At 54.7% G+C, this 54335-nt stretch carries 66 protein-coding genes, 2 tRNA genes and 3 rRNA genes (2 of these 71 only partly in view); 20 read left to right on the top strand and 51 right to left on the bottom strand.

Going from position 1 to position 54335, the window contains the following annotated elements; genetic code table 11:
- From pqqF to gltP, 8 genes are all read right to left on the bottom strand, one after another.
- Positions 1–1721 carry the 5' portion of a pyrroloquinoline quinone biosynthesis protein PqqF gene (gene pqqF, locus ACK3SD_RS01610; protein ID WP_481126556.1) on the bottom strand. 691 nt of this gene lie to the left of the window's left edge, so 1721 of the gene's 2412 nt are visible here — the first part of the coding sequence; the start codon lies at positions 1719–1721; its stop codon lies beyond the left edge, outside the window.
- Complete coding sequence (gene pqqE / locus ACK3SD_RS01605) at positions 1721–2881, bottom strand: pyrroloquinoline quinone biosynthesis protein PqqE (RefSeq protein WP_137761986.1); 1161 nt, start codon at positions 2879–2881, stop codon at positions 1721–1723. The genes pqqF and pqqE overlap by 1 nt, the downstream gene beginning before the upstream one ends.
- Positions 2850–3131 carry a pyrroloquinoline quinone biosynthesis peptide chaperone PqqD gene (gene pqqD / locus ACK3SD_RS01600; RefSeq protein WP_137761985.1) on the bottom strand — a complete coding sequence of 94 codons (282 nt, stop codon included), beginning with the start codon at positions 3129–3131 and terminating at the stop codon, positions 2850–2852. Before pqqD ends, pqqE begins: the two co-directional genes overlap by 32 nt.
- Positions 3128–3892 (bottom strand): pyrroloquinoline-quinone synthase PqqC, encoded by a 765-nt coding sequence (gene pqqC, locus ACK3SD_RS01595; RefSeq protein ID WP_481126555.1) that lies wholly within the window; start codon positions 3890–3892, stop codon positions 3128–3130. The genes pqqD and pqqC overlap by 4 nt, the downstream gene beginning before the upstream one ends.
- Positions 3893–3901: 9 nt before the next feature.
- Positions 3902–4813 (bottom strand): pyrroloquinoline quinone biosynthesis protein PqqB, encoded by a 912-nt coding sequence (gene pqqB / locus ACK3SD_RS01590; RefSeq protein ID WP_481126554.1) that lies wholly within the window; start codon positions 4811–4813, stop codon positions 3902–3904.
- A 57-nt stretch (positions 4814–4870) separates the two neighbouring features.
- Positions 4871–4942 carry a pyrroloquinoline quinone precursor peptide PqqA gene (gene pqqA / locus ACK3SD_RS01585; RefSeq protein WP_071822147.1) on the bottom strand — a complete coding sequence of 24 codons (72 nt, stop codon included), beginning with the start codon at positions 4940–4942 and terminating at the stop codon, positions 4871–4873.
- Between the two features lie 222 nt (positions 4943–5164).
- On the bottom strand, positions 5165–6202 hold the full coding sequence (locus tag ACK3SD_RS01580) for a dipeptidase (RefSeq protein WP_481126553.1): 1038 nt from the start codon (positions 6200–6202) through the stop codon (positions 5165–5167).
- A 156-nt stretch (positions 6203–6358) separates the two neighbouring features.
- The gene (gene gltP, locus ACK3SD_RS01575; RefSeq protein ID WP_137764873.1) at positions 6359–7675 is read right to left on the bottom strand and encodes a glutamate/aspartate:proton symporter GltP; all 1317 of its coding nucleotides are present in this window, start codon (positions 7673–7675) and stop codon (positions 6359–6361) included.
- A gap of 879 nt (positions 7676–8554) precedes the next feature.
- Here gltP and acs point away from each other — a divergent pair.
- Genes acs through actP form a run of 3 tightly spaced genes read left to right on the top strand, consistent with a single transcriptional unit; the run spans position 8555 to position 12529 of the window.
- A complete protein-coding gene (gene acs / locus ACK3SD_RS01570; RefSeq protein WP_481126552.1) occupies positions 8555–10516 on the top strand; it encodes an acetate--CoA ligase in 1962 nt (653 codons plus the stop codon).
- 52 nt (positions 10517–10568) lie between these two features.
- A complete protein-coding gene (locus tag ACK3SD_RS01565; protein WP_137761980.1) occupies positions 10569–10880 on the top strand; it encodes a DUF485 domain-containing protein in 312 nt (103 codons plus the stop codon).
- Positions 10877–12529: a cation/acetate symporter ActP gene (gene actP / locus ACK3SD_RS01560; RefSeq protein ID WP_481126551.1), complete on the top strand. Its 1653-nt coding sequence runs from the start codon at positions 10877–10879 to the stop codon at positions 12527–12529. Before ACK3SD_RS01565 ends, actP begins: the two co-directional genes overlap by 4 nt.
- 247 nt (positions 12530–12776) lie before the next feature.
- Here actP and rrf read toward each other — a convergent pair.
- The 5 genes from rrf to ACK3SD_RS01535 form a co-directional block, all read right to left on the bottom strand.
- Positions 12777–12892: ribosomal RNA gene (gene rrf, locus ACK3SD_RS01555) — 5S ribosomal RNA — on the bottom strand.
- A gap of 87 nt (positions 12893–12979) precedes the next feature.
- Positions 12980–15889: ribosomal RNA gene (locus ACK3SD_RS01550) — 23S ribosomal RNA — on the bottom strand.
- Between the two features lie 197 nt (positions 15890–16086).
- Positions 16087–16162, bottom strand: a tRNA-Ala gene (locus ACK3SD_RS01545).
- A gap of 22 nt (positions 16163–16184) precedes the next feature.
- Positions 16185–16261: transfer RNA gene (locus tag ACK3SD_RS01540), tRNA-Ile, on the bottom strand.
- 69 nt (positions 16262–16330) lie between these two features.
- Positions 16331–17869 (bottom strand): 16S ribosomal RNA (locus ACK3SD_RS01535).
- Together the 16S, 23S and 5S rRNA genes with 2 tRNA genes alongside form the textbook arrangement of a ribosomal RNA operon.
- Positions 17870–18371: 502 nt before the next feature.
- Between ACK3SD_RS01535 and ACK3SD_RS01530 the strand changes: the two genes are divergently transcribed.
- The gene (locus tag ACK3SD_RS01530; RefSeq protein ID WP_481126550.1) at positions 18372–18908 is read left to right on the top strand and encodes a gamma carbonic anhydrase family protein; all 537 of its coding nucleotides are present in this window, start codon (positions 18372–18374) and stop codon (positions 18906–18908) included.
- On the opposite strand, the gene ACK3SD_RS01525 is transcribed toward ACK3SD_RS01530, so the two are convergent.
- The 6 genes from ACK3SD_RS01525 to dprA are packed head-to-tail and all read right to left on the bottom strand — an operon-like array spanning position 18905 to position 22739.
- The gene (locus tag ACK3SD_RS01525; RefSeq protein ID WP_481126549.1) at positions 18905–19162 is read right to left on the bottom strand and encodes a DUF1488 family protein; all 258 of its coding nucleotides are present in this window, start codon (positions 19160–19162) and stop codon (positions 18905–18907) included. The two genes, ACK3SD_RS01530 and ACK3SD_RS01525, sit on opposite strands and share 4 nt — an antisense overlap.
- Positions 19159–19977, bottom strand: a complete 819-nt coding sequence (aroE, locus tag ACK3SD_RS01520; protein ID WP_481126548.1) for a shikimate dehydrogenase — start codon at positions 19975–19977, stop codon at positions 19159–19161. The genes ACK3SD_RS01525 and aroE overlap by 4 nt, the downstream gene beginning before the upstream one ends.
- Before the next feature lie 11 nt (positions 19978–19988).
- Positions 19989–20558, bottom strand: a complete 570-nt coding sequence (gene tsaC, locus ACK3SD_RS01515) for an L-threonylcarbamoyladenylate synthase type 1 TsaC (protein WP_481126547.1) — start codon at positions 20556–20558, stop codon at positions 19989–19991.
- On the bottom strand, positions 20548–21105 hold the full coding sequence (locus ACK3SD_RS01510) for a DNA topoisomerase family protein (RefSeq protein ID WP_137761974.1): 558 nt from the start codon (positions 21103–21105) through the stop codon (positions 20548–20550). Before ACK3SD_RS01510 ends, tsaC begins: the two co-directional genes overlap by 11 nt.
- Positions 21106–21124: 19 nt before the next feature.
- Complete coding sequence (smg, locus tag ACK3SD_RS01505) at positions 21125–21598, bottom strand: DUF494 family protein Smg (protein ID WP_137761973.1); 474 nt, start codon at positions 21596–21598, stop codon at positions 21125–21127.
- Entirely contained in the window at positions 21570–22739 is a 1170-nt protein-coding gene (gene dprA, locus ACK3SD_RS01500; protein ID WP_481126546.1) for a DNA-protecting protein DprA, read from the bottom strand. Before dprA ends, smg begins: the two co-directional genes overlap by 29 nt.
- A 110-nt stretch (positions 22740–22849) precedes the next feature.
- On the opposite strand from dprA, the gene def reads away from it, so the two are divergent.
- From def to mscL, 5 genes are all read left to right on the top strand, one after another.
- Complete coding sequence (gene def, locus ACK3SD_RS01495) at positions 22850–23362, top strand: peptide deformylase (RefSeq protein WP_137761971.1); 513 nt, start codon at positions 22850–22852, stop codon at positions 23360–23362.
- 24 nt (positions 23363–23386) lie between these two features.
- Positions 23387–24331 (top strand): methionyl-tRNA formyltransferase, encoded by a 945-nt coding sequence (gene fmt, locus ACK3SD_RS01490; protein ID WP_481126545.1) that lies wholly within the window; start codon positions 23387–23389, stop codon positions 24329–24331.
- 70 nt (positions 24332–24401) lie between these two features.
- Positions 24402–25691: a 16S rRNA (cytosine(967)-C(5))-methyltransferase RsmB gene (rsmB, locus tag ACK3SD_RS01485; protein WP_481126544.1), complete on the top strand. Its 1290-nt coding sequence runs from the start codon at positions 24402–24404 to the stop codon at positions 25689–25691.
- Positions 25692–25746: 55 nt separating this feature from the next.
- Entirely contained in the window at positions 25747–27123 is a 1377-nt protein-coding gene (gene trkA, locus ACK3SD_RS01480; protein WP_137761968.1) for a Trk system potassium transporter TrkA, read from the top strand.
- 121 nt (positions 27124–27244) lie between these two features.
- A complete protein-coding gene (gene mscL / locus ACK3SD_RS01475) occupies positions 27245–27655 on the top strand; it encodes a large-conductance mechanosensitive channel protein MscL (RefSeq protein WP_137761967.1) in 411 nt (136 codons plus the stop codon).
- Positions 27656–27692: 37 nt separating this feature from the next.
- On the opposite strand, the gene ACK3SD_RS01470 is transcribed toward mscL, so the two are convergent.
- The 32 genes from ACK3SD_RS01470 to ACK3SD_RS01315 all read right to left on the bottom strand — a co-directional run bounded on the left by ACK3SD_RS01470 (position 27693) and on the right by ACK3SD_RS01315 (position 44402).
- Positions 27693–27872: an alternative ribosome-rescue factor A gene (locus tag ACK3SD_RS01470; RefSeq protein WP_481126543.1), complete on the bottom strand. Its 180-nt coding sequence runs from the start codon at positions 27870–27872 to the stop codon at positions 27693–27695.
- A gap of 86 nt (positions 27873–27958) precedes the next feature.
- The gene (locus tag ACK3SD_RS01465; protein ID WP_481126542.1) at positions 27959–28339 is read right to left on the bottom strand and encodes a DnaJ family domain-containing protein; all 381 of its coding nucleotides are present in this window, start codon (positions 28337–28339) and stop codon (positions 27959–27961) included.
- A 130-nt stretch (positions 28340–28469) separates the two neighbouring features.
- A complete protein-coding gene (gene rplQ / locus ACK3SD_RS01460; RefSeq protein ID WP_072933440.1) occupies positions 28470–28856 on the bottom strand; it encodes a 50S ribosomal protein L17 in 387 nt (128 codons plus the stop codon).
- Between the two features lie 40 nt (positions 28857–28896).
- A complete protein-coding gene (locus ACK3SD_RS01455) occupies positions 28897–29886 on the bottom strand; it encodes a DNA-directed RNA polymerase subunit alpha (RefSeq protein WP_137761964.1) in 990 nt (329 codons plus the stop codon).
- A 25-nt stretch (positions 29887–29911) separates the two neighbouring features.
- Positions 29912–30532, bottom strand: a complete 621-nt coding sequence (gene rpsD / locus ACK3SD_RS01450) for a 30S ribosomal protein S4 (RefSeq protein WP_137761963.1) — start codon at positions 30530–30532, stop codon at positions 29912–29914.
- 30 nt (positions 30533–30562) lie between these two features.
- Positions 30563–30952: a 30S ribosomal protein S11 gene (rpsK, locus tag ACK3SD_RS01445; protein ID WP_004929731.1), complete on the bottom strand. Its 390-nt coding sequence runs from the start codon at positions 30950–30952 to the stop codon at positions 30563–30565.
- Between the two features lie 16 nt (positions 30953–30968).
- Positions 30969–31325, bottom strand: a complete 357-nt coding sequence (rpsM, locus tag ACK3SD_RS01440; protein WP_072933445.1) for a 30S ribosomal protein S13 — start codon at positions 31323–31325, stop codon at positions 30969–30971.
- Positions 31326–31471: 146 nt separating this feature from the next.
- On the bottom strand, positions 31472–31588 hold the full coding sequence (gene rpmJ / locus ACK3SD_RS01435; RefSeq protein WP_012768118.1) for a 50S ribosomal protein L36: 117 nt from the start codon (positions 31586–31588) through the stop codon (positions 31472–31474).
- A 31-nt stretch (positions 31589–31619) separates the two neighbouring features.
- Entirely contained in the window at positions 31620–32951 is a 1332-nt protein-coding gene (gene secY, locus ACK3SD_RS01430; protein WP_481126541.1) for a preprotein translocase subunit SecY, read from the bottom strand.
- A gap of 7 nt (positions 32952–32958) precedes the next feature.
- The gene (rplO, locus tag ACK3SD_RS01425; RefSeq protein WP_137761961.1) at positions 32959–33393 is read right to left on the bottom strand and encodes a 50S ribosomal protein L15; all 435 of its coding nucleotides are present in this window, start codon (positions 33391–33393) and stop codon (positions 32959–32961) included.
- Between the two features lie 3 nt (positions 33394–33396).
- Positions 33397–33576 carry a 50S ribosomal protein L30 gene (rpmD, locus tag ACK3SD_RS01420; protein ID WP_101826675.1) on the bottom strand — a complete coding sequence of 60 codons (180 nt, stop codon included), beginning with the start codon at positions 33574–33576 and terminating at the stop codon, positions 33397–33399.
- A gap of 5 nt (positions 33577–33581) precedes the next feature.
- A complete protein-coding gene (gene rpsE, locus ACK3SD_RS01415; RefSeq protein ID WP_072933453.1) occupies positions 33582–34082 on the bottom strand; it encodes a 30S ribosomal protein S5 in 501 nt (166 codons plus the stop codon).
- Positions 34083–34096: 14 nt separating this feature from the next.
- Positions 34097–34450, bottom strand: a complete 354-nt coding sequence (gene rplR / locus ACK3SD_RS01410) for a 50S ribosomal protein L18 (RefSeq protein ID WP_072933456.1) — start codon at positions 34448–34450, stop codon at positions 34097–34099.
- A gap of 9 nt (positions 34451–34459) precedes the next feature.
- A complete protein-coding gene (gene rplF, locus ACK3SD_RS01405) occupies positions 34460–34993 on the bottom strand; it encodes a 50S ribosomal protein L6 (RefSeq protein ID WP_137761960.1) in 534 nt (177 codons plus the stop codon).
- Between the two features lie 14 nt (positions 34994–35007).
- Positions 35008–35400 carry a 30S ribosomal protein S8 gene (gene rpsH / locus ACK3SD_RS01400; RefSeq protein ID WP_137761959.1) on the bottom strand — a complete coding sequence of 131 codons (393 nt, stop codon included), beginning with the start codon at positions 35398–35400 and terminating at the stop codon, positions 35008–35010.
- 33 nt (positions 35401–35433) lie between these two features.
- Entirely contained in the window at positions 35434–35739 is a 306-nt protein-coding gene (gene rpsN / locus ACK3SD_RS01395) for a 30S ribosomal protein S14 (RefSeq protein WP_072933461.1), read from the bottom strand.
- Between the two features lie 13 nt (positions 35740–35752).
- A complete protein-coding gene (gene rplE / locus ACK3SD_RS01390; RefSeq protein ID WP_137761958.1) occupies positions 35753–36292 on the bottom strand; it encodes a 50S ribosomal protein L5 in 540 nt (179 codons plus the stop codon).
- A gap of 14 nt (positions 36293–36306) precedes the next feature.
- Positions 36307–36621 (bottom strand): 50S ribosomal protein L24, encoded by a 315-nt coding sequence (gene rplX / locus ACK3SD_RS01385; protein WP_137761957.1) that lies wholly within the window; start codon positions 36619–36621, stop codon positions 36307–36309.
- 10 nt (positions 36622–36631) lie between these two features.
- Positions 36632–37003, bottom strand: coding sequence for a 50S ribosomal protein L14 (rplN, locus tag ACK3SD_RS01380; RefSeq protein ID WP_004388611.1), 372 nt, complete (start codon positions 37001–37003; stop codon positions 36632–36634).
- A 164-nt stretch (positions 37004–37167) separates the two neighbouring features.
- A complete protein-coding gene (gene rpsQ, locus ACK3SD_RS01375) occupies positions 37168–37422 on the bottom strand; it encodes a 30S ribosomal protein S17 (protein WP_137761956.1) in 255 nt (84 codons plus the stop codon).
- Positions 37422–37613 (bottom strand): 50S ribosomal protein L29, encoded by a 192-nt coding sequence (rpmC, locus tag ACK3SD_RS01370; protein ID WP_015962144.1) that lies wholly within the window; start codon positions 37611–37613, stop codon positions 37422–37424. Before rpmC ends, rpsQ begins: the two co-directional genes overlap by 1 nt.
- On the bottom strand, positions 37613–38023 hold the full coding sequence (rplP, locus tag ACK3SD_RS01365; protein ID WP_002438716.1) for a 50S ribosomal protein L16: 411 nt from the start codon (positions 38021–38023) through the stop codon (positions 37613–37615). The genes rpmC and rplP overlap by 1 nt, the downstream gene beginning before the upstream one ends.
- 12 nt (positions 38024–38035) lie before the next feature.
- Positions 38036–38737: a 30S ribosomal protein S3 gene (rpsC, locus tag ACK3SD_RS01360; RefSeq protein ID WP_137761955.1), complete on the bottom strand. Its 702-nt coding sequence runs from the start codon at positions 38735–38737 to the stop codon at positions 38036–38038.
- A 17-nt stretch (positions 38738–38754) separates the two neighbouring features.
- Positions 38755–39087, bottom strand: coding sequence for a 50S ribosomal protein L22 (gene rplV, locus ACK3SD_RS01355; protein ID WP_002223844.1), 333 nt, complete (start codon positions 39085–39087; stop codon positions 38755–38757).
- Positions 39088–39101: 14 nt separating this feature from the next.
- Complete coding sequence (gene rpsS, locus ACK3SD_RS01350) at positions 39102–39380, bottom strand: 30S ribosomal protein S19 (protein WP_002213430.1); 279 nt, start codon at positions 39378–39380, stop codon at positions 39102–39104.
- Positions 39381–39394: 14 nt separating this feature from the next.
- Positions 39395–40219: a 50S ribosomal protein L2 gene (rplB, locus tag ACK3SD_RS01345; protein ID WP_137761954.1), complete on the bottom strand. Its 825-nt coding sequence runs from the start codon at positions 40217–40219 to the stop codon at positions 39395–39397.
- Between the two features lie 18 nt (positions 40220–40237).
- The gene (gene rplW, locus ACK3SD_RS01340) at positions 40238–40540 is read right to left on the bottom strand and encodes a 50S ribosomal protein L23 (protein ID WP_137761953.1); all 303 of its coding nucleotides are present in this window, start codon (positions 40538–40540) and stop codon (positions 40238–40240) included.
- On the bottom strand, positions 40537–41142 hold the full coding sequence (gene rplD / locus ACK3SD_RS01335; RefSeq protein WP_137761952.1) for a 50S ribosomal protein L4: 606 nt from the start codon (positions 41140–41142) through the stop codon (positions 40537–40539). The genes rplW and rplD overlap by 4 nt, the downstream gene beginning before the upstream one ends.
- 11 nt (positions 41143–41153) lie before the next feature.
- Positions 41154–41783: a 50S ribosomal protein L3 gene (gene rplC, locus ACK3SD_RS01330; protein WP_137761951.1), complete on the bottom strand. Its 630-nt coding sequence runs from the start codon at positions 41781–41783 to the stop codon at positions 41154–41156.
- 32 nt (positions 41784–41815) lie between these two features.
- Positions 41816–42127, bottom strand: a complete 312-nt coding sequence (rpsJ, locus tag ACK3SD_RS01325; RefSeq protein ID WP_001181005.1) for a 30S ribosomal protein S10 — start codon at positions 42125–42127, stop codon at positions 41816–41818.
- Between the two features lie 266 nt (positions 42128–42393).
- Entirely contained in the window at positions 42394–42882 is a 489-nt protein-coding gene (locus ACK3SD_RS01320; RefSeq protein ID WP_481126539.1) for a hypothetical protein, read from the bottom strand.
- On the bottom strand, positions 42882–44402 hold the full coding sequence (locus ACK3SD_RS01315) for an ExeA family protein (RefSeq protein ID WP_481126538.1): 1521 nt from the start codon (positions 44400–44402) through the stop codon (positions 42882–42884). Before ACK3SD_RS01315 ends, ACK3SD_RS01320 begins: the two co-directional genes overlap by 1 nt.
- A 198-nt stretch (positions 44403–44600) precedes the next feature.
- Here ACK3SD_RS01315 and ACK3SD_RS01310 point away from each other — a divergent pair, with 198 nt between their 5' ends.
- The 11 genes in view from ACK3SD_RS01310 to gspM are tightly spaced (at most 14 nt apart) and all read left to right on the top strand, a layout consistent with a single transcriptional unit that may run on beyond the window.
- Positions 44601–45389, top strand: coding sequence for a type II secretion system protein N (locus ACK3SD_RS01310; protein ID WP_481126537.1), 789 nt, complete (start codon positions 44601–44603; stop codon positions 45387–45389).
- Positions 45390–45394: 5 nt separating this feature from the next.
- A complete protein-coding gene (gspD, locus tag ACK3SD_RS01305; protein ID WP_481126536.1) occupies positions 45395–47401 on the top strand; it encodes a type II secretion system secretin GspD in 2007 nt (668 codons plus the stop codon).
- Positions 47402–47411: 10 nt separating this feature from the next.
- Positions 47412–48911, top strand: a complete 1500-nt coding sequence (gene gspE / locus ACK3SD_RS01300) for a type II secretion system ATPase GspE (protein WP_481126535.1) — start codon at positions 47412–47414, stop codon at positions 48909–48911.
- Positions 48911–50119: a type II secretion system inner membrane protein GspF gene (gspF, locus tag ACK3SD_RS01295; protein WP_481126534.1), complete on the top strand. Its 1209-nt coding sequence runs from the start codon at positions 48911–48913 to the stop codon at positions 50117–50119. Before gspE ends, gspF begins: the two co-directional genes overlap by 1 nt.
- A 14-nt stretch (positions 50120–50133) precedes the next feature.
- Complete coding sequence (gene gspG, locus ACK3SD_RS01290; RefSeq protein ID WP_481126533.1) at positions 50134–50580, top strand: type II secretion system major pseudopilin GspG; 447 nt, start codon at positions 50134–50136, stop codon at positions 50578–50580.
- Between the two features lie 11 nt (positions 50581–50591).
- Positions 50592–51080 carry a GspH/FimT family pseudopilin gene (locus ACK3SD_RS01285; protein WP_481127597.1) on the top strand — a complete coding sequence of 163 codons (489 nt, stop codon included), beginning with the start codon at positions 50592–50594 and terminating at the stop codon, positions 51078–51080.
- Entirely contained in the window at positions 51077–51460 is a 384-nt protein-coding gene (gene gspI, locus ACK3SD_RS01280) for a type II secretion system minor pseudopilin GspI (RefSeq protein ID WP_481126532.1), read from the top strand. Before ACK3SD_RS01285 ends, gspI begins: the two co-directional genes overlap by 4 nt.
- Before the next feature lie 2 nt (positions 51461–51462).
- A complete protein-coding gene (gspJ, locus tag ACK3SD_RS01275; protein ID WP_481126531.1) occupies positions 51463–52125 on the top strand; it encodes a type II secretion system minor pseudopilin GspJ in 663 nt (220 codons plus the stop codon).
- Positions 52122–53108, top strand: coding sequence for a type II secretion system minor pseudopilin GspK (gene gspK / locus ACK3SD_RS01270; protein ID WP_481126530.1), 987 nt, complete (start codon positions 52122–52124; stop codon positions 53106–53108). The genes gspJ and gspK overlap by 4 nt, the downstream gene beginning before the upstream one ends.
- Positions 53109–54266, top strand: coding sequence for a type II secretion system protein GspL (gene gspL / locus ACK3SD_RS01265; RefSeq protein WP_481126529.1), 1158 nt, complete (start codon positions 53109–53111; stop codon positions 54264–54266).
- A protein-coding gene (gene gspM, locus ACK3SD_RS01260) for a type II secretion system protein GspM (RefSeq protein ID WP_481126528.1) crosses the window boundary here: on the top strand, positions 54263–54335 show its 5' portion. It continues 386 nt past the right edge of the window; the window shows 73 of its 459 coding nt (coding positions 1–73); it begins with the start codon at positions 54263–54265; its stop codon lies off the right edge, out of view. Before gspL ends, gspM begins: the two co-directional genes overlap by 4 nt.

The following is a 54335-nucleotide window of genomic DNA, read 5'->3' as shown; positions in this document are numbered from 1 at the left end:
GGAAAGGCGCTATCCGTCGGCGTGGCCAAACAGCCCGGCAGGCGGTTGAGCAGGCTACGAATGGGAATGTCCGCGTGCCATGCCTGCTGCTCCTGACGCGCGGCCTGCTGCCCTCGCGCCACCGCCTCTGCCGACAACGGCAACCGCGCGCAGATGTGCGCCAACGCCTGTGGCATCAGTGATGGCTGTGCCCGGCAACGCAGCGCCCAGACGCCCTGCTGGCGGCCAAATGCCAGTTCCCCACCCTGATGGGCCAGATCGCCCGCCAGCGGCCGCAGGGCGCGCTGTATGGCGTGCCCCCAGTCATCCGGGAAGGCGTGGCCGCGCGCCGGGCGCAGCAGCAGTACCGGGTCGCCGCTGGTTGCCGCCTGTTGCGGCAGGAGAACCGCGTTCACAGGTAACGCTGGCAGGGCTGAGGGTTGCGCCAACGGGTGGAAATGCCAGTCAGGCGTCGCCACGGCTGGCAACGGCTCAGGCGGGCGCGTCGAGAGTGTCAGCGGGAATCCCTGCACGCTGGCCTGTTGCCCTCGGTTATCCGGCGCGGCCCACAGCCAGGCGCCCTGCCGGTCTGTCAGTTGCGCCAACAGCGCGCGCCACTCCGCCTCCTCCACCCTGCCGGGCGGTGGGAAGCCAAACGCCTGCTCACGCAACTGATCCATCGGCGGCAAGCGCCCGGCCTCCTGCTCCGCCAGATGCGCATAGTGCTCACGCTGGGCAGGCGTCAAGGTAGTGAGCCGCTGGCACCAGTGCTGGAACAGCGCCGCCATGCGCGGAAGCGCGCTACGGGTCAGAGTGCTGCCGCTGAACTCCACGGAGAGAATGGCAGCAGTGGCGGCGCGGTACTCCAGCAGCAGGCGCGCCTCGTCACAGAGGTTCTCCTGCCGCAGGCCCGCCAACAGGCTGCCAGTGGCTTCATCCATCAACAGCCGGCGCAACAGGGAGAGCGCCGGCCAAGACACTGGCGATAACGCGAACCCCAGCCGTAGCCGTGGGGTGCCAGCGCAGCGCAGATCGATGACCGGTTGGGCCGCCAGTTCCGGCGGCGCGGGCGGCGTCGGGCGCGGCAACTCACCCGCGGCAAAGCGGCCGCCATAGCGCCGGGCAAGCTGTTCCAGCGTCTCGAGCGGCTGGGGGCCGTGCAGCCAGAGGGTCAGGTTGGCGGCGCGATAGACACGTTGGTGGAAAGCGCGCAGCGCCTGTTGCAGGGTATCTTCATCGTCGCCAAAGCTTTCCCGGCTGCCGACCTGAAACCGGTGCAGCGCCGTTGGGCCACGGAACGCCAGACTCAGGGCGGCGGCGCACTGCGTCTCGGCGTGGGTCTGGAGCAGGCCATATTCGGCATCAATGATGGCGCACTCCTGGCGCTGCGCCTCTTGCGTCAGCAGCGGCGCGGCCAGCATATCCACCAGCCGCGCCACACCCGCTTCCAGCTGGTCAGCGTTGACCTCAAAGAAGTAGGCGGTGGAGGTCGCGAGCGTCGTGGCATTCACCCGCCCGCCCTGCGCCTGCACCCACGCCATCAGCCGCGCCCGATCGCGAAAGCTTTCGCTGCCAGCAAACACCAGATGCTCCAGCAAGTGCGCCAGCCCCGGCCACTCGGCTGGCTCATCGTGGCTGCCAGCATCGGCCAGCAGCAGCGCCGCGGCGCGCGCGCCCTGCGGCTGCGTAACGCAGTGCACCCGCAGGCCGTTCGGCAGGATCAGCGCGCGCGCCTCCGGCATCAGCACTCAGCCTTGAAGATCAGCTGCGAGTTGGCGCGGTTGCGGAAGGTCAGCTGGTCAATCAGCATGGTGGTGCAGTTGGCCTTCTCCCGCGCCTCCAGAATCTGGCCGTGGTGCGGGGATTTGCTACAGACCGGGTCGGCGTTGTCGGCATTGCCGGTCAGCATGTAGGCCTGGCAACGGCAGCCGCCGTAATCCTTCTCCTTTTCCGGGCAGGAGCGGCACGGCTCCGGCATCCAGTCATAGCCGCGGTAGCGATTAAAGCCGAAAGATTCATACCAGATGTGGTGGAGATCGTGCTCCAGCACTGACGGGAACTTCACCGGCAATTGGCGCGCGCTGTGGCACGGCAGGGCGTCGCCCTCTGGCGTGACGCTAAGGAAGATGGCACCCCAGCCGCCCATGCACCCTTTCGGGCGCTCCTCGTAGTAATCCGGCGTGACGAACAGCAGGTTCGCCAGGTTACCGCTCTCCGCCATCTTCGCGCGGTAGCGCTGCACGGTGGCCTCGGCGCGGGCGATCTGCTCACGCGTCGGCAGCAGCCCCTCGCGGTTGAGGTGCGCCCAGCCGTAGAACTGGCAGGTCGCCAGCTCGACGTCATCCGCCTCCAGCTCGATGCACAGCTCAATAATGCGATCGATCTGGTCGATGTTATGGCGGTGCAGCACAAAGTTGAGCACCATCGGGTAGCCCTGCGCCTTGACCGCCTTGGCCATCGCCAGCTTTTGCTGGAACGCCTTTTGCGAACCGGCCAACGCCGCGTTCAGCGTCTCGTCACTGGCCTGGAAACTGATCTGGATATGGTCCAGCCCCGCCTCACTGAAGGCTTCCAGCTTCTTCTCCGTCAGGCCGATGCCGGAGGTGATGAGGTTGGTATAGAACCCCATGTCATGCGCGGCCTTGATCAGCTCAGGCAGATCCTTGCGCACCAGCGGTTCGCCGCCCGAGAAGCCGAGCTGGACGCTGCCCAGCTCACGCGCCTGGCGGAACACCTCGATCCACTGCTCCGTTGTCAGCTCCTTCTCCTGTTTGGCGAAGTCGAGCGGGTTGGAGCAGTAGGGGCACTGCAATGGGCAGCGATAAGTCAGCTCCGCCAGCAGCCAGAGCGGCGGGTTGACCTGTGGTTTTTCACTCACGGAACATGATCCACTTTTGTTCATAGGCGCTGACGAAGAACTCCTTCACATCTTCGCCCACACCCCCGGCGTCAGGGAAACGCGCATCCAGCGCGGCAATGATGTCTGCAACGGTGCGCTTGCCATCCACCAGCTCCAGAATGGCGGTCGCGCTCTCATTGAGCTTGGCCATCCCCTCTGGGTAGAGGATCACGTGGCAATCCTGCACCTTCTCAAACTGCAGGCGGTAACCACGGCGGAAAACCGGGGTGCTTGCCTCTTTGATCTCAATCATACGAGTCTCTCGCTATGCCAGACAGGTTGCTGGGTAACAGTATGGTACGGCGGGCGATCCAGCGCGTAGGCCATGGTCATGGCATCCAGCATGGTCCACAGGATGTCCAGTTTGAATTGCAGGATCTCCAGCATACGCTGCTGCTTCTCCACGGTGTCGCAATACTCCAGCGCCAGCGCCAGGCCATGCTCCACGTCGCGGTTCGCCTGACTCAGGCGGCTGCGGAAGTAGCCGTAGCCCTCTGGCTCAATCCAAGTGTAGTGCTGCGGCCAGCTGTCCAGCCGTGACTGGTGGATCTGCGGGGCGAACAGCTCGGTCAGCGAGCTACAGGCCGCCTCCTGCCAGTTGGCGCGGCGCGCGAAGTTGACGTAGGCATCGACCGCGAAGCGCACGCCCGGCAGCACATACTGCTCGGAAAGCAGCGCCTCACGTTGCAGGCCCACGGCCTCGCCCAGACGCAGCCAGGCCTCAATGCCGCCCTCGCCCGGCTGGGTGCCGTCGTGGTCGAGGATGCGCTGTACCCATTTGCGGCGGGTCTCCGGATGTGGGCAGTTCGCCATGATGGCGGCATCTTTCAGCGGGATGCTGGTCTGGTAGTAGAAGCGGTTTGCCACCCAGCCCCGGATCTGCTCTACCGTCGCCTGCCCATTGTGCATGGCGATATGGTACGGGTGGTGGATGTGGTAGTACGCGCCCTTGGCGCGCAGCGCCTGTTCAAACTCATCTGGCGTCATCAGTTGCGCCGGCGTCTCTGTTCTCATGGTGATCTCCTAGAGCGCAATCGTCATGCCGTCCCAACTGACCTCTACCCCTTGCTCCGTCAGGAGGCGGCGTTCAGCTGAGTCTTCATTGAGAATCGGATTGGTGTTGTTGATATGGATGAGGATTTTGCGTTTGGCTGGCATACTGCGCAGCAGTGCCGCCAGCCCCTGATCCTCCGCCAGCGCCAGGTGGCCCATGTCCTTCCCGGTGTTGCGCCCCACGCCGGTGTCTGCCAGCTCATTGTCACGCCAGAGCGTGCCATCAATCAGCAGGCAGTCCGCCTTTTTCATCCAGCCCAGCAGGGTGTCGTCTGGCTCGCCGAGGCCCGGCGCATAGAGCAGCGAAGTACCGTTGGCGATGTCCTCAATGAACAGCGCGACGTTGTGGCCCGGCAGCGGCTTGCCGCGATAGCGTGAATAGGGCGGCGCATTGCTCAGCAGCGGGATGGCGGTGAAGCGGATGGTCGGACAGACCGCGACGGAGAAGCTCTCTTGCGGGGCGATGGGATGGTGGATCAGGCCGCCGTTCCAGTGGGAGAGCATGGTAAAGACCGGGAAACCGGTGGTCAGGTCGTCATGCACCTCTGGCGTGCACCAGACGTGGTGCGGGCACCCCTCACGCAGGTTGAGCAAACCGGCACTGTGGTCGATCTGGCTGTCCGTCAGGATAATTGCGCCGATACCGGTGCCGCGCAGTACCCCTTTCTTATGAAGCTCCGGCGAGGCCGCCAACTGGTGGCAGATGTCGGGCGAGGCGTTGCACAGTACCCACTCTTCGCCATTGTCACTGACGGCGATGGAAGATTGCGTGCGGGGAGAGGCGTTGATCGTACCGTTACGTACGCCCTGGCAGTTGCTGCAATGGCAGTTCCACTGAGGAAAGCCGCCGCCCGCCGCAGAACCGAGAACTTTAATCTGCATGTGTAGACCGAGAAGGGAGAAGAGAAGATGCCCACAGCCAGGCCGTGGGCATGGGGATTAACGGTTGGAAATGTACAGAGTCACTTCCAGGCCGAGACGCAGGTCAACAAATTTAGGTTTAGTCCACATGGGGTTATCCTCTTGGTGTCATAAAGAAGCATGTCACACATGCTCAGGTAATTGCGGCAAACAACTGACGGGTTGTCAAATTCAGCAGGGATAAATACCTGTTGGCGGGTCAACCCGGCAGGCTGCCAGGCCGCAACGATTTTAGCGGCGCTGATGTTGCTCCAATGTAAATAGTTAATCAACCCTTAATACGGGCTGAAGCATCAGGCAACGTCAGCTCCCCTACTCGCCCCAGGTGCCTTTCAATACCCGCAACCAGTTGCGCCAGGAAATTTTTTCAATCAGCTCAGTGCCATAGCCAGCGTCTGCCAGCGCCTGTTGCAGGCGGGGCAAGCCCGTGACGTCTTTCAGCTCATCTGGCACGCTGATGCCATCGAAATCCGAGCCAAAGGCGACCCGGTCTTCACCCAGTTTAGCGATCAAATAGTCAATATGTTTGACGATTTCTGTTATCGGGGTGTTTCCACTGCGTTGCCCATCGCTACGCAAAAAAGCGTTGCCAAAGTTGACGCCCACCAGCCCATCGCTTTCACGGATGGCAGCCAGCTGTTTGTCTGTCAGGTTGCGCGGCTGCGGGCAGAGCGCATGGGCGTTGGAGTGAGTGGCTACTAGCGGCGCATCGCTAAGGGCGGCGGTCTGCCAAAAGGCCTTCTCATTCATATGGGAGAGATCGATCAGCAGGCGTTTGCGATTGCAAGCGCGTAACAGCGCGATGCCCTCGGCGGTCAGCCCCTCGCCCGTGTCCGGCGAGCCGGGGAAGGTGCCGCTGATGCCAAAGCCGTAGCGGTTCGGCAAGTTCCAGAATGGCCCCAGGCTGCGTAGCCCGGCATCATAGAACTCATCCAGCAGCGCCAGCTCATCATCCAGCGCCTCCGCCCCCTCAATATGCAGCACCATCGCCAATTGGCCGGCGGCCATGCACTGCTCAATCTCGGTCGCCGTGCGGCAGATTTTGGCTTGCCCTGCGGAGTCCGCCTCCAGCTGTTGCAGGATGGCAATCTGCTGGCGGGTGATGCCGAGCGGATCGTGTGGCGCGTCGGCCGCTGCTGGCTTTATTTTGGCAGCGTGTTCAGCTGGCGGCACGAATACCGCGAACATGCCACCCGCGAAACGTCCCTGCCGCATCCGCGGCAAATCGAGGTGGCCCTGAATGCCCCCCTGCAAAAATGCGGCGGCTGGCTGTGCATCATGGTGCAGCCAGAGATTCAGCAACAGATCGTTATGGCCATCAAAGACCGGGAAAGCGGGGAGATTCGGCATAGTATTCAGTATGGCAGGTGGAATTTCGGTTTTGTTATACGGAAAGGCCAAGGGGGGCGCAAGTAAGAAAGTCTTTAGTTATGCAACAAAAGCCGCTGGCAGCGGCCATTAAAAAAGGGAACTGCGTCAGCAGTTCCCTCTCTGGATGAAGCTGAATCAGGACTGTTTCAGCTCACGCGCTTTTTGCAACATCATGCGCTTTTCATAGCGGGCCGCTTTGGCGCTGTCGAACTGGTTCTCCCACTTCGCAATCACCAGCACCGCCAGCGCGTTGCCTACTACGTTCAGCGCGGTGCGCGCCATGTCCAGCAGGCGGTCAACACCGGCGATGAAGGCTAGACCTTCCAGCGGAATGCCCGCGCTGCCCAGCGTCGCCAGCAGCACCACAAAGGAGACGCCCGGCACACCGGCGATGCCTTTGGAGGTGACCATCAGCGTCAGCACCAGAATGATCTCCTGGCTCAGCGACAGGTCGATGCCATACATCTGCGCAATAAAGATGGCGGCAATTGCCTGATACAGCGTCGAGCCATCAAGGTTAAAGGAGTAACCGGTCGGCACCACAAAACTGGTGATAGCTTTCGGCGCGCCATAGGCTTCCATCTTCTCAATAATACGCGGCAGAACAGTCTCTGAACTGGAGGTAGAATAGGAGAGGATTAGCTCATCTTTCAAAATACGGATCAGCGTCATAATGCGTAAGTTACACATCCGCGCAATGCCGCCCAACACCACCAGCGCAAAGAAAATAATGGCGAAATAGACCAACAGCATCAGTTTGGCCAGTGGCAGGAGTGAACCAAAGCCAAAGTTTGCCACTGTCACCGCGATCAGGCTGAATACACCAATCGGTGCATAACGCATGATCATGTTGGTCACTTTGAACATGGTTTCCGAGACCGCTTTAAATACTTTCAGCAGCGGCTCTTTGGTCTCTGTCGGCAGGGAGGAGAGGCCCAGACCAAACAGCACAGAGAAGAAGATAATCGGCAACATGTCACCTTTTACCATCGAAGAGAAGATGTTCGACGGAATTAGCGACAGGATTGTCCCTACCAGACTGTGGCCACTGCTCTCAACTGCTTCAGTGGTTTTCTCATATTGGGAAATATCGACCGCAGAGAGCGTCGACATATCGATACCGTGACCGGGTTGAAAAACATTAGCCAGGGTAATTCCCACTACAATGGCAATGGTGGTAACCACTTCAAAGTAAATAATGGTTTTCAGTCCGATGCGGCCAAGTTTTTTTGCGTCACCCACGCCGGCAATACCAACAACCAGAGTGGCAATCACAATAGGTACGACAATCATTTTAATCAGGCGAATAAAAATACTTCCTGCCGGATTAAGAATATTATCCACCAACCATGTTTTTGATTCAGGTTGGTTATGCAGTACGGCACCAACAATAATGCCTAATGCCAATGCAATCAGGATTTGCCAGGCGAGGCTTATTTTAACATTTCTCATACCGAAAAAGTCCTCAAAGCCTCCTTTCCCCATTTTAATTTGGTGAAAAGAGTACTTAATCGTTACATACGGGCTATAGTTAATGAGATGGGCGCTGCAACTTCCCGTCAGATGCAAGCCGGCTAAATCAGTATCATTTTGCACCGCTGCACTGCAAGCGTTGATTTCGTATGCAATTTACCCACAAAAGCCATACATAATGCTTATGTAATAACCATGCTGTCATAAGTTTATGTTATCGCTTGAATAATTTCCTCTTTGTCGCAAATATCTATAGGCGCCACTCTGAAAATAGAATTTAAAAAAAGTCGCCCTCCCGCTCACTATTTACCCATCGCCCACCGCTATTATGTTTATAAAATGTTAATATAGCTCGCGCCGTTATATCCACACCATTAACAGGGTGAAAGGGCATTTACTGCCATTTTACCTCAGCTTCCACTACATCACGCCGAGACAATAATTTCCTCTAGCTATCGCCCTCTGCCTGACTGCTATTCATGCAGGAAATCTTGGCGGCCCTAATGCTTATTCATGACGAGTAAAAAATCAGCGCCCTATTTATTCCTGAGATGCCGATACTTTTTATCGATGTCATTGATAGGTACTGACTAAATTAGAAATGAATGGCGTTAAACGGCGGCTTTACTGCTTTTTCATTTAAATAGCAGGTTTTTCCCTGCTTATTCACGTTTTTACCCAGCAACTTTTTACCAATTAATCTGCCCTTTCTCATCACAGAAGTGATTAATTTATTGAGATTTTCACAAAAAGTTACGTGTTGCGTGATCTGTCGCCCAAAAAGAGAACAAAGAACCAAGGCAAACTACAATTAACTTATGGTTGACATACTATTAACATTCTCAAGGAGAAATGACGATGAGCCAGATTCATAAACACCCTGTCCCTGCCGCCATTGCAGAGCATGCCCTGATCAATCCAGAGCAATATCAGCAGTATTACAAGCAATCAGTTGAAGACCCGGAAGCCTTTTGGGGGGAACACGGCAAAATCATTGACTGGATCACGCCTTATAGCCAGGTAAAGAATACCTCCTTTGTACCGGGCAATATCTCTATTCGTTGGTTTGAAGATGGCACGCTGAACCTGGCAGCCAACTGTCTCGATCGCCATCTTGCTGAGCGCGGTGACCAGACTGCCATTATCTGGGAAGCAGATAATCCGCAGGAGGAGAGCCAGACCCTCACCTACCGGCAACTGCATCAACAGGTGTGCCGCTTCGCCAATGCCCTGAAAAAACTGGGCATCCGCAAGGGCGATGTGGTCGCCATCTATATGCCGATGGTGCCAGAAGCGGCTGTCGCGATGCTGGCCTGCGCCCGTATTGGTGCCGTGCACTCGGTGATCTTTGGTGGCTTCTCACCGGATGCCGTGGCCGGGCGCATTATCGACTCCAGCGCCAAACTGGTGATCACCGCCGATGAGGGCCTGCGCGCGGGCCGCACCATCCCGCTGAAAAAGAATGTGGATGACGCGCTGAAGAATGCCTCTGTCACGTCCATTACCCATAGCATTGTCCTGCGCCGTACGGGTAAGCAGGGTGAATGGCAGGAGGGACGCGATCTCTGGTGGCACGATGTGATCCGTGATGTGTCCGATGATTGCCCGGCGGAGGAGATGAAGGCGGAAGATCCGCTGTTCATCCTCTATACCTCGGGTTCGACTGGCAAGCCGAAAGGGGTACTCCATACCACCGGCGGCTATCTGGTCTATGCCGCCATGACCTTCAAATATGTGTTTGATTACCATCCCGGCGAGATCTACTGGTGCACCGCAGATGTCGGCTGGGTAACCGGCCACAGCTACCTGCTCTATGGGCCGCTGGCCTGCGGCGCCATTACGTTGATGTTTGAGGGGGTACCCAACTCCCCTACCGTAAACCGTATGGCACAGGTGATCGACAAGCATCAGGTCAACATCCTCTATACCGCACCGACCGCCATCCGCGCCTTAATGGCCGAGGGTGACAAGGCAATTGAGGGCACCTCTCGTGATTCACTGCGCATCATGGGTTCGGTCGGGGAGCCGATCAACCCGGAAGCCTGGGAGTGGTACTACAACAAGATCGGCAATGGCAACTGCCCAATCGTTGATACCTGGTGGCAGACGGAAACCGGTGGCTTCATGATCACCCCTCTGCCGGGCGCCACGGAGCTGAAGGCCGGTTCCGCGACCCGCCCGTTCTTCGGGGTACAGCCCGCGCTGGTTGATAATGAGGGCAATCCGCAAGAGGGTGCCTGTGAAGGCAACCTGGTGATTACCGACTCCTGGCCGGGACAGGCACGAACGCTGTTTGGCGACCATGAGCGCTTCGAGCAGACCTACTTCTCTACCTTCAAAGGCATGTACTTCAGCGGTGATGGCGCACGCCGAGATGAAGATGGTTACTACTGGATTACCGGCCGGGTGGATGATGTGCTGAATATCTCCGGGCATCGCCTTGGGACGGCGGAGATTGAGTCGGCTCTGGTGGCGCATCCGAAAATTGCTGAGGCCGCGGTGGTTGGCATCCCCCACAACATTAAAGGTCAGGCAATCTACGCCTATGTCACCCTCAACCACGGTGAGGAACCTTCGCCTGAGCTTTACACTGAAGTACGTAACTGGGTTCGCAAGGAGATTGGCTCCATTGCCACGCCCGATATTCTGCACTGGACCGATGCCCTGCCAAAAACCCGCTCCGGCAAGATCATGCGCCGTATCCTGCGCAAAATTGCCGCCGGTGACACCGCTAACTTAGGTGATACCTCTACCCTCGCCGATCCCGGCGTCGTCGAGAAGCTGTTGGAAGAAAAACAATCAATGAACGCTGCATCGTAATTACACCGCCCTGAGGGCGGTGTTCTCAATCAATGCCTCACAGGAGACTCCGATGAATGATGCGATTTATCAAGGGATTGAAAAGGACCCGCGCTTTAGGGAATTGGTGCGAAAACGTGGCCGCTTTGCCTGGCTGCTCTCAATCATTACGCTGGTGTTGTATGTCAGCTTTATTTTGCTGATCGCGTTCGATCCACAGTGGCTGGGCACCCCCATCGGGACGGACACGGTGATCACCCGCGGTATTCCGGTTGGGATCGGGCTGATCCTGATCTCCTTCATCCTGACCGGGATCTACGTCTTCCGGGCCAATGGCGAGTTTGATCGCCTGACGCAGGAGCTGGTGCGTGGGGTGAAGCCATGAACACCAAGTTGATCGCTTCGCTGGCGCTACTGGCGCTACCTCCAGCCGCGCTGGCGCGGGTAGCCGGTGATGTCCAGCGGCAACCGCTGAACATCCAGGCCATCATCCTGTTTGTACTGTTTGTCGGGGCGACCCTCTATATCACCTATTGGGCCGCCAAACGCACCCGCTCACGCCAGGATTACTACACGGCGGGCGGGCGCATTACTGGTTTCCAAAATGGGTTGGCGATTGCCGGCGACTTTATGTCTGCGGCTTCGTTCCTCGGGATCTCGGCGCTGGTCTATACCTCTGGCTACGATGGCCTGATCTACTCCATCGGTTTCTTGATAGGTTGGCCAATCATCCTGTTTTTGATTGCTGAGCGTCTGCGTAACCTAGGGCGTTACACCTTCGCCGATGTCGCCTCTTACCGCCTGCAACAGAAGCCAATCCGGCTGCTGTCAGCATGTGGCTCACTGGTGGTGGTCGCGCTCTACCTAATCGCCCAGATGGTAGGTGCCGGCAAGTTGATCCAGCTGCTGTTTGGCCTTAACTACCATATTGCGGTGATTTTGGTTGGGATTTTGATGGTGCTGTATGTGCTATTCGGCGGCATGTTAGCGACCACTTGGGTGCAGATTATCAAAGCCGTGCTGCTATTGGCTGGTGCCAGCTTTATGGCGCTGATGGTGATGAAATCCGTAGGCTTTGATTTCAACCGGCTCTTCACCGAGGCAATTAGCACACATCCCAAAGGGCTGGCCATTATGAGCCCTGGCGGATTGGTCTCTGACCCGATCTCCGCCCTCTCCCTTGGCCTGGCTCTGATGTTTGGTACTGCCGGTTTGCCACATATCCTGATGCGCTTCTTCACCGTAAATGATGCCAAGGAGGCCCGGAAAAGCGTGTTCTACGCCACTGGCTTCATCGGCTATTTCTATATCCTGACCTTTATTATCGGGTTTGGCGCAATCTTCCTGGTAGGGGGCAACCCAATCTTCAAAGACGCCACTGGCGCACTGCTGGGCGGCACTAATATGGCGGCGGTACACCTGGCTAATGCGGTCGGCGGTAACTTCTTCCTTGGTTTTATCTCTGCCGTCGCCTTCGCTACCATTCTGGCCGTGGTCGCGGGTCTGACATTGGCCGGTGCCTCTGCGGTCTCCCATGACTTGTACGCAAGCGTGGTGAAGAACGGTAAGGCGACCGAGCAGGATGAGCTGCGCGTTTCCAAGATTACGGTACTGATCCTGGGGATCGTGGCAATAGGACTGGGGATTCTGTTTGAGAAGCAGAACATCGCTTTCATGGTCGGTCTGGCCTTCTCTATCGCAGCCAGCTGCAATTTCCCGATTATCATTCTGTCGATGTACTGGGCAAAACTGACCACTCGCGGTGCCATGATTGGCGGCTGGTTAGGGCTGTTGACGGCCGTATTGCTAATGATCCTTGGCCCGACAATCTGGGTACAGATCCTCGGCCATGCCGCGCCAATTTACCCTTATGAGTATCCTGCGCTGTTTTCCATGATCGTTGCCTTTGTCGGCACCTGGCTATTCTCGATCACCGATCATTCGGTGCAAGGTGAACAAGAGCGGGCGCGCTTCTTCTCACAGTTTGTCCGTTCGCAAACCGGTGTAGGGATCTCGCAAAGCGTGGAACATTGATAGCTCATCAAGCAAACCCAAAGGCCATCCCGTTGGATGGCCTTTTTCATGGCATTAACGATTATGATGTAAACAAAAAAGCCCCACGCTGTCGCATGGGGCTTTTCTATTGGGCAGGCAAGGCTGCATAGAGTACAAACTTATTGCCTGCTCAACGAAAATTTATGCCCACAGGATCTATTTTTCCCGTTTTTCAGGCAAACAAAAAAGCCCCATGCTGTCGCATGAGGCTGTTTTGTGAATGGATGCCTGGCAGTTCCCTACTCTCGCATGGGGAGACCCCACACTACCATCGGCGCTACGGCGTTTCACTTCTGAGTTCGGCATGGGGTCAGGTGGGACCACCGCGCTCGTGCCGCCAGGCAAATTCTGTGCTCTGACCGCCCACCGGGCCATCAGATATCTGAACCAAGCTGAATATCGCGTCTCTAAAAACACCTTCGGTGTTGTAAGGTTAAGCCTCACGGGTCATTAGTACCGGTTAGCTCAATGCATCGCTGCACTTACACATCCGGCCTATCAACGTCTTCGTCTTAAACGTCCCTTCAGGAGGCTCAAGGCCCCAGGGAAGACTCATCTTGAGGCAAGTTTCGCGCTTAGATGCTTTCAGCGCTTATCTTTTCCGCACTTAGCTACCGGGCAGTGCCATTGGCATGACAACCCGAACACCAGTGGTGCGTTCACTCCGGTCCTCTCGTACTAGGAGCAACCCCTCTCAATCTTCCAACGCCCACGGCAGATAGGGACCGAACTGTCTCACGACGTTCTAAACCCAGCTCGCGTACCACTTTAAACGGCGAACAGCCGTACCCTTGGGACCTACTTCAGCCCCAGGATGTGATGAGCCGACATCGAGGTGCCAAACACCGCCGTCGATATGAACTCTTGGGCGGTATCAGCCTGTTATCCCCGGAGTACCTTTTATCCGTTGAGCGATGGCCCTTCCATTCAGAACCACCGGATCACTAAGACCTGCTTTCGCACCTGCTCGAGCCGTCACTCTCGCAGTCAAGCTAGCTTATGCCTTTGCACTAACCTCACGATGTCCGACCGTGATTAGCTAACCTTCGTGCTCCTCCGTTACTCTTTAGGAGGAGACCGCCCCAGTCAAACTACCCACCAGACACTGTCCTCACCCCGGATAACGGGGCCGAGTTAGAACATCAAACATTAAAGGGTGGTATTTCAAGGTTGGCTCCATGCAGACTGGCGTCCACACTTCAAAGCCTCCCACCTATCCTACACATCAAGGCTCAATGTTCAGTGTCAAGCTATAGTAAAGGTTCACGGGGTCTTTCCGTCTTGCCGCGGGTACACTGCATCTTCACAGCGAGTTCAATTTCACTGAGTCTCGGGTGGAGACAGCCTGGCCATCATTACGCCATTCGTGCAGGTCGGAACTTACCCGACAAGGAATTTCGCTACCTTAGGACCGTTATAGTTACGGCCGCCGTTTACCGGGGCTTCGATCAAGAGCTTCGCGTTGCCGCTAACCCCATCAATTAACCTTCCGGCACCGGGCAGGCGTCACACCGTATACGTCCACTTTCGTGTTTGCACAGTGCTGTGTTTTTATTAAACAGTTGCAGCCAGCTGGTATCTGCGACTGGCTTCGGCTCTGGGAGCAAGTCCCTTCACCTACATGCCAGCGTGCCTTCTCCCGAAGTTACGGCACCATTTTGCCTAGTTCCTTCACCCGAGTTCTCTCAAGCGCCTGAGTATTCTCTACCTGACCACCTGTGTCGGTTTGGGGTACGATTTCGTGTTACCTGGAGCTTAGAGGCTTTTCCTGGAAGCAGGGCATCAGCTACTTCACCACCGTAGTGGCTCGTCATTGCGCCTCAGGGTTAACAAGAAAGCGGATTTACCTGCCTTCTCCCCCTACACGCTTAAACCAGGACAACCGTCGCCTGGCCAGCCTAGCCTTCTCCGTCCCCCTTCGCAGTAACACCAAGTACAGGAATATTAACCTGTTTCCCATCGACTACGCTTTTCAGCCTCGCCTTAGGGGTCGACTCACCCTGCCCCGATTAACGTTGGACAGGAACCCTTGGTCTTCCGGCGAGCGGGCTTTTCACCCGCTTTATCGTTACTTATGTCAGCATTCGCACTTCTGATACCTCCAGCAGACCTCACAGTCCACCTTCGCAGGCTTACAGAACGCTCCCCTACCCAACAACGCCTAAGCGTCGCTGCCGCAGCTTCGGTGCATGGTTTAGCCCCGTTACATCTTCCGCGCAGGCCGACTCGACCAGTGAGCTATTACGCTTTCTTTAAATGATGGCTGCTTCTAAGCCAACATCCTGGCTGTCTATGCCTTCCCACATCGTTTCCCACTTAACCATGACTTTGGGACCTTAGCTGGCGGTCTGGGTTGTTTCCCTCTTCACGACGGACGTTAGCACCCGCCGTGTGTCTCCCGTGATAATATTCTTCGGTATTCGCAGTTTGCATCGGGTTGGTAAGCCGGGGTGGCCCCCTAGCCGAAACAGTGCTCTACCCCCGAAGATAAATTCACGAGGCGCTACCTAAATAGCTTTCGGGGAGAACCAGCTATCTCCCGGTTTGATTGGCCTTTCACCCCCAGCCACAAGTCATCCGCTAATTTTTCAACATTAGTCGGTTCGGTCCTCCAGTTAGTGTTACCCAACCTTCAACCTGCCCATGGCTAGATCACCGGGTTTCGGGTCTATACCTTGCAACTAGACGCCCAGTTAAGACTCGGTTTCCCTACGGCTCCCCTATTCGGTTAACCTTGCTACAAAATATAAGTCGCTGACCCATTATACAAAAGGTACGCAGTCACCCTGATAAATCAAGGCTCCCACTGCTTGTACGTACACGGTTTCAGGTTCTATTTCACTCCCCTCGCCGGGGTTCTTTTCGCCTTTCCCTCACGGTACTGGTTCACTATCGGTCAGTCAGGAGTATTTAGCCTTGGAGGATGGTCCCCCCATATTCAGACAGGATGTCACGTGTCCCGCCCTACTCATCGAACTCACAGCCTGTGTATTTTTGTGTACGGGACTATCACCCTTTACTGTGCGACTTTCCAGACGCTTCCACTAACACACAAACTGATTCAGGTTCTGGGCTGTTCCCCGTTCGCTCGCCGCTACTGGGGGAATCTCGGTTGATTTCTTTTCCTCGGGGTACTTAGATGTTTCAGTTCCCCCGGTTCGCCTCACTGCACTATGTATTCATGCAGAGATAGTGTGACGTATCACACTGGGTTTCCCCATTCGGGTATCGTCGGGTATAACGCTTCATATCAGCTTACCGACGCTTATCGCAGATTAGCACGCCCTTCATCGCCTCTGACTGCCTAGGCATCCACCGTGTACGCTTAGTCGCTTAACCTCACAACCCGAAGATGTTTCCATCAGGGTGTGATTATTTGAGAGACTCTCTTACATGCGCCATCTCTCAGAACTTCTACGGAGAGAGACAGGGCTGTAAGGTTTCAATTTTCAGCTTGTTCCAGATTGTTAAAGAGCAAATACTTCACAGCATACTGTTGCCAGTATACTCAGAACTATTATTTAGACCGTACGAGATGGTGGAGCTAAGCGGGATCGAACCGCTGACCTCCTGCGTGCAAGGCAGGCGCTCTCCCAGCTGAGCTATAGCCCCGTGCAGTCTTAAGATACCTTTGTGGTAGGCCTGAGTGGACTTGAACCACCGACCTCACCCTTATCAGGGGTGCGCTCTAACCACCTGAGCTACAAGCCTATAAAGGTATTTCTGCTCGAATTTCATCAGACAATCTGTGTGAGCACTGCACAGTCAAATATCTCTAGGTAAGGAGGTGATCCAACCGCAGGTTCCCCTACGGTTACCTTGTTACGACTTCACCCCAGTCATGAATCACAAAGTGGTAAGCGCCCTCCCGAAGGTTAAGCTACCTACTTCTTTTGCAACCCACTCCCATGGTGTGACGGGCGGTGTGTACAAGGCCCGGGAACGTATTCACCGTGGCATTCTGATCCACGATTACTAGCGATTCCGACTTCATGGAGTCGAGTTGCAGACTCCAATCCGGACTACGACGCACTTTATGAGGTCCGCTTGCTCTCGCGAGTTCGCTTCTCTTTGTATGCGCCATTGTAGCACGTGTGTAGCCCTACTCGTAAGGGCCATGATGACTTGACGTCATCCCCACCTTCCTCCGGTTTATCACCGGCAGTCTCCTTTGAGTTCCCGACCGAATCGCTGGCAACAAAGGATAAGGGTTGCGCTCGTTGCGGGACTTAACCCAACATTTCACAACACGAGCTGACGACAGCCATGCAGCACCTGTCTCAGAGTTCCCGAAGGCACCAAGGCATCTCTGCCAAGTTCTCTGGATGTCAAGAGTAGGTAAGGTTCTTCGCGTTGCATCGAATTAAACCACATGCTCCACCGCTTGTGCGGGCCCCCGTCAATTCATTTGAGTTTTAACCTTGCGGCCGTACTCCCCAGGCGGTCGATTTAACGCGTTAGCTCCGGAAGCCACGCCTCAAGGGCACAACCTCCAAATCGACATCGTTTACAGCGTGGACTACCAGGGTATCTAATCCTGTTTGCTCCCCACGCTTTCGCACCTGAGCGTCAGTCTTCGTCCAGGGGGCCGCCTTCGCCACCGGTATTCCTCCAGATCTCTACGCATTTCACCGCTACACCTGGAATTCTACCCCCTCTACGAGACTCTAGCTTGCCAGTTTCAAATGCAGTTCCCAAGTTAAGCTCGGGGATTTCACATCTGACTTAACAAACCGCCTGCGTGCGCTTTACGCCCAGTAATTCCGATTAACGCTTGCACCCTCCGTATTACCGCGGCTGCTGGCACGGAGTTAGCCGGTGCTTCTTCTGCGAGTAACGTCAATCGATAAGGTTATTAACCTTACCGCCTTCCTCCTCGCTGAAAGTACTTTACAACCCGAAGGCCTTCTTCATACACGCGGCATGGCTGCATCAGGGTTTCCCCATTGTGCAATATTCCCCACTGCTGCCTCCCGTAGGAGTCTGGACCGTGTCTCAGTTCCAGTGTGGCTGGTCATCCTCTCAGACCAGCTAGGGATCGTCGCCTAGGTGAGCCATTACCCCACCTACTAGCTAATCCCATCTGGGTTCATCTGATGGCGCGAGGCCCGAAGGTCCCCGCTTTGGTCTTGCGACGTTATGCGGTATTAGCTACCGTTTCCAGTAGTTATCCCCCTCCATCAGGCAGATCCCCAGACATTACTCACCCGTCCGCCGCTCGCCGGCAAAGTAGCAAGCTACTTTCCGCTGCCGCTCGACTTGCATGTGTTAGGCCTGCCGCCAGCGTTCAATCTGAGCCATGATCAAACTCTTCAATTAAAAGCTTGATGTGCTACACAAGGTAGCGATGCTCAAAGGTTACTGTTTGAATTTTACTTCAGTTAGTCACTCTTCAAGACTTAATATTTTGTGCATCCGAAGATGCTTGATATCGTCTTGTGAGTGCCCACACAGATTGTCTGATAAATTGTTAAAGAGCAGTGAGTTACGCGCTTTCGCTTGCTAACTCGAGGTGGCGTATATTACGCTTTCCTCTTTCAGAGTCAACTTCTTTTTTTCAGAAGTTTTTTCTCTTTCGCTCCGGTCGCTCTGTGAAGTGAATCACTTGCGCCGTGTCGATGGAGGCGCATTATAGGGATCTCGTTTTATTGCACAACCCCTTTTTCGATGATTTTGAATCGATCGCACACTTTTCAAGCTTACCGGTTAGATCGCACTCGATCGCGACCAATATATCAACGATCCGCGCATTTGGCAGGTTATAATTTAGACCGTATTCCGCTATTCATATAATGAAGTCACACACAAGGATTCTATAAAGATGAAATCTGGCTCTCTGCGCCCATACCATGATCACACACCTCAACTTGGCCAGCGTGTAATGGTTGATCCCGCCAGTGTCGTGATTGGTGATGTGATGCTGGCTGATGATGTAAGCATCTGGCCCTTGGTTGCCATTCGTGGTGATGTCCATCATGTCCGTATTGGCGCACGCACTAATGTGCAGGACGGCAGTGTGCTGCATGTCACACATAAGTCGAGCTATAACCCAGCAGGTTTTCCGTTATTGATCGGTGAGGATGTGACAGTCGGCCATAAAGCGATGCTGCACGGCTGCACCATCGGCAATCGGGTACTGGTAGGCATGGGATCTATCGTACTGGATGGCGCAGTAATAGAAGACGATGTCATGATAGGTGCAGGCAGTTTGGTGGCGCCAGGGAAACGACTGGTGAGTGGCTACCTTTACCTCGGCAGCCCAGCCAAACAAATTCGCCCTTTAACGCCGGAAGAGATAGCGGGTTTAATCTACTCAGCGAACAATTATGTGAAATGGAAGGATGAATACCTGAATTAGGAGAGGGTAAACCATCCATCCTCCCCTTCCCCATCCTGAGCAATCAGCACCTCTACTTCTTCCTCCAGATCCCAGCGATGCTGCCTGAAAAGTGCCAAACACTGTTCAGTGGTATTGGCACCAAAGCGTTGCCGCATACTCTCGAAAGGGAGGGCGCAGTGCAGCAGCACCCCACCCACCAGCGCGCGGAAGACCACGCACTGTTTTGCATCATCCCAGCGCTCATCGTCAGGAAAGTGAATCGCCTGATTCACGCGGCCATCTCTTTCTTCAGCTGAGCCAGCACCGGCTCAATCTCCGGCATCACGCCATGCCACAGTGCAAACGCATGGGCAGCCTGTCCCACCAGCATCCCCAAACCATCAGCTAATTGTTTGGCTCCATGAGTTTCACCCCATGCCAGGAAAGGGGTCAGTCCCTGCTGATAGAACATGTCATAAAGACGGATATCAGGTGTCACCACGGCAGAGGGTATGGGAGGAATTTCTCCCTGAATGCCAGTCGCGGTGGCATTGATGATCAGATTGACTGGTGTACGCGTAACATTTTCAAAGGCTTCAGCCCTGATGTTTCCCATATGGCTAAACAGTGACGCCAGCTGTTCCGCTTTGGCTTGGGTACGGTTGGCAATGATGATCTCACAGCCGTAGGAAAGCAGAGGCAAAATCACGCCTCGCGCTGCGCCGCCCGCGCCCAGTAACAAAATACTATCTTCCGGCTGAATCATGCCAAGCCGTTCCAGATCGCTGAGCAGACCTATGCCGTCGGTATTATCCCCCAGCAATGAGCCATCGCCCCTCTTCTTAAGCGTATTGACTGCCCCACTCAGGGCCGCCCTTTCACTCAGGTGATCGGCGCGGGCAAAAGCTTGTTCTTTAAAAGGGACGGTTACATTCGCGCCCTGACCGCCCGCAGCAAAAAATGCTTCCAGCGTCGACACAAAGTCATCTAATGGTGCCAGCACCGTACCATACGGATGGGGAATGCTTGTCTGCTGGGCAAACAGGCTATGGATACGCGGCGATTTACTATGGCCAATCGGATTACCGAAAACTGCATAGGTCTCCATCGACGTCTCCGTTATGCCAGTCGCACGTAATCACCCGTCAGGGCGTCACGGATTTCCGTTGGATTTTTACGTCCGCCGACTTCCCCTACTACAACTGGGAAGTCCGCGCCGAACTGGGCGCTGACCTCGGCCGCTGTCCGGCATGGCGGCAGGCCAGTTAAATTTGCGCTGGTAGAGACCAACGGTTTGCCGAACTGCTGACACAGCTCAACCACCAGCGGATGATTGGTTACACGTACGGCCAGCGAGGAGAACCGCCCGGTTAGCCAGTCTGGAGTGCCGGCACGCGCAGGAATTACCCACGTCACAGGGCCTGGCCAGCTCGCAAAAATGGCCTCTTTTTGCTGCTCATTCAACTGCGCTTCATCCAGATAGGGTGCCAGCTGCGAATAATCCGCGGCGATCAGGATCAACCCTTTCTCTTTTGGTCGCTGCTTTAGCGCCAATAGGGCATTAACAGCCTCTTCACTGTCAGGATCGCAACCCAGGCCAAATACTGCCTCAGTGGGGTAGGCAATGACCTGCTGGCCGTGCAGTGCGTGGAGGATGTGTTCAGAAATGGGGGTTACATCAGGCATCATCTTCAACTTCTGTAGTGACCGGTTTACCGCAAAGCTTGCTGGCACAGAAACATTTGGTGCCAGCTGCCGTGCGCTTTTCTATTAATAGCGGATAGTGGCACTCGGCACACTCACCCGCCACGGGTTTATGGTTCAGCGCAAACTGACAAGCTGGATAGCGATCACAGGCGTAAAAAACTTTGCCGTAGCGGGATGTGCGCTGCAACAAAGTCCCCTGTTTGCACTGCGGGCAGACCAGTGCGGTGTTATCCGGTTTATCGAGCGCTTCAATATGGGTACATTGCGGATAATCACTGCATCCGATAAACATGCCATAGCGCCCCTGCCGTAATACCAACGTAGCGTGGCATTGCGGACAGAGTTGTCCTTCCAGCACCTTGACGACATGGCCGTCAGCCTGCGCCTTGAGAGGACGGATATATTCACATTCGGGATAGCGGGAGCAGCCAAGAAAAGGGCCGTGGCGTCCACTTCGGATAACCAATTCGGCCCCACACTCCGGACAAGGTTCATTTTGCCTGGCGGCAAAAATCGCGGCTTTAGACATCGTTATTTACTGTTATCGCTTAATGCAGATAACCCTCGTTCACTTCAAACAGCAACTCTTCCATTTGCTGATAAGCACTTTCATAACCGGGAATATTGAACAGTACCATAAGGATGACCCATTTCAGATCTTCCAAATCGAACTCGTCAGTTTCCAGCGCCATCACACGATCGATGACCATCTCCCGGGTTTCAAGGTTCAGCACTTGTATCTGCTCCAGGAACAGCAGGAATCCCCGGCAGCTGGCGTCAAGGCGAGTTGCCTCTTCATCGGTATAGATGCGTAAAGCAAAAGGATCCGCATCCACCATAAAGGGCGCAGCTTCGCCCTCTTGCAAGTCTGCAAGTTTTTCAAGCCACCCCAGAGCGCTATAGATATCTTCCCGATGAAAACCGGCACGGGCAAGATCATCCGTCAGCTTATCCTGGTCGACGTGCATCTCCGCTTCGTTATGTATATAGGTTTCAAATAAGTACATTAGTACGTCGAACATGGCCTGCCCTCCTAATTCGGACATAGCCGCCGGATACAGCTGCGATCCATCCTGCTAACTCCAGATCGAGTAATTTTACCACTACCTCTGGCACAGGTTGGCCGGCACGTTCGGCGACGACGTCAACAGGTGTCACCTCATATCCTACGTTAGCCAACACATCAGCAAATGGCAATTCCGCATCGCTATCTTGTGCACAAATATTCAATTCTTGCTGAGATCCTGTAACAAACGCGGGCGTTGGCGCCGCCATTTCAGGATTATCCTCATCCAGCCAGTGTAAGCTACTGCTCAACAGCTCCACGATCTCCTGCGGCTCGGTCACCAGGTTCGCACCTTGCTGAATGAGCCAATGTGTTCCGCTGCTGGCATCACTTCCCAGCGGCCCCGGTAGGGCGAAGATCTCCCGTCCCTGCTCAAGCGCACAACGGGCAGTGATCAGCGATCCACTACGCTGCGACGCTTCCACCACCAGCACCCCTCGGCTTAGCCCACTGATAATGCGGTTACGCCGGGGGAAGTGGGCAGGCAAAGGAGCCACTGTGGGCAGGAATTCAGAGACCAGTGCGCCTCCCTGCTCCACAATCTGGGCGCTAAGCCGCTGATGGCATCTGGGGTGGATATGCGCCAGCCCACAACCCATGACAGCGAGGGTTTTCCCTTCAGCCTGAAGAGCCGCGCGATGGGCGATGCCATCAATCCCCAGCGCCAGCCCGCTGGTGATGGTATAGCCCTGCTGCACCAGGCCGCGGGCAAAATAGCTTCCCCAACGCTCCCCATACTCGCTGCACTTTCGGCTACCGACTATCGCCACCTGGGGCGAATGCAGGCTTTGCAGCGCGCCGGTAACAAAAAGCACGGGCGGCGGATCGGCGATATGCGACAACAGCGCTGGGTATTCCGGCTGCCCAAGGGCCACCAACTGATTGTCCGTATGTTCCAGCCACGCCAAAGCTGCAGAAAAATTTTGCGCCGGTGGATGAAGGAAAGCATGAGCCTGTTCAGCAGAGAGGCCGCACTGCTGCAACAGGCCGAGCGTAATGCGTGAGGCGGCCAGCAGGCTGTGCACCAGCCCAACCTTTTTTCGGCTGCGCACCCCTTTCAAGGTGGCCAATCGCAACCATATCTCTTCCTGAGTCATACCGCCTCCTGACTGGGCACATTTCTGTCTCGATGCTGTCAATCAGGCAGGGAAATGTCTAGAATAAAGAGTAATTGTCATCCATCACTCGCACACAGATCGAAATATTTATGTCCGTATTACACGTATTGCATTACCCCGATGAGCGACTGCGCAAAGTCGCGCAGCCAGTAAAAGAAGTGAATGCCGAAATCCAGCGTATCGTGGATGATATGTTCGAAACCATGTACGCAGAGGAAGGGATTGGCCTGGCTGCGACACAAGTGGATATCCACCAGCAGATCATCGTGATCGACGTTTCTGAAAACCGTGACCAGCGCCTGGTGTTGATTAACCCAGAGATGCTGGAGAAGAGTGGCGAAACCGGGATTGAAGAGGGCTGCTTGTCCATCCCTGAGCAGCGGGCGTTTGTGCCGCGTGCCGAAAAAGTGAAAATCCGTGCTCTGGATCGTGACGGCAAAGCGTTTGAGCTTGAAGCTGACGACCTGCTGGCGATTTGTATCCAACATGAGATGGATCACTTGCTGGGCAAATTGTTTGTGGATTACCTCTCGCCGCTGAAACGTCAGCGTATCCGCCAGAAAGTTGAGAAACTTGCCAAGCTGAACGCGCGCGCCAACTAAGTCTGAAGACAGCAGGAATTGATTGTGTCTGACGCATTACGGATCATTTTTGCCGGTACACCGGATTTTGCAGCGCGTCATCTCGACGCGCTTTTAACATCTCACCATGATGTTGTAGGTGTCTTTACTCAGCCGGATCGTCCGGCCGGCCGAGGCAACAAACTTACCCCTAGCCCTGTTAAAGTGCTGGCTGAAGAGAACCAGATCCCAGTCTTCCAGCCCAAGTCCCTGCGTCCGGCTGAAAGCCAGGCGCTGGTACAGGCGCTGAACGCCGACATTATGGTCGTCGTGGCCTATGGCTTGATCTTGCCACAGGCGGTGCTGGAGATGCCAAAGCTTGGCTGCATCAATGTGCATGGTTCGCTGCTGCCGCGCTGGCGCGGTGCGGCACCGATTCAACGCTCTCTCTGGGCTGGCGACAGCCAGACGGGCGTCACTATCATGCAGATGGATGTAGGGCTGGATACCGGAGCCATGCTGACCAAGCTGGCCTGTGACATTCAAGCCGATGACACCAGTGCCACACTGTATAACAAGCTGGCGGAACTGGGTCCGCGCGCCATGCTGAATACCCTGTCTGACCTGGCAGCTGGGCTGGCAGAGCCGGAGCAGCAGGATGATGCGCTCGCGACCTATGCGGAAAAACTGAGCAAGGAAGAGGCGCGGCTTGACTGGCAGCTCTCTGCTGCCCAGCTGGAGCGTTGCATCCGCGCCTTCAACCCGTGGCCGGTCAGCTACTTTATGGTCGATGACCAGCCGGTCAAAGTCTGGCAGGCGACAGTCTTACCCAGCCAGAGCGCGGAACCGGGCACCATCGTGGCAGCAGATAAGCAAGGCATCCAGGTTGCCACTGCCGATGGGGTATTGAGCCTTACTCAGCTCCAGCCGGCCGGTAAAAAAGCAATGTCTGCCCAAGACCTGCTAAATTCCCGCCGTGAATGGTTCAGCGTGGGTAAACAACTCAGCTAACCCACTCTATGCGCCCGGCTTCCGCCGGGCCTCTTTTCTTACTGATGCTGGCATTGTCAGCTTTGTAGCTATGAAAAACGCATATAATTTACGCAGCATCGCTGCAAAAGCCATTGGTCAGGTATTGGATCAGGGACAGTCGCTCTCTACTGCCCTTCCTGCTCTCCAGAAAAATATTGCTGATAAAGATAAAGCCCTGTTGCAGGAGCTCTGCTTTGGCACACTGCGGGTTCTGCCACAGCTCGAGTGGTGCATCAAACAGTTGATGGCTCGCCCAATGACCGGCAAACAGCGCCCGCTGCACTACCTCATCATGGTTGGCCTGTATCAGTTGATCTACACCCGTATCCCGGCGCACGCGGTACTGGCAGAAACCGTCGAAGGCGCAGTGGCACTCAAGCGCCCCCAATTGAAGGGGCTGATCAACGGCGTTTTACGGCAGTTTCAACGCCAACAAGAAGCGTTGCTTGAACAGGCAGGCCAACAGGAGTCGCGCTTCTTGCATCCCTCTTGGTTGCTAGAGCGCATTCGCAAAGCCTACCCGACCGAATGGCAGGCTGTTGCTGATGCCAATAACCAGCGCCCTCCCATGTGGCTGCGGGTTAACCGTCTGCATCATAGTCGCGACCGTTATCTTGAGCTGTTAGCAGAGGCGGGTATCGCTGTCGAGATTGACGATGCCTATCCGGATGCCCTGCGACTGGTGGCTCCATGCCCGGTGACAGACCTGCCAGGTTTCGCTGACGGCTGGGTAACAGTGCAGGATGCTTCCGCCCAAGGTTGCGTCCCGCTTTTGGCACCGCAAAATGGCGAGCGTATTCTGGATCTTTGTGCAGCGCCCGGCGGTAAGACCACACATATTCTGGAGGCGGCACCAGAAGCACAGGTACTGGCGGTGGACATTGATGAGCAGCGGTTAAAGCGGGTGCTGGAAAACCTGCAGCGCCTGCGACTGAATGCGGAAGTTAAACGCGGTGATGGCACCCAGCCTGAACAGTGGGCTGCTGGCTTGAGCTTCGATCGTATCCTGTTAGATGCCCCTTGTTCAGCCACCGGCGTAATCCGTCGCCATCCCGACATCAAGTGGTTGCGTCGTAATAGCGATATTGCTGAATTAGTGGCCGTGCAGAAAGCCATTCTAGAGGCGATTTGGCCCTACCTGAAGTCTGGCGGTGTCTTGCTGTATGCGACCTGCTCTATCCTGCCGGAAGAGAATAGCGAACAGATAGCGGACTTCCTCTCCCGTCATGCAGATGCCACCTTGGTAGAAACCGGCGACAGCTCGCATCCGGGCAAGCAGAATCTGCCAGGGCCTACAGCAGGTGACGGCTTCTTCTACGCTAAACTGACCAAGGCCTGATAGCCGGCCTGGCAGCGTGCACCAGATAAATTTATTGAGTGGATAAGAAACCGCGATGAAGATCATTATTCTTGGGGCTGGTCAGGTGGGTGGAACCCTGGCGGAGAACCTGGTCGGTGAAAACAACGACATTACTGTTGTCGATACCAATGCTGCCCATCTGCGTCAGCTCCAGGATAAATTCGACCTTCGTGTCGTTCAGGGACACGGCTCCCATCCACGGGTGTTGCGGGAAGCGGGTGCTGGTGACGCGGACATGTTGGTGGCTGTCACAAACTCCGATGAAACCAATATGGTGGCATGTCAGATCGCCTACTCCCTGTTTAACACGCCGAATCGGATCGCCCGTATCCGTTCGGCAGATTACATCCGGGAATCGGAAAAGCTGTTCAACGCCGACGCGGTGCCGATCGATCACTTGATCTCGCCCGAGCAACTAGTGATCGATTACATCTATAAATTGATCGAGTATCCGGGCGCGCTTCAGGTTGTGAATTTTGCGGAAGGGAAAGTGAGCATCGCCGCGGTCAAAGCCTATTATGGCGGCCCGCTGGTCGGCAATGCCCTCTCTACCATGCGTGAGCATATGCCGCACATTGACACCCGCGTGGCGGCAATTTTCCGTCAGGATCACCCGATCCGTCCACAGGGCTCGACAATTATTGAGGCTGGCGATGAGGTCTTTTTCGTTGCCGCATCCCAGCACATCCGCGCTGTGATGAGTGAGCTACAGCGGCTGGAAAAACCTTACAAGCGCATCATGATTGTGGGCGGTGGTAACGTCGGGGCCGGTCTGGCGCGTCGATTGGAGAAGAATTACAGCGTCAAACTGATTGAGCGCGATCAGCATCGGGCGGCAGAACTGGCTGAGCTGTTACAGGACACCATCGTATTTTATGGCGACGCTTCTGATCAGGAGCTGCTGGCTGAAGAGCATGTGGAGCAGGTGGATGTCTTTATCGCCATCACCAACGATGATGAAGCCAACATTATGTCCGCAATGCTGGCGAAGAGAATGGGCGCCAAAAAGGCCATGGTGCTGATTCAGCGTCGCGCCTATGTTGATTTAGTCCAAGGTAGCGTAATTGATGTCGCCATCTCCCCCCAACAGGCCACTATCTCTGCCCTGCTGGGGCATGTGCGCAAAGCAGATATCGTGAGTGTCTCCTCCTTGCGTCGAGGTGTGGCTGAGGCAATTGAAGCCATTGCCCATGGTGATGAGAGCACCTCCAAGGTAGTGGGCCGCCGCGTGGAAGAGATCAAGCTGCCACCTGGTACGACCATCGGGGCGATCGTTCGTGGTGACGAGGTGATCATTGCCAACCGTCAGTCGCGTATAGAGCAAGGCGATCACGTCATCATGTTTATTACCGACAAGAAATTTGTTCCCGATGTCGAACGTCTGTTCCAGCCAAGCCCGTTCTTCCTGTGATCGCCTGAGCGAGTGCTCTAGAAACCAGCAAACCCGACCAAAATAGTCAACTTTGGTAGCAAGATAGCCGTGAATGCGCTTTACTTGTAGTCACTTGAGTTATTTTGGCAAGGAGTGATGTATGAGTTTCTTTAAAGAGTTTCGTGAGTTTGCCATGCGTGGCAATGTGGTGGATTTGGCCGTCGGTGTGATCATTGGTGCCGCATTTGGCAAAATTGTGTCATCGCTGGTTGCTGACATCATCATGCCACCGCTGGGCCTGTTGATTGGGGGCGTGGATTTTAAGCAGTTTGAGCTCGTTTTGAGGGAAGCTCAGGGCACTGTACCTGCAGTAGTCATGAAGTATGGCGTCTTTATCCAAAACATTTTTGATTTCATTATCATCGCGCTAGCGATTTTCATTGCCATCAAATTGATGAACCGCTTGCGTCGCAAAGAGGAAGAGAAACCTGCGGCAGCACCGAAGCAGAGTGCAGAAGAGAAACTGTTGGTTGAAATTCGCGATTTACTTAAACAGCAGAATACCAAGTAGTCGAATCGAGCTTTAAACAAAGGTCAGTGGTAAAAGTTCAGCGAAAACGCTTACCACTGACCTCCGTGTTTCCGCCCTTAGCGTGCTTGCCCTTACGCTGATAGCTACCCTTCCCTTTTTTGTTCTTTTCTACTCGCTGTCTGAACAAAGTGTCATGAAGCAGCGCGTGCAGCGCATTGTCCTGAATTGTGCCTTTATTGTGTTGATGGTGGCTCATCGTAACCTCATTTGAAATGAAAGAAGTGTGGGTGAAAACGAGATAATCATAGACGATCGCTATCAAAATACCATATTCGCTAACGGCTATTTTTTTGCAGAATGTGCGCTCAGTTTCTCACTAATCCGCTGTTGATACTCACCTTTTAAAAAATCAGTGTTGATCCCTGCTTGCTGTAAGCGCAACTCTAGCACCCGTAATTTCTGGCTAATTACATCGTACTGAGGATCCTCTTTGTGGATCTCATGCAGCAACGTATCCAACTCCAGCGCCTCTTTGCGTGCCTCGAGTTCCGGCGGTAGATAGCCTGAATTTTTCAGTATTCGATAAGCCACTCGCAGCTCCGCAGGCACGGCACTGGTATCGTCCAGCTCCAGGGGCTTGCCGGCACCGGGCAGACCATCAAATTCACCCTTAGCTTGAGCTTCCCGGATATGACGTTCAACCATTTCATCGATAAAGAGCATGATGATATTCCTCAACAGAGGGAAGGTTATTGGTAAGTGAAGAATAGCAGGAAGGTATGTAAAAAGAGGATACGCAAATTTCAGATATAAAAAAACCGGGCCAGGCCCGGTCTTTTTACGCTCTCACAGATTACTCTGCAACAGCTTCTGCTTTCGATTCTGCACGATCAACGAGCTCGATGTATGCCATCGGCGCATTGTCGCCTGCACGGAAGCCACACTTCAGAATACGAGTGTAACCACCTGCGCGGCTCGCGAAACGCGGGCCCAGTTCGTTAAACAGTTTTGCCACGATCTCGTTATCACGAGTACGGGCGAATGCCAGACGACGGTTAGCAACGCTGTCGGTCTTGGCAAGAGTAATCAGCGGCTCAACAACGCGACGCAGCTCTTTCGCTTTCGGCAGGGTCGTCTTGATGATCTCATGACGAACCAGAGAGCCGGCCATGTTACGGAACATAGCCTGGCGGTGGCTGCTGTTACGGTTCAGTTGACGACCACTCTTACGATGGCGCATGACCTTATCCTTCTCAGTAAAACCTTAACCTGTGATCCGGTTACTCGTCAGCAATGCTTGCCGGCGGCCAGTTTTCCAGGCGCATGCCCAGAGACAGACCACGGGAGGCCAGCACGTCTTTAATCTCAGTAAGAGATTTTTTACCCAGGTTTGGCGTTTTCAGCAACTCAACCTCGGTACGCTGTACCAGATCACCGATGTAGTGGATAGCTTCTGCCTTAAGGCAGTTAGCAGAGCGGACAGTCAATTCCAGATCGTCAACAGGGCGCAGCAGGATCGGATCGAACTCAGGCTTCTCTTCTTTCACTTCCGGCTGACGTACATCACGTAAGTCAACGAAAGCTTCCAGTTGTTCAGCCAAAATGGTCGCCGCACGACGGATCGCCTCTTCAGGATCGATCGTACCGTTGGTTTCCATCTCGATGACCAGCTTATCCAGGTCAGTACGTTGCTCAACACGCGCTGCTTCAACATTGTAGGCGATACGCTCTACAGGGCTGTAGCAGGCGTCAACGAGCAGACGACCGATCGGGCGCTCATCTTCTTCCGAATGAATTCGGGCAGACGCCGGCACATATCCACGGCCACGCTGAACCTTGATACGCATGCTGATAGCAGCGTTCTCATCGGTCAGATGACAGATAATATGTTGCGGCTTGACGATTTCGACATCACCATCATGGGTGATGTCGGCTGCAGTCACAGGGCCAATGCCAGATTTATTCAGGGTAAGAATAACTTCATCTTTGCCTTGAACTCTCACCGCCAGCCCTTTCAGGTTGAGCAGGATCTCCAGGATATCTTCCTGTACGCCTTCTTTGGTGCTGTACTCATGCAGTACACCATCAATCTCAACCTCGGTCACCGCGCAACCCGGCATGGATGAAAGCAGAATACGGCGCAGTGCGTTGCCAAGAGTATGGCCAAAGCCACGCTCTAACGGCTCAAGGGTCACCTTGGCGTGCGTCGAACTGACTTGCTCGATATCTACCAGGCGCGGTTTTAGAAACTCTGTCACAGAACCCTGCATTGTGTCCTCTCTTTGGTACTAAGCTTTACTTGGAGTAAAGCTCGACGATCAGGTGTTCGTTAATGTCCGCAGACAGATCGGTACGTTCAGGAATACGCTTGAACACACCTTCCATCTTAGCAGCATCAACTTCCAGCCAAGTTGGCTTTTCACGCTGCTCAGCCAGCTCCAAAGCGGCCTTAACGCGAGATTGCTTTTTAGCTTTCTCACGGATGCTGACTACGTCATTCGGAGATACCTGATAAGAAGCGATGTTAACAACGCGACCATTGACCATGATGGCTTTATGGCTTACCAGCTGGCGTGCTTCAGCGCGGGTAGCACCAAAGCCCATACGGTAAACAACGTTGTCCAGACGACCTTCCAGCAGTTGCAACAGGTTTTCACCGGTGTTGCCTTTCAGACGTGCTGCTTCTTTATAATAGTTACGGAACTGACGCTCCAGCACGCCATACATACGGCGAACTTTCTGCTTTTCACGCAACTGCACACCGTAGTCAGACAGACGCGGTTTACGCGCACCATGCTGACCAGGAGCTTGTTCAATCTTACACTTGGAATCGATCGCGCGAACGCCAGACTTAAGGAACAGGTCTGTGCCCTCACGACGGCTCAGCTTGAGCTTAGGACCCAAATATCTTGCCATTTTCTTTCTCCAACAATCCTAAAAGCAGCGTTATACGCGACGCTTTTTCGGCGGACGACAACCGTTATGAGGGATCGGAGTCACATCAGTAATATTAGTGATGCGGAAACCAGCCGCGTTCAGAGCGCGGATAGTAGACTCACGGCCCGGACCAGGTCCTTTAACCATAACTTCCAGGTTCTTAATACCGTATTCTTTCACTGCATCAGCGCAGCGCTCTGCCGCAACCTGAGCTGCGAACGGAGTGGACTTACGAGAACCACGGAAACCGGAACCACCAGCTGTTGCCCAACCCAAAGCATTACCCTGACGATCAGTAATGGTAACAATGGTGTTGTTGAAAGAAGCATGGATATGAGCCACGCCGTCAGAGACTTGTTTTCTTACACGCTTACGTGTACGAACAGGTGCCTTTGCCATTATTCAATCACCCCGATTATTTCTTGATCGGTTTGCGCGGACCCTTACGGGTACGTGCGTTGGTCTTAGTACGCTGACCGCGAACCGGCAGACCACGACGATGACGCAAACCACGATAAGTACCAAGGTCCATCAGACGCTTGATGCTCAGGGTAACTTCACGACGCAGATCACCTTCGACAACAAACTTGGCAACTTCGTCACGCAGCTTATCGATTTGCTCTTCAGACAGCTCACTGATCTTAACATTTTCAGCAATACCCGCAGCTGCACAGATAGCCTGTGAGCGGGTTTTACCGATACCATAGATCGAAGTTAATGCGATTACGGTATGTTTTTGATCAGGAATGTTAATGCCTGCTATACGGGCCACTATGCACTCCTACATTTTTATACGGCAACACCATTCTGAAAAGCCCGTTTTCAGGATACTCAAATAGTGTTGCAGCGACATACAAAAGATTGGCTGGCTAATCTAGCCAGCTCAACCCAACTTTGCAAGAAAAATATGCGAGATAATCAGCCTTGACGCTGTTTATGCTTCGGCTCGGCGCTGCAAATCACACGAACGATACCGTTACGCTTAACGATTTTGCAGTTACGACATAATTTCTTGACGGAAGCACGAACTTTCATTTTTACTCTCCGTAACTTCTCAACTCACCTGTTAGCGGTTATAGCCTTTCAGGTTTGCTTTCTTCAATGCAGACTCGTACTGACTAGACATCATCAGAGTTTGCACTTGAGCCATAAAGTCCATGATGACAACAACAACAATTAACAGTGAAGTACCGCCAAAGTAGAAAGGTACTTTCATTGCGTCACGCATGAACTCCGGGATAAGGCAGATAAAAGTAATGTACAGGGCGCCAATTAAGGTCAAACGAGTCATCACTTTATCGATGTATTTCGCCGTTTGCTCTCCCGGACGAATTCCTGGCACGAATGCACCGGACTTCTTCAGGTTATCTGCTGTTTCACGCGGGTTGAAGACCAACGCCGTGTAGAAGAAACAGAAGAAGATGATCGCAGTCGCATAGAGTAACACATAAAGCGGTTGTCCAGGCTGCAAATACAGCGAAATTGTCGTCAGCCAGTTCCAACCGGTTCCGCCCCCAAACCATGATGCAATCGTGGCCGGGAACAGGATGATGCTTGATGCGAAGATTGCCGGGATAACCCCTGCCATGTTCACTTTCAGCGGTAAGTGCGTACTCTGTGCTGCATAAACGCGACGGCCTTGTTGGCGCTTAGCGTAGTTGACAACGATACGACGTTGACCACGCTCGACAAACACCACGAAGAAAGTCACCGCAAACACTAAAACTGCAACCAACAGCAACAGAAGGAAGTGCAGGTCGCCTTGTCGAGCTTGCTCAATGGTATTTGCAATCGCCGGTGGGAGACCAGCCACAATACCAGCAAAGATTATGATTGAGATACCGTTGCCGATACCGCGTTCAGTAATCTGTTCGCCAAGCCACATGAGGAACATCGTTCCGGTAACCAGGCTCACTACAGCGGTAAAATAGAACGCAAAGCCTGGATTGATTACCAGACCTTGCATACCAGGCATATTCGGCAGTCCGGTAGCAATACCGATGGACTGGAATATAGCCAATACCAGCGTGCCATAACGGGTGTACTGACTTATCTTACGACGGCCAGCCTCCCCTTCTTTCTTTATCTCTGCTAACGCTGGATGAACCACCGTGAGCAGTTGGATAATAATCGATGCCGAAATATACGGCATGATACCCAAGGCAAAGATAGAGGCACGGCTAAGGGCACCACCAGAGAACATGTTGAACATTTCAATGATGGTGCCACGCTGCTGCTCGAGCAATTTCGCAAGCACAGTGGCATCGATACCAGGAATCGGAATGAAAGAGCCGATACGGAAAACTATGAGCGCCCCGATAACAAACAAAAGTCTGCGCTTCAGTTCGCCAAGTCCACCTTTAGCACTTTGAAAATCTAATCCTGGTTGCTTAGCCATCTGCTACTTATTCCTCAATTTTACCGCCAGCAGCTTCGATAGCAGCACGAGCGCCTTTGGTGACACGCAGACCACGTACAGTTACTGCACGATTGATTTCGCCAGACAGCATAACTTTAGCGAATTCAATCTGAGTACCAACTACGTTAGCGGCTTTCAGCGTGTTCAGGTCGATAACATCGCCTTCTACTTGAGCCAGTTCAGACAGACGAACTTCTGCCGTGATCATAGCTTTGCGAGAAGTGAAGCCGAATTTCGGCAGACGACGGTACAGAGGCATCTGACCACCTTCGAAACCACGACGTACGCCACCGCCAGAACGAGAGTTCTGACCTTTGTGACCACGGCCGCCGGTTTTACCCAGGCCAGAACCAATACCACGACCTACACGCTTCGGCGCTTGCTTGGCACCTTCAGCCGGAGACAGAGTATTCAAACGCATCTGTTACTCCTCAACTTTAACCATGTAGGAAACCAGGTTGATCATACCGCGTACAGCAGGAGTATCCTCGCGCTCTACGGTGTGACCAATGCGACGCAGACCAAGACCAACCAGAGTTGCCTTGTGTTTCGGCAAACGGCCAATAGAGCTGCGAACTTGAGTTACTTTAATAGTCTTTGCCATGGTTATTACCCCAGAATTTCTTCAACGGATTTACCACGCTTGGCAGCGACCATTTCTGGGGACTTCATATTCGCCAGAGCGTCGATAGTTGCACGAACCACGTTAATCGGGTTGGTGGAACCATAGGCTTTAGCCAATACGTTGTGTACCCCTGCGACTTCCAGGACGGCGCGCATTGCACCACCGGCAATAATACCGGTACCTTCGGAAGCCGGCTGCATGAACACACGGGAACCCGTATGCGCACCTTTAACAGGGTGCTGCAGGGTGCCGCTGTTCAGCGCGACATTCATCATGTTGCGACGGGCTTTTTCCATCGCTTTCTGGATCGCTGCCGGAACTTCGCGTGCTTTGCCGTAGCCAAAACCAACGCGACCGTTACCATCACCAACTACAGTCAGTGCGGTAAAGCTGAAAATACGGCCACCTTTTACGGTTTTAGATACGCGGTTTACCGCGATCAGCTTTTCCTGCAGTTCGCCAGCTTGTTTTTCGATGTGAGACATCTTACACCTCTACCTTAGAACTGAAGGCCAGCTTCACGGGCAGCATCTGCCAGTGCCTGGACTCGACCATGATATTGGAAACCGGAACGGTCAAAGGATACATCTTTGATGCCTTTTTCCAGAGCGCGCTCAGCAATAGCTTTACCTACAGCTGCAGCAGCATCTTTGTTACCGGTATACTTCAGTTGCTCAGTGATAGCCTTTTCTACAGTAGAAGCGGCTACCAATACTTCAGAACCGTTCGGAGCGATGACCTGTGCGTAAATATGACGCGGGGTACGATGTACCACCAGGCGAGTCGCGCCCAATTCTTTGAGCTTGCGGCGTGCGCGGGTCGCACGACGGATACGAGCAGATTTCTTATCCATAGTGTTACCTTACTTCTTCTTAGCCTCTTTGGTACGCACGACTTCGTCGGCGTAACGGACACCTTTGCCTTTGTAAGGCTCAGGACGGCGGTAGGCACGCAGGTCTGCTGCAACCTGACCGATCACCTGCTTATCAGCGCCTTTCAGCACGATTTCAGTTTGAGTCGGACACTCAGCAGTGATGCCTGCTGGCAGTTCGTGTTCGACCGGGTGAGAGAAGCCCAGGGCTAAATTCACCACGTTGCCTTTTACGGCTGCACGATAACCAACACCTACCAGCTGAAGCTTCTTGGTGAAGCCTTCGGTAACACCAACTACCATTGCGTTCAACAGAGCACGAGTGGTACCCGCTTGGGCCCAACCGTCAACAGCACCCTGACGCGGAGCGAAAGTCAGTGCGTTTTCTTCCTGTTTAACTTCAACGGAGCTGTGGATAGTACGAGTCAGCTCGCCGTTTTTACCCTTAATCGAAATAACCTGACCGTTGAGTTTTACCTCTACGCCGGCAGGAATGACGACGGGTGCTTTTGCAACACGAGACATTCTTTCCTCCCGAATTAAGCTACGTAGCAGATAATCTCGCCACCAAGACCAGCCTGGCGAGCTGCACGATCGGTCATAACACCTTTAGAGGTAGAAATGACAGCAATACCCAAACCGGCCATAACTTTCGGCAGCTCATCTTTTTTCTTATAGATGCGCAGACCTGGGCGGCTGATACGCTGAATGCTTTCTACCACTGCCTTGCCCTGGAAGTACTTCAGTACCAGTTCCAGAACAGGCTTGGCGTCGCCTTCGATTTTGAAATCTTCAATAAAACCTTCTTCCTTCAGCACGTTGGCAATCGCCACTTTCAGCTTGGAGGAAGGCATGGTGACCGCAACTTTGTTCGCGGCCTGACCGTTACGGATACGGGTCAGCATATCCGCGATCGGATCTTGCATGCTCATCTGTCTTTACTCCCGTGATTCAATTGGTGACAATTACCAGCTAGCCTTTTTCAGGCCCGGGATTTCACCGCGCATAGCGGCTTCACGGACCTTAATACGGCTCAACCCGAACTTCCGCAGGAAAGCGTGCGGACGACCAGTTTGACGGCAGCGGTTACGCTGACGTGACGGGCTGGAATCACGCGGCAGAGTCTGCAGCTTGAGAACGGCGTCCCAACGATCTTCGTCGGAAGCGTTCACATCAGAGATGATAGCTTTCAGTTCTGTGCGTTTAGCAAAGAATTTGTCTGCTAATTTCACGCGCTTGACTTCGCGTGCTTTCATGGATTGCTTAGCCATTAGTAACCCTACCTTACTTGCGGAACGGGAAGTTAAAGGCAGCCAGCAGTGCGCGGCCTTCATCATCGGATTTCGCAGTGGTGGTAATGGTAATATCCAAACCACGAACGCGATCGACTTTGTCATAGTCGATTTCCGGGAAGATGATCTGTTCACGCACGCCCATGCTGTAGTTACCACGGCCGTCGAAGGACTTAGCGGACAAGCCACGGAAGTCACGGATACGCGGTACAGCAATGGAAATCAGACGCTCAAAGAACTCCCACATGCGTTCGCCACGCAGAGTTACTTTACAGCCGATCGGATAGCCCTGACGGATTTTGAAGCCTGCAACAGATTTGCGTGCTTTGGTGATCAGCGGCTTTTGGCCGGAGATTGCTGCCAGGTCAGCTGCTGCGTTATCCAGCAGTTTCTTGTCAGCGATCGCTTCACCAACACCCATGTTCAGGGTGATCTTCTCGACCCGAGGGACTTGCATGACAGAATTGTAGCCAAACTGAGACATCAGTTGCTTGACTACCTCGTCTTTGTAGTAATCATGCAGTTTCGCCATCGTACTACTCCAAATTACTTAATAGTTTCGCTGTTAGACTTGAAGAAACGGACTTTTTTACCGTCTTCGAATCTAAAGCCTACACGGTCAGCCTTGCCGGTAGCCGCATTGTAAAGTGCAACGTTGGAAACCTGAATAGCGGCTTCTTTTTCAACGATGCCACCTGGTTGGTTCAGGGCCGGAACCGGCTTCTGATGTTTCTTAACCAGGTTGATACCTTCTACAATGACCTTACCAGCAGACAGGACACTTTTAACTTTACCGCGCTTACCTTTATCTTTGCCGGTCAGCACGATAACTTCGTCATCGCGACGGATTTTCGCTGCCATGATTCGCTCCTTAGAGTACTTCTGGTGCCAGAGAGATGATTTTCATGAACTTTTCAGAACGCAGTTCACGAGTTACCGGCCCAAAAATACGCGTACCGATTGGCTGCTCGCTGTTGTTGTTCAACAGAACACAAGCATTGCCATCGAAGCGAACGACAGAACCGTCCGGGCGACGTACACCCTTCTTGGTGCGCACCACTACCGCCTTCAGCACATCGCCTTTCTTCACCTTGCCACGAGGAATTGCTTCCTTGATGGTGATCTTGATGATATCGCCGACGCCTGCGTAGCGACGGTGCGAGCCACCTAGAACCTTGATACACATTACGCGACGTGCACCGGAGTTGTCGGCCACGTTCAGCATAGTCTGTTCTTGGATCATGTTAGTGCTCCGCTAATGTCAACTACTACTTTAGGACCCATGATAGGTCATTTAAAAGCCCCAAAATGAGGGCGCAGCATTATAACACTGCTTCCAAATAATGGGTAGAAAAAATAAACGGCTCATTTCCTGAGCCGTTTATCGTATTTGAGAGCGCTACTCTATTACAGAATCGCTTTCTCTACAACGCGAACCAGCGTCCAAGATTTAGTCTTAGACAGCGGACGGCATTCGCGGATTTCTACCACGTCACCGATACCGCATTCGTTGTTCTCGTCGTGAACGTGCAGCTTGGTCGTACGTTTGATGAATTTACCGTAGATCGGGTGTTTCACAAAACGCTCAATCGCAACAACGATGGATTTTTCCATCTTGTCACTGACAACACGACCTTGCAGAGTACGGATATTGTCACTCATTACGCGCCCGCCTTCTCAGTCAGTAAAGTCTTCACACGTGCGACATCACGGCGCACTTGCTTCAACAGGTGAGTCTGTTGCAGCTGGCCACTTGCTGCCTGCATGCGCAGATTGAATTGCTCACGCAGCAGGTTGAGCAGCTCAGTGTTCAGCTCTTCAACGCTCTTTTCGCGCAGCTCTTGTGCTTTCATTACATCACCGTCTTAGTTACAAAGGTGGTTTTGATAGGCAGTTTAGCTGCTGCCAGCTTGAACGCTTCACGGGCCAGCTCTTCCGGCACGCCGTCCATTTCGTACAGAACCTTACCAGGTTGGATCAGGGCTACCCAATACTCTACGTTACCCTTACCTTTACCCATACGAACTTCCAGCGGCTTCTCGGTAATCGGTTTGTCCGGGAATACACGGATCCAGATCTTACCTTGACGCTTAACTGCACGGGTCATCGCACGACGTGCTGCTTCAATTTGACGAGCAGTCAGGCGACCACGGCCAACAGCTTTCAGACCGAAAGTGCCGAAGCTCACATCCGTACCTTGCGCCAGGCCACGGTTGCGGCCTTTGTGCACCTTACGGAATTTTGTACGCTTTGGTTGTAACATCAGCGACTCTCCTTACTTGCGGCCTTTACGCTGCTGCTTTTTAGGTTGAGCAGCCGGTTTTTCCGGTTGTTCAACGGCAGCCATACCACCCAGGATCTCACCTTTGAAGATCCACACTTTTACGCCGATAACACCATAAGTGGTGTGCGCTTCGGAGGTGTTGTAGTCGATGTCCGCACGCAGGGTGTGCAACGGAACACGACCTTCACGGTACCATTCGGTACGCGCGATTTCAGCGCCGCCCAGACGGCCGCTTACTTCAACTTTGATACCTTTAGCGCCCAGACGCATTGCGTTCTGTACAGCACGCTTCATAGCACGACGGAACATAACGCGACGTTCCAGCTGAGAAGTGATGCTGTCAGCAACCAATTTTGCGTCCAGTTCTGGTTTACGAACTTCGGCGATGTTGATCTGCGCCGGCACGCCAGCGATGTCCGCTACGACCTTGCGCAGTTTTTCGACGTCTTCGCCTTTCTTACCGATTACGATGCCCGGGCGAGCGGTGTGAATGGTCACACGGATGCTCTTAGCCGGACGCTCGATCACGATGCGAGAGACGGAGGCTTTCGACAGTTCTTTCGTCAGGTATTGACGAACTTTAAAGTCGCTGTCCAGGTTGTCAGCGAATTCTTTGGTATTCGCGTACCAGGTAGAGTTCCAAGGTTTGACAATACCCAGTCGGATCCCATTAGGATGTACTTTCTGACCCATTGCTAGTCTCCAGAGTCTCAGCGATCGGACACAACCACAGTGATGTGGCTGGTGCGCTTCAGGATACGATCTGCACGACCTTTTGCACGCGGCATAATGCGCTTCATGCTCGGGCCTTCGTCTACGAAGATTTTCGTAACTTTCAGATCATCGATGTCAGCGCCATCGTTGTGTTCTGCGTTAGCAATGGCAGACTCCAGCACTTTCTTAACCAGACCAGCAGCTTTCTTGTTGGTGTAGGTCAGTGTTTCCAGAGCTTGCGACACTTTCTTACCGCGAATCAGGTCAGCAACAAGGCGAACCTTCTGAGCAGAAGAACGAGCGTGGCGATGTTTAGCGATAGTTTCCATCTCTTCCTCCTACCTTAGCGCTTCTTGGCCTTTTTATCGGCCGCGTGGCCGCGATAAGTACGGGTCGGCGCAAATTCACCCAGCTTGTGACCGACCATTTCGTCGGAAACAAATACCGGTACGTGCTGACGACCATTATGGACAGCGATGGTCAAACCGATCATGTTTGGAAAGACCGTTGAACGACGGGACCAAGTGCGAATTGGCTTCTTGTCTCCGCTTTCCACCGCTTTCTCTACCTTCTTCAGCAAGTGCAGGTCAATAAATGGACCTTTCTTGAGAGAACGTGGCATGGCTTATCCTCTAATTATTTTTTACTACGGCGACGTACGATGAATTTATCAGTACGCTTGTTGCTACGGGTCTTCTTACCTTTGGTCTGAACGCCCCACGGAGTTACCGGGTGCTTACCAAAGTTACGACCTTCACCACCACCGTGCGGGTGATCGACTGGGTTCATCGCAGTACCGCGAACGGTAGGACGAACACCACGCCAACGTGCAGCACCTGCTTTACCCAGGACACGCAGCATGTGTTCTGCGTTACCGACTTCGCCCAGAGTAGCGCGGCAGTCAGCCAGAACTTTGCGCATTTCGCCGGAGCGCAGACGCAGGGTAACGTAGGAACCATCACGTGCAACGATCTGAACGTAGGCACCTGCAGAGCGAGCCAGCTGGCCGCCTTTGCCCGGTTTCATCTCTACGTTGTGAACCGTTGAACCAACCGGGATGTTGCGCATCGGCAGGGTGTTACCCGCCTTGATTGCCGCATCAACGCCAGATTGAATCTGATCACCCACTTTCAGGCCTTTCGGCGCCAGGATGTAACGGCGTTCGCCGTCTTTGTACAGAACCAGCGCGATGTTCGCGGAACGGTTCGGATCGTACTCCAGACGCTCAACCACTGCAGCGATACCGTCTTTGTTGCGTTTGAAGTCAACCAGACGATAGTGTTGCTTGTGGCCACCACCGATATGACGGGTGGTGATACGGCCATTGTTGTTACGACCACCGCTTTTGCTCAGTTTTTCCAGCAGCGGGGCATAAGGTTTACCCTTGTGCAGCTCAGGGTTAACCACTTTAACAACGTGGCGACGACCCGGAGATGTAGGTTTACATTTAACAATTGCCATTGTTCTTACTCCTCCGACTTACTCTGCGCCGCCGATGAAGTCCAGATTCTGGCCTTCTTTCAGGGTGACGTAAGCTTTTTTCCAGTCGCTACGACGACCGATACGCTGTCCATGACGCTTCACTTTCCCTTTAACGATCAGGGTGCGAACATCATTAACTTCGACTTCAAACAGTTTCTGCACGGCAGCTTTGATTTCTGCTTTGGTCGCGTCTTTAGCAACTTTGAGAACGATGGTGTTGGTTTTTTCCATCGCAGTAGACGCTTTTTCAGAAACGTGTGGCGCGCGCAGTACTTTCAGCAGACGTTCTTCACGGATCATGCCAGCATCTCCTCAACTTGCTTCACAGCATCAGCAGTCATAACCACTTTGTCGAAGGCGATCAGGCTAACTGGGTCGATGCCAGCAACATCACGCACGTCAACCTTGTACAGGTTACGGGCAGCCAGGAACAGGTTCTCGTCCAGTTCACCGGTGATGATCAGCACGTCTTCCAGCGCCATGTCTTTCAGTTTCTGTGCCAGCAGCTTGGTTTTCGGTGCTTCAACAGAGAACTTCTCGACAACGATCAGACGATCTTGACGTACCAGCTCGGACAGGATGCTTTTCAGCGCGCCGCGGTACATCTTTTTGTTTACTTTTTGACTGTGGTCCTGCGGTTTCGCAGCGAAGGTCACGCCACCAGAACGCCAGATCGGGCTCTTTACAGAACCAGAACGCGCACGGCCGGTGCCTTTCTGACGCCACGGTTTTTTGCCAGAACCGGTTACTTCAGCGCGAGTTTTCTGCGCGCGAGTACCCTGGCGGGCGCCTGCTGCGTAAGCAACAACAACCTGGTGAACCAGCGCTTCGTTAAAATCACGACCGAAGGTGGTTTCGGAAACAGTCAGCGCGCTCTGCGCGTCTTTCAATACTAATTCCATTACCTGGCTCCTCACGCTTTAACAGCTGGTTTAACGATCAGGTTGCTACCGGTAGCTCCCGGAACAGCACCCTTAACCAGCAGCAGGTTGCGCTCAGCGTCAACACGTACTACGTCCAGGCTCTGAACGGTTACGCGCTCATTACCCAGCTGGCCTGCCATTTTCTTGCCTTTGAACACTTTGCCCGGAGTCTGGTTCTGACCGATAGAACCCGGAACGCGGTGAGACAAGGAGTTACCGTGGGTAGCGTCTTGGGTACGGAAGTTCCAGCGCTTAACAGTGCCAGCAAAACCTTTACCTTTAGAAGTACCGGTAACGTCTACTTTTTTGACGTCAGCGAAAATTTCAACGCTAATGCTCTGACCAACAGTGAACTCTTCGCCTTCTGACAGACGGAATTCACGCAGCAGGCGGCCAGCTTCAACGCCAGCTTTAGCGAAGTGACCCGCTTCCGGTTTGGTTACACGGTTTGCTTTTTTAGCACCAGTGGTAACCTGGATAGCGCGGTAGCCGTCGTTGTCCAGATCTTTAACCTGGGTAACGCGGTTTGCTTCAATTTCGATAACGGTTACAGGGATAGAAACGCCTTCTTCTGTGAAGATGCGGGTCATACCCACTTTTTTACCGACTAAACCAATCATTGTTTCAACCTCTCAATCGCTCAATGACCTGATTAACCCAGGCTGATCTGCACGTCTACACCGGCAGCCAGATCCAGACGCATCAGAGCATCAACGGTTTTCTCGGTTGGCTCAACGATGTCAACCAGACGCTTGTGAGTGCGGATTTCGTACTGATCACGCGCATCTTTGTTGACGTGCGGGGAGATCAGAACGGTGAAGCGCTCTTTGCGGGTCGGCAGCGGGATCGGACCACGGACTTGCGCACCAGTGCGCTTAGCAGTCTCGACGATTTCCGCGGTTGATTGATCGATCAGACGATGATCAAACGCTTTCAGGCGGATACGGATTCTTTGGTTCTGCATGAGACCAGAGCTCCAATTATTTATAAACGTAAATAATTACTCCTCACACCCATTTCGATTGATGGGGGAGTGTAATCGTTCAGCATATAACCCCCATATCGGGAGTATTGTTAACCAGTCATGCATGATGACATGGTTACTGATCCGCAACGAATCAGACCTACCAAGATTAGGTAAGCCCGCGCATTATACGGAAACGCCGCCGGGAAGCAACCTCCATCGTGCAAAAATTGCTTTTATTTTGCGCATCCCGGCGGGGAGATGTGTTACTCGGCTGGTGCGAATGGGTCAACCGCGCTAATGGCTTTTTGCTGACGCTCCTCTTGCTGTTGTTCTTGCAACGCTTTTAGCAGCTGCTCCTTGAGCGTTACGGGTGCAGGGCCCGGGTCTTCCAGAATCTCGTCGTCGTCCGCGCCCTCCCCTATCTCATCGCTGTCGCTTGAATCATGGTAAGGAAGCAGCTCTTTATCAGTCGGTATGTCCTCTTCAGGCAATACCCTATCCTTATAGATGTAGTGCAACGTCGATTGTTGATATGGCAAGGGCGTCTCTTTTATCACGACTGGATGGAGATGCTGCTGCCAGGCATCCCACATCATATGGTGATAGCCACCCGCCAAGGCAATCAGCAGCAGGTAAAGCCCCCACAGTGCCATACGCCAGGCCAATGCCCGCCAGTGGCTCGCTGCCCTTTTGACTTTGACGCCCTGCCCTGCCAGCTGGCTCTGGTAGGCTGCCAGATGAATATTTTGCATTACTTGCCCTTATCCTCTGTCACTAATAAGGGCTGTGTGCCCTGCGCTTTGGCGATCGCCAATAATGTGCTCAACCCAACCACACCATCCGCCTTCAGGTTTTCGCGTTGCTGGAACTGTTTGATGCGGTTTCTCAGCGCGCTTCCCCATACTGGTCGACGGGCGGGCGAAAGCTGAAGGATGTCGCTGAGGGCCTTATCAAGCCAGGCGATATCTTGAGCAGAGCTGGTACGCCCCACCTGACTTTTACCCTCAGGGGTCAGCGGCCACAGCTGGACGGCATCGCCCTGCCAGACCTGGCTGAACCAATCACGTTTCAGCGTCCAGGTCTGATCGTGAATTAGGACATCCACGTCGCTATCCGTTACTTTCACCACCGTGATATAGATCAGTCGGTCATTTACCTTCAGGCTGCCCATCCACGGCATTCCATTCGCCACCATTGCATCCAGCGTCTCCTGGCTTTTCTGGCAGATGAGCTGCGCACGCTCGGCCTGATCGCAGTACGCCTCTGCGGGCTCCACACGGTAGCCCCAGACATGGAACAGCTGGCTCATTCCCTCCTGAGGGCCACTCTGTTGATCCTCAATGCGGGGCGCCGGAGCAGGAACTTCCGGCGGCGATGGCGTTAGCCAGCTGGGCAACGGCAACCACGGTTGGAGGGAGTTGTAATAGGTCCAGCCCAGCGTACCAGCGATCAGCGCAGAGAGCAGCAGCCACATCGCCAATCCCCGTCGGCTACCGGCAGACAGACCCAACGCGTGCAACGCAATGCCCATCTGGCGACGGGTCACTGTCTCGCTTCGTTCGGCATAGGCCACCGTCAGGGCCGCATGGGTGATGGCCTTTAATAGGGCGGGCTTACCGCCAGCGGCCTGATGGGCCATCCGAAGGACGGGTTCGCTGAACAGCGGCTGCTCTACCCCCGCGGCGGCCAATTGCTCAACGATGAATGCCCGGCTTTCCGCTGCACTCATTGGCTGGAGCCGATAACGCGTGAGGATCAGCCGACGCAGTAAGGCACGTGGCGCAATGGCGGCCATTTTGCGCGCCTGGCCAATCAGCAAGAAAGTGACATGGGGCGAGGAGATCCCACTCTGGAGTGCATAGAGAAAATGGTAACTCTCAACCGACAGCGCCTCCGCCTGATCAATCGTCACCAGCCACTGCGTCCCACGGGACGCGGTAGCGTTGAAGTGTTCCATCACCTTCAACACCCGTTGTGCCGGGTTGAGTGCCGGATTGTCATCAATGCCCAACGCCGTGAGCAACCACCTACCGATTCCCCCCGCCTGCCCATCGACAGCGGCGGTCAGAGCCAGCGGCTTTCTGCCACTCTGGCTGACCAGTTGCGCGGCCAGGGCTGATTTACCGGTACCGGGCTTGCCCTCAATAAGGATGCAGCCCCCCAGCGTGATTTGGTGCTGCAGATACGTGACGGCGGCCGAAAGGCGCGCGTTATAATAAAACCCTTTGCCGCTGAAAGGATTTATCGACATATTAAAATATTGGCAATACATTTGTCACAATCCTGCGTATAAGCATAACCACGGCAAATAAATCAAAGGAAATTTATTTATCAGGAAATCATGTTTCACGATTTATAACAATTTATTCATGGCATAAGGCTGGAGTTGAATTGCATAGAGCAACATTGGGAGCTATCATAGCCTAATTATTAGCCATCATAAACATCATCATTAGAAGATTAGCGTCATATGCATAATAATTTGATGCGCTCCCTTTTTTCCAGGGGTGAACTGTTAAATATATTGTTAATGTTAGTTGCGGCACTCCTCTTAATTTTATGCATCCATTTAACAATGTTAATTATCACTAAAATAACACCCGACACGGCCAATAATAAAATTGAACTGAATCAGTTCTCATTGGGTTCGCTCCCCGAGGGCCTGTTTGCCGCCGAATCTTTAACAGGCTTCTCATCGGCTCGGGCTGTGCCTGTCGCATCCATGCCAGCGCTGACGCTGAAAGGCCTGATGGCCAGTAGCGATCCATCGCGGGCGCTGGCCATTATTGCCGGGCCACAAAGCGAGGAGAGCTACCGCATCGGCGAGACGATTGTAGGCACCGGGTCGTGGCTCATCAAGGAGATCAGCGCCAATCAGGTGATCCTGCAAGAGGGGGAGCGCCTGGCTACGCTCTATCTGGAAACAGAGGGGTCAGCCACGGGCGATGGCCAGTTGGCCTCATCAGGTCAGCCTCTGGCTGCCTATCTGGCCCTGAACCCTGTTTATAGTAAAGGCAAACTGTTGGGGTATCGCGTTAATCCCAAAGAAAATAGTCTGGTATATAGAAAAATTGGATTACTTAAGGATGATGTCATTATAAAAATAAATGACCAGTCCATTCAGGATGAGGTCAGTGCCAAAGCGGCAGTTTCAGCGTTGGGGGTCTTGCGGGAGGCAAAATTTACAGTATTGAGAGAGCAAATACCTCAACACATCTCTATTAACCTGGATAGTATTGAATCCTCATCGGATGAGTAAACACCATGGCTTTTACATTCACTCGCCTCGTCAATGGCATTTGCTTGCCGCTGCTGTTTATTCCTGCCTTTTTGCAGGCGGCAGATTTTACGGCTAATTTCAAAGAGACGGATATTAAAGAATTTATCAATACCGTTAGTAAGAACCTGAATAAAACGATACTTATCGATCCTGCCGTTCAGGGAAATATTTCCGTCAAAAGTTATGACATTCTGAATGAAGATCAGTACTACCAATTCTTCTTAAGTGTGCTGGATATTTACGGCTATGCGGTAGTGCCAATGGATAATGGCCTGCTGAAAGTGGTGCGCACGGCGAATGCTAAGGCCGCAGGTATCCCGTTGGCGGATAAGGGCAAGCCAGGCCGTGGGGATGAGATCATCACTCGGGTGATCTCGTTAAACAATGTGCCGGTGCGCGAACTGGCGCCCCTGCTGCGTCAATTGAACGATAGTACCGGCGTCGGCAATGTGGTGCATTACGAACCCGCCAATGCCCTGCTGCTGACCGGGCGTGCCTCGGTGGTCAACCGCCTGATCGATCTGGTGGAGCGGGTGGACATGATGGGTTACCAGCAGCGGGAAACCGTCAAGCTGCGCTACGGCTCCGCCTCTGAGATGGCAAAGCTGGTCAACGATCTGGTGCGCGAAGAGTCCAAGGGACAGTCGGCCAATATTCTTCAGGCCAAGGTAGTGGCCGATGAGCGCACCAATACATTGGTGGTCAGTGGGCCGGAAGGCGTTCGCCGCCACGCGGTCAAGCTCATCAACCAACTCGACCAGAATGATGTCAATCAGGGCAATACCAAGGTGTTCTACCTGCGCTATGCCAAGGCGGACAAAATCGTGCCGGTGCTGACTGGCATCAGCAAGGAGCTAAAAGAGGGCAAAGCTGCTGAAGCCGCCCCGGCAGCCAGCAAGCCGATGAGCATCACCGCCGATGAGCAAACCAACTCGATCGTGATCACGGCCCAGCCAGACGTGATGCAGTCGCTGGAGCAGGTGATCGCGAAGCTGGACATTCGCCGGGCACAGGTGCTGGTGGAGGCAATCATTGTTGAGGTGCAGGATGGCAATGGGCTGAACCTCGGCATCCAGTGGAGCAATAATCAGGTTGGCGGTACCCAATTTACTGGCACCGGTGCCCCGATCTCTAAGGTGGCGGCTGGCGTGCGTCAGTACCAACGTGATGGCGTGATCAGCAGTGACAATCCGCTCTCTGACACCATGAGTACATTCAACGGCATGGCGGCTGGTTTCTTCAAAGGTGACTGGAATGTGCTGCTGACCGCACTGGCCACCAGCAATAAGAATGACATTCTGGCCACCCCAAGCATTGTAACCCTCGACAATAAAGAGGCCTCCTTCAATGTCGGCCAGGAAGTCCCTTCCCTCTCAGGTTCGCAGACCACCTCCGGTGACAACGTCTTCAACAGCGTGGTCTACAAAACTGTCGGCACCAAGCTGAAGGTCACGCCGCAGGTTAACGAGGGCGACTCTGTCCTAATGGAGATTGAGCAAGAGGTTTCCAGCGTGGATACCTCCACCAACTCCTCACTTGGCCCAACCTTCAACACTCGCACCATCCATAACGCGGTACTGGTGCGCACGGGTGAAACCGTGGTGCTGGGTGGCCTGCTGGATGACAGTACGAAAGAGTCGAAATCGAAAGTGCCGCTGCTCGGCGACATCCCGTGGGTGGGCAATCTTTTCCGTTACACCAACACGGAGAGTAGCAAACGTAATCTGATGGTCTTCATCCGGCCAACCATCATCCGGGATGATGACATCTACACCTCGCTCTCCAACCAGAAGTACTCAAACTTCCGCAAAATTCAGCAAGCGCGTCAGGAAGAGGAGAGTAATGACCTGCCGATCCGCGCGGGCCAACGTACGGTGCTGCCGGACTATCCCGCCAAGATCCAGCCCTCGACCGTGCCGATCGCGCCCGCTGCGCCGGTCAAGGTTGCAGAGCCGACCGCCGGCGGCCCACGTAATCCGTTCCACGGATAAGGGGGCAGAGATGGAATATCCAGACGACGCGACAGCCCTGCCCCTGCCTTATCTCTACGCCAAGCAGCATGGCGTGGCACGCATTGGGGAGCAGTTCTACTGCCGGATGACGGTCAGCGCCGAGGCCCTGCTGGAAGCGCAGCGCGTGGCCGGACGGATCAGCGAGGTGGTGCAGCTCAGTGAGGCAGAGTTCGATGAGCGGCTCTCGGCCGCCTATGGGCATCAAAGCGGCGCGTCCCAGCAGATTATGAGTGACCTGAGCAGCGGCATCGACCTGCTGTCTCTGTCCGAAGATCTGCCGGATAACGAGGATCTGCTAGCCAGCGATGAGCACTCGCCGATTATCCGGTTAATCAATGCCGTGCTGGCGGAAGCGGTGAAAGAGGGGGCGTCCGATATCCATATCGAAACCTTTGAGCGCAGCCTCAGCATCCGTTTTCGTGTCGATGGCGTGTTGCGCCAGATTCTGCAACCGGCGCGCAAGCTGGCGCCCTTTATCGTATCGCGCATCAAGGTGATGGCGCGGCTGGATATCGCGGAGAAACGGTTACCGCAGGATGGCCGCATCTCCTTGACCCTCGGGCATCGCGCCATTGATATCCGCGTCTCCACCATCCCGGCCCAGTATGGCGAGCGGGTGGTGATGCGCCTGCTGGACAAAAACAACCTCTGCTTGAGTGTCGACCAGCTCGGGCTGTCGCCGGCTGACCAGCATACCCTGACCTCGCTAATCGCCAAGCCGCACGGCATTTTGCTGGTGACCGGCCCGACGGGTTCTGGGAAAAGCACCACGCTCTACGCCCTGCTGGCCGCGCTAAACAACCATGAGCGCAACATTCTCACGGTGGAAGACCCGATTGAGTATGAACTGGAGGGCATTGGCCAGACGCAGGTCAACCCACGCGTGGAGATGACCTTCGCCCTCGGCCTGCGGGCCATCCTGCGCCAGGACCCGGATGTCGTGATGGTGGGGGAAATCCGTGATAACGAAACTGCCCAGATTGCGGTGCAAGCCTCATTGACCGGCCACCTGGTGATGTCGACCCTGCACACCAACAGCGCGGTAGGTGCCATTACCCGGCTGCGGGACATGGGGCTGGAGCCCTTCCTGCTTGCCTCCTCCCTGCTGGGCGTGGTGGCCCAGCGACTGGTGCGTCGGCTCTGCCCGACCTGTGCCCAGCAAGTCCCCTTGCCTGCTGCGCAAGCGCCGCTGTTTGCTTTCCTGCCCGCGCCGCCGCCCCATATCTATCAAGCCGTGGGTTGCCCGTCCTGTCGCTTTACCGGCTACCGCGGCCGGGCGGCCATCCATGAGTGCCTGACCGTAGATAACGCGCTGCGACAGGCGATCTACCAGAATCAGGACGAGCTGGGCATTGAGAAGATCGTCCGTGGAAGCAGCCGCAGCCTGCGGGAAAATGGCCTGCTGAAGGCAATAACCGGCGACACCACGGTTGAAGAGGTACTGCGGGTGACCACCGAGCAAGATGGCGCGGCCGGGGAGGCAATATAATGGGCCGCTTCGCATACCGGGCTGTCACGCCTGCTGGCAAAACCGTGCGCGGCCGACTGGAAGCGACGTCGCCACGCGACGTACGTCGCCTGCTGCGAGAGCAAAACCTCACCCCGCTGGAGATTGTAACGGCGAGTGGCCTGTTGCCAACCACTGGCCGCCGCCGGGGGGCACGGGTGCCTACCGCAACGCTGTCGCTCTTCTCCCGCCAGCTGGCAACCCTGATTAACGCCTCACTGCCGCTAGAGTCGGCGCTGGAAGTTATTGCGCGGCAGACCGACCATCCGGCGCTGGCGACCGTCCTGAAAACGGTGCGTAGCAAAGTGGTGGAGGGGCATACGCTGGCTGATGCGCTCGGCGACTATCCGCGCCTCTTCGATCCTATGTTCTGCACGCTTGTCACGGCGGGCGAGCGCACCGGTCAGCTAGGCCCAGTGCTGGAGAAGATGGCGGACTACAACGAGATCCGCCAACAGCTCAAAAGCAAATTTACTCAGGCAATGATCTATCCGCTGATGCTGACGCTGGTGGCGATTCTGGTGATCACTATTCTGCTGGTCGCCGTGGTGCCGCAGATCATTGAGCAGTTTGTGCATATGAAGCAGGCGCTGCCTGTGACCACGCGCATCTTGATTTCGGTCTCCAGCGCTTTGCAGACGGCCTGGCTACCTGCCAGCGTGGTGCTGCTGCTGGGGATTGTCGGCGGCAAGCTGATGCTGCGCCACCCGCAGCACCGTATGCGCTTCCATCACCAGCTATTGCGCCCGGCCGTGATTGGGCCGCTGATTCGGGCGATCAACAGCGCCCGTTATGCACGCACGCTCAGCATCCTGCAAACCAGTGGCGTCCCGCTGCTGGAGGCAATGAACATTGCGGCCGCCGGGGTAACCAACCTGCGCATCAATCTGCTGCTGACCCAAGCGGCGGAGAGTGTGCGTCAGGGTAACGCTCTCTTCAAGGCGCTGGAGCAGACCCAGCTTTTCCCGCCAATGATGCTTTATATGATCGCCTCCGGGGAGCAGAGCGGCCGCTTGGGCGAGCTGATGGCGCGCGCAGCTGACAATCAGGATCAGCTGATGCAGCAGCGCCTGGCGATGGCGCTCTCCCTGTTTGAACCGGCATTGATTGTCAGCATGGCCAGCATTGTCCTGTTCATCGTGATGGCAATTCTACAACCCATTCTTCAACTCAATAATTTGGTCAGTTAAACGGAACCCATACCATGTCAAAAGCGATTCGCTCTACCTCTTCAACACAACGCGGCTTTACCTTGATGGAGCTGATGGTTGTAATCGTCATTCTAGGCATCCTGGCGGCGCTGGTGGTGCCGAACCTGATGGGCAATAAGGAGCGGGCCGACCAGCAAAAGGCGGTCAGTGACATTGTGGCGCTGGAAAATGCCCTGGATATGTACAAGCTCGATAACCACCGCTACCCCACCACCGAGCAGGGACTGGAGGCATTGGTCAGCAAGCCGGAGATCAGCCCGGTGCCGACCAATTACCGTCAGGGTGGCTATATCAAACGCCTGCCGGCTGATCCGTGGGGCAACGACTACATGTTGCTCAGCCCTGGCGATCATGGGGCGCTCGATCTCTTCTCCGCTGGCCCGGATGGCGAGCCGAATACCGGTGATGACATCACCAACTGGGCAGTGAAGGATAAATAACCTTGTCCCGGATGACGTTAAATGGGTTCTCGCTGCTGGAGATAATGCTGGTGCTGGCGATTTTTGCTGGCACCGCACTCGTGGTGACGATGACCCTGCCAGATCATCACCCGCTCTATGCGCGGGCGGAGCAGATGAAAACGCTGATGGAGTATGCCTCCTCACGCGCGACGCTGGCTGGCCGGCCACTGCGGCTGGCCCTGACACCGTCTGGCTATCGCTTCACCATTCTGGAGAGTGCGCTGCCGCTGGTGCCGGATGCCACCCTGCGGGCATGGGTGCCGGTGGAGTCAGAACGTATGTCAATGCAGGGGGAATTCGCCGCAGACGAAGAGGTGGCGTTGCTGACATCGTCCACCGAGGCATCCCAGATTCTGTTTACACCGGATGGCAGCATCACGCCGTTTGAGCTGCGCTTCTCCTCGCCGGATGCGCTCTGCTGCACCCTCAGCGCGGGCGGCACGCTTCCTCTGACCCTGACACAGGCGGCACAACCATGAGTATGGCGGCTCGCTCCCAACAGGGCATGACCATCCTGGAGGTGATCCTGGCGCTTGCCATCTTCTCCATCGCTGCGCTGGCACTGCTAAACAGCCTGACCGCTCAGGTCAGTTTTACTGGCCATTTTCGCGACACGCTGATCGCGAACTGGGTGGCAGACAATGCGTTGGCAGAGCAGCGGCTCGTGCCACAGAGCACAGAGAACACCAAGGCAGAGCAAGAGATCAGCATGGCTGGGCAGACATGGTTCCTGCGGCAAAACGTGTCACAGGATGAGGCACAACGGCTCCTGACCTCGCTGGAGGTGCGGGCCGATGCCAACGCGTCTGCGCCACTGTTGACCCTTGATGGCTTTTCACTGCCGCCCGAGAAGAAATAACCATGCTACGCGCCACTCAACAAGGATTCACGCTGATCGAGGTCATGCTCGCCATGGCGATTTTTGCTGTGCTGAGCCTGCTGACTTATCAGATTCTCGGCGTCTCCCTGCAAAGCCAGGAGACGGTAGAGGAGCACAGCGAGACGCTCAATCAACTCCAGCGCACCTTTACAGTGATGGAGCGGGATCTGACGCAGATCCTTCCACGTCGCAACCAACCAGACCAACCGCTGCTGGACCTCTCATCCACTGGGCTGGGCTTTGCCACGCTGGATGTGACCCGCGCGACCCAACCTCTGGCGGCCAGCGATCTGGTGGCGGTGCGTTGGCAGTTAACTGGTGAGAGCCTGACCCGCAGCACACTTCAGCTACCGGCCCGGCCAGAGGGCGAGTTCTCGGTGCCCCGCATCATGCTGGATAAGGTTACGTCCCTCTCCTGGCGCTTCTTCGACCAGAGCTGGCAGCCGGGATGGTCCTCCACCACCGCGTGGCCAAAGGCTGTGGAGATCGTGGCCGAGGTAAAAGGTGTGGGAGAGGTTCGCCGGCTGTTCCTGCTGCCGGATACCTTGCAGAAGCGCAAGAAAGCGCCCAATGAGGCCCAACCTGCCACCGGTGGCGGCGCGGCCTCGCCGGCCAAACCCTCTGCGCAGGAGCCGGCCCGATGAAGACGCAACGTGGTGTCGCGTTACTGGTGGTGCTAATGATCCTCGCGATCATGGCATCGCTGGCTGCCAACATGACCTTGAACTTCCGCGCCAATCTACAGCAGCAGAGCATGGTGCTCCAGCAAACGCAGTTGCAGTGGCTGGCGCGATCGGCGGAAACGCTGGTTCTGTCACAGTTGCAGCAAGCGCTCGCCGACACCCCCAAGGTTACCTCCCTTGCACAGCCGGTGTTGCAACAGGCGGCGCTTGAAACACCGTCAGGCTATCGTCTGCGCTACCAACTTGTGGATGCGCAGAGTTGCTTCAATCTCAACAGCTTGCGTGGAAATGTTCCGCCTGAGCCAGGCCAGCCTGAGCCTTACAATACCCAGGTCCTGCGTGCGCTGTTGCAGCAGGCCGGCGTCAGTTCTGACCAGACCGATCAGTTTATCGATACCTTGAGCGACTATCTGGATGATGACGACATCAGTCGCCCGGCAGGCGCGGAGGATGCGCGCTACAAGGCGCTCACGCCTTCGCGTGCCGCCGCCAATCAGTTGATGTTTTCGCTTAATGAGCTGGCCTCGCTGCCCAATTTGCCGCAGACGGCACTGCAATCGATCCGGGACCAACTCTGCGTCTTACCGGAGGAGGGCCAGCTCATCAACATCAATACGCTGACTGAGCGGCACGCCCCCCTGCTCTCTGCCCTGTTTCTGGGCAGTCTGGATCAGGAGGCGGCACGCAAATTGATTGCCGCCCGCCCCCATAACGGCTGGCCAGCAGTGGAGGCTTTTTTTGAGTCGGCCCAGCAAGCCAATTACACCCTGGAGATCGCTGGCGATGCGCTGAAGCCCTTGCTGGCTGTGCGCAATGATTACTTTATTTTGCACACCCAGGGACAGTTCGAAATGCAGACCAATAGCATGAGCAGCCTGATTTACTACAACAGTGAAACAGGCGGCCTGAGTGTGTACCAACGTCGTTACCGGATAATTGATTAAATGCCTAACTCTCCCAGCGCTGACCACCTGTTCATTCGGGTCGGCCGCTCCCCTGACGAACCAGTCTACTGGTTTGATTCCCACGCCCGCACGCCAGAGGATATTCATCAACTGGCAAGCAATGAGGCGCTCGGTGAACTGTCGACCCATTCCGCCGCGCAGCGGGTGTGCCTGCTGTTTCCCGCCAGTATGGTGGTTTTCCGCAGCCTCACGCTCCCGGCCAAAACGCCCAGAGCATTGGATGTGCTGATTGCCCACCTGACTGAGGAGAGCATTGCCAGCGATCCGGACACCCTCCACTGGGCAACGCTTTGCCAGCAAGAGACGCAGTTGCAAGTGATGGGCATAGATGAAAGGGTGCTCCACCAGACTCTGGCGAGTTTGAACTCGGCAGGTCTTGGCGTGGTGTGCGCCACCGCGGATGCGCTGTTGCTGCCGCTGGCTGAAGCAGGCTGGAGTGCCTGCCGTTTCGGGGATGACTGGCTGATCCGCCAGTCAGCCTATGCAGCCTGTGTGGTGGACGACCGCTGGTGCGCGCGTTTCCTCACCATGAGTCAGCCGGAGTGCGTGACCTGCCATAGCGATAATCCGCCCGATTATCCCGCGTTGCACCGTGCGCCGCCAGCGCACCCCTTTTTATTGATGCTGCAAGCCCTGCCTGACGCTCTCCCTACACTGTTACAGGGCAAATTTACCCCGCGCAAGCCCACCAAAGCTTGGGGCCGGGTATTGCCGCGCATTACGGTCAGCCTGCTGGCGGCAGCCGTTGGATTGGCCATGCTGCTGCCGGCAGCTACCCTGTGGCAGTTGACACGTCTGGACAACCAACTGACTACCCAGGTAGAGACGGTTTATCGCCACTGGTTCCCAGAGAGTCCCCAGACCCGGAATTTGCGTTTCTATTTCGAGCAAAATATGAAGAAGCGTACGCCCCCGTTCCTGCCCGCGCTGACGCGGCTCAATGCCGCCAAAAAGCCCGGCATCACCTTTGTCGGTCTGGATTACGACCAAACGTCCGGTGCCTTTACCCTCCAACTTGAGGTTCAGGATAACCACGCGCTGGGCGCTTTTATGGCAGCTACCGACAGCGAATTTCACTTCAGTAAATCAAATGCCCAAGGGCAGAGCGTCACGTTAAGCAGCAGGAGATCTTCATGAAACAGTGGCTGATGAACAAATCGCCGCACGAGCGGCGGATCATAATGGTCTTAGGCGCACTGCTGGCGG

It is taken from the genome of Chimaeribacter sp. YP20170169 (genome assembly GCF_056739715.1).
This window is presented reverse-complemented; position numbering and strand designations above follow the sequence as displayed.

Excerpts from the sequence above, each read along its gene's own strand:
- ACK3SD_RS01465 (WP_481126542.1), bottom strand. The coding sequence starts at position 28,339 with ATGCTCTTTATCGATGAAATGGTTGAACGTCATATCCGGGAAGCTCAA.
- pqqE (WP_137761986.1), bottom strand. The coding sequence starts at position 2,881 with ATGAACAAAAGTGGATCATGTTCCGTGAGTGAAAAACCACAGGTCAAC.
- gspD (WP_481126536.1), top strand. The coding sequence starts at position 45,395 with ATGGCTTTTACATTCACTCGCCTCGTCAATGGCATTTGCTTGCCGCTG.
- ACK3SD_RS01315 (WP_481126538.1), bottom strand. The coding sequence starts at position 44,402 with ATGTATTGCCAATATTTTAATATGTCGATAAATCCTTTCAGCGGCAAA.
- tsaC (WP_481126547.1), bottom strand. The coding sequence starts at position 20,558 with ATGATGCCTGATGTAACCCCCATTTCTGAACACATCCTCCACGCACTG.
- rpsD (WP_137761963.1), bottom strand. The coding sequence starts at position 30,532 with ATGGCAAGATATTTGGGTCCTAAGCTCAAGCTGAGCCGTCGTGAGGGC.
- rplD (WP_137761952.1), bottom strand. The coding sequence starts at position 41,142 with ATGGAATTAGTATTGAAAGACGCGCAGAGCGCGCTGACTGTTTCCGAA.
- gspF (WP_481126534.1), top strand. The coding sequence starts at position 48,911 with ATGGGCCGCTTCGCATACCGGGCTGTCACGCCTGCTGGCAAAACCGTG.
- pqqD (WP_137761985.1), bottom strand. The coding sequence starts at position 3,131 with ATGATTGAGATCAAAGAGGCAAGCACCCCGGTTTTCCGCCGTGGTTAC.
- rpsC (WP_137761955.1), bottom strand. The coding sequence starts at position 38,737 with ATGGGTCAGAAAGTACATCCTAATGGGATCCGACTGGGTATTGTCAAA.
- rplX (WP_137761957.1), bottom strand. The coding sequence starts at position 36,621 with ATGGCAGCGAAAATCCGTCGCGATGACGAAGTTATCGTGCTGACCGGC.
- secY (WP_481126541.1), bottom strand. The coding sequence starts at position 32,951 with ATGGCTAAGCAACCAGGATTAGATTTTCAAAGTGCTAAAGGTGGACTT.
- actP (WP_481126551.1), top strand. The coding sequence starts at position 10,877 with ATGAACACCAAGTTGATCGCTTCGCTGGCGCTACTGGCGCTACCTCCA.
- rpsQ (WP_137761956.1), bottom strand. The coding sequence starts at position 37,422 with ATGAGTGACAATATCCGTACTCTGCAAGGTCGTGTTGTCAGTGACAAG.
- rpsS (WP_002213430.1), bottom strand. The coding sequence starts at position 39,380 with ATGCCACGTTCTCTCAAGAAAGGTCCATTTATTGACCTGCACTTGCTG.
- gspJ (WP_481126531.1), top strand. The coding sequence starts at position 51,463 with ATGCTACGCGCCACTCAACAAGGATTCACGCTGATCGAGGTCATGCTC.
- acs (WP_481126552.1), top strand. The coding sequence starts at position 8,555 with ATGAGCCAGATTCATAAACACCCTGTCCCTGCCGCCATTGCAGAGCAT.
- ACK3SD_RS01580 (WP_481126553.1), bottom strand. The coding sequence starts at position 6,202 with ATGCCGAATCTCCCCGCTTTCCCGGTCTTTGATGGCCATAACGATCTG.
- gspE (WP_481126535.1), top strand. The coding sequence starts at position 47,412 with ATGGAATATCCAGACGACGCGACAGCCCTGCCCCTGCCTTATCTCTAC.
- rpmJ (WP_012768118.1), bottom strand. The coding sequence starts at position 31,588 with ATGAAAGTTCGTGCTTCCGTCAAGAAATTATGTCGTAACTGCAAAATC.
- rpsE (WP_072933453.1), bottom strand. The coding sequence starts at position 34,082 with ATGTCTCACATCGAAAAACAAGCTGGCGAACTGCAGGAAAAGCTGATC.
- gspG (WP_481126533.1), top strand. The coding sequence starts at position 50,134 with ATGTCAAAAGCGATTCGCTCTACCTCTTCAACACAACGCGGCTTTACC.
- gltP (WP_137764873.1), bottom strand. The coding sequence starts at position 7,675 with ATGAGAAATGTTAAAATAAGCCTCGCCTGGCAAATCCTGATTGCATTG.
- mscL (WP_137761967.1), top strand. The coding sequence starts at position 27,245 with ATGAGTTTCTTTAAAGAGTTTCGTGAGTTTGCCATGCGTGGCAATGTG.
- rsmB (WP_481126544.1), top strand. The coding sequence starts at position 24,402 with ATGAAAAACGCATATAATTTACGCAGCATCGCTGCAAAAGCCATTGGT.
- rpsJ (WP_001181005.1), bottom strand. The coding sequence starts at position 42,127 with ATGCAGAACCAAAGAATCCGTATCCGCCTGAAAGCGTTTGATCATCGT.
- ACK3SD_RS01565 (WP_137761980.1), top strand. The coding sequence starts at position 10,569 with ATGAATGATGCGATTTATCAAGGGATTGAAAAGGACCCGCGCTTTAGG.
- rplO (WP_137761961.1), bottom strand. The coding sequence starts at position 33,393 with ATGCGTTTGAATACTCTGTCTCCGGCTGAAGGTGCCAAGCAAGCGCCG.
- gspI (WP_481126532.1), top strand. The coding sequence starts at position 51,077 with ATGAGTATGGCGGCTCGCTCCCAACAGGGCATGACCATCCTGGAGGTG.
- pqqB (WP_481126554.1), bottom strand. The coding sequence starts at position 4,813 with ATGCAGATTAAAGTTCTCGGTTCTGCGGCGGGCGGCGGCTTTCCTCAG.
- ACK3SD_RS01320 (WP_481126539.1), bottom strand. The coding sequence starts at position 42,882 with ATGCAAAATATTCATCTGGCAGCCTACCAGAGCCAGCTGGCAGGGCAG.
- ACK3SD_RS01510 (WP_137761974.1), bottom strand. The coding sequence starts at position 21,105 with ATGTCTAAAGCCGCGATTTTTGCCGCCAGGCAAAATGAACCTTGTCCG.
- gspK (WP_481126530.1), top strand. The coding sequence starts at position 52,122 with ATGAAGACGCAACGTGGTGTCGCGTTACTGGTGGTGCTAATGATCCTC.
- aroE (WP_481126548.1), bottom strand. The coding sequence starts at position 19,977 with ATGGAGACCTATGCAGTTTTCGGTAATCCGATTGGCCATAGTAAATCG.
- ACK3SD_RS01455 (WP_137761964.1), bottom strand. The coding sequence starts at position 29,886 with ATGCAGGGTTCTGTGACAGAGTTTCTAAAACCGCGCCTGGTAGATATC.
- dprA (WP_481126546.1), bottom strand. The coding sequence starts at position 22,739 with ATGACTCAGGAAGAGATATGGTTGCGATTGGCCACCTTGAAAGGGGTG.
- ACK3SD_RS01530 (WP_481126550.1), top strand. The coding sequence starts at position 18,372 with ATGAAATCTGGCTCTCTGCGCCCATACCATGATCACACACCTCAACTT.
- rpmD (WP_101826675.1), bottom strand. The coding sequence starts at position 33,576 with ATGGCAAAGACTATTAAAGTAACTCAAGTTCGCAGCTCTATTGGCCGT.
- rplR (WP_072933456.1), bottom strand. The coding sequence starts at position 34,450 with ATGGATAAGAAATCTGCTCGTATCCGTCGTGCGACCCGCGCACGCCGC.
- gspL (WP_481126529.1), top strand. The coding sequence starts at position 53,109 with ATGCCTAACTCTCCCAGCGCTGACCACCTGTTCATTCGGGTCGGCCGC.
- rpsN (WP_072933461.1), bottom strand. The coding sequence starts at position 35,739 with ATGGCTAAGCAATCCATGAAAGCACGCGAAGTCAAGCGCGTGAAATTA.
- rplC (WP_137761951.1), bottom strand. The coding sequence starts at position 41,783 with ATGATTGGTTTAGTCGGTAAAAAAGTGGGTATGACCCGCATCTTCACA.
- rplV (WP_002223844.1), bottom strand. The coding sequence starts at position 39,087 with ATGGAAACTATCGCTAAACATCGCCACGCTCGTTCTTCTGCTCAGAAG.
- pqqC (WP_481126555.1), bottom strand. The coding sequence starts at position 3,892 with ATGAGAACAGAGACGCCGGCGCAACTGATGACGCCAGATGAGTTTGAA.
- ACK3SD_RS01470 (WP_481126543.1), bottom strand. The coding sequence starts at position 27,872 with ATGAGCCACCATCAACACAATAAAGGCACAATTCAGGACAATGCGCTG.
- rpsH (WP_137761959.1), bottom strand. The coding sequence starts at position 35,400 with ATGAGCATGCAAGATCCGATCGCGGATATGCTGACCCGTATCCGTAAC.
- rplW (WP_137761953.1), bottom strand. The coding sequence starts at position 40,540 with ATGATCCGTGAAGAACGTCTGCTGAAAGTACTGCGCGCGCCACACGTT.
- rplQ (WP_072933440.1), bottom strand. The coding sequence starts at position 28,856 with ATGCGCCATCGTAAGAGTGGTCGTCAACTGAACCGTAACAGCAGCCAC.
- def (WP_137761971.1), top strand. The coding sequence starts at position 22,850 with ATGTCCGTATTACACGTATTGCATTACCCCGATGAGCGACTGCGCAAA.
- rplP (WP_002438716.1), bottom strand. The coding sequence starts at position 38,023 with ATGTTACAACCAAAGCGTACAAAATTCCGTAAGGTGCACAAAGGCCGC.
- rplN (WP_004388611.1), bottom strand. The coding sequence starts at position 37,003 with ATGATCCAAGAACAGACTATGCTGAACGTGGCCGACAACTCCGGTGCA.
- ACK3SD_RS01285 (WP_481127597.1), top strand. The coding sequence starts at position 50,592 with ATGACGTTAAATGGGTTCTCGCTGCTGGAGATAATGCTGGTGCTGGCG.
- rplF (WP_137761960.1), bottom strand. The coding sequence starts at position 34,993 with ATGTCTCGTGTTGCAAAAGCACCCGTCGTCATTCCTGCCGGCGTAGAG.
- rplB (WP_137761954.1), bottom strand. The coding sequence starts at position 40,219 with ATGGCAATTGTTAAATGTAAACCTACATCTCCGGGTCGTCGCCACGTT.
- trkA (WP_137761968.1), top strand. The coding sequence starts at position 25,747 with ATGAAGATCATTATTCTTGGGGCTGGTCAGGTGGGTGGAACCCTGGCG.
- rpsK (WP_004929731.1), bottom strand. The coding sequence starts at position 30,952 with ATGGCAAAGGCACCTGTTCGTACACGTAAGCGTGTAAGAAAACAAGTC.
- smg (WP_137761973.1), bottom strand. The coding sequence starts at position 21,598 with ATGTTCGACGTACTAATGTACTTATTTGAAACCTATATACATAACGAA.
- rpmC (WP_015962144.1), bottom strand. The coding sequence starts at position 37,613 with ATGAAAGCACAAGAGCTGCGCGAAAAGAGCGTTGAAGAGCTGAACACT.
- rplE (WP_137761958.1), bottom strand. The coding sequence starts at position 36,292 with ATGGCGAAACTGCATGATTACTACAAAGACGAGGTAGTCAAGCAACTG.
- ACK3SD_RS01310 (WP_481126537.1), top strand. The coding sequence starts at position 44,601 with ATGCATAATAATTTGATGCGCTCCCTTTTTTCCAGGGGTGAACTGTTA.